A 57671-nucleotide genomic window follows, 5' to 3' on the forward strand; every position below is an offset into this window, starting at 1 on the left:
GCTCTTTCTGCTCTATTACCGAGCATGAAGGTCGCATTATTCAGAGCCGTTCGGAAGATTCGATCATCAACGAGATTGAAGCGATCCGCGACACCGTGCCAGGCTTTACGGGCGTGATTTCCGATCTCGGTGGGCCCACTGCCAACATGTATATGTTGCGCTGCAAATCGCCGCGCGCCGAGCAGACTTGCCGCCGTTTATCGTGCGTTTACCCGGATATTTGTCCTCATATGGACACTAACCACGAACCGACGATCAACCTCTATCGCCGCGCACGTGATCTGAAAGGCATTAAAAAGATCCTGATCGCTTCCGGCGTGCGTTATGACATCGCCGTGGAAGATCCGCGCTATATCAAAGAGCTGGCGACCCATCACGTTGGCGGCTATCTGAAGATTGCCCCGGAACATACCGAAGAAGGGCCGTTATCGAAGATGATGAAGCCGGGCATGGGCAGTTATGACCGCTTTAAAGAGCTGTTCGATACCTACTCGAAACAGGCAGGTAAAGAGCAATATCTGATCCCGTATTTCATCTCCGCACACCCGGGTACGCGTGATGAAGATATGGTGAATCTGGCGCTGTGGCTGAAAAAGCATCGCTTCCGTCTCGACCAGGTACAGAACTTCTACCCGTCGCCGTTGGCTAACTCTACCACCATGTATTACACCGGGAAAAACCCGCTGGCGAAGATTGGTTACAAGAGTGAAGACGTCTTCGTACCGAAGGGCGACAAACAGCGTCGTTTGCATAAAGCGTTGTTGCGTTACCACGATCCGGCAAACTGGCCGTTAATCCGTCAGGCGCTGGAAGCGATGGGTAAAAAGCATCTGATTGGCAGCCGTCGTGATTGCTTAGTGCCTGCGCCAACCATCGAAGAGATGCGCGAAGCCCGCCGTCAGAACCGCAATACCCGTCCGGCGTTGACTAAACATACGCCGATGGCGACCCAGCGTCAGACGCCTGCTACGGCAAAAAAAGCGTCGTCTACGCCATCTCGCCCGGTGAATGCTGGTGCAAAGAAACGGCCTAAAGCGGCGGTTGGTCGTTAAGTGAAATGTGCCCGGCAGCAATGATACTGCCGGGAAATTTATAACCTTGGTTTATAAGGACTGTTACGAACGTCTAAGCGGTAATGCGCTCTTGCTGTTTCGTCTTTAACTTGCTGAATTTCCGGACGCAGGGCGTCAATATCCTGTTGCAGTTGATTAATTTTGTTATTCAATGCCTGAATATCATGTTCCAGGTGTTCAATTTTGGCATTGCTGGTACAGCCAGCAAGACACAGCGCCAGCGGAATGGATAAGATAAGTTTGTTCATTATGAATTCCAGAACCGTCATTCCGCATACATACGTAAGCAGCGCAGGCAATCGAAATAGTCCTGGGCGTCAAGGCGCGTATTGGCTCTGTTAGCGTCGGATTTGGCAGCATAGATTTGTGGGCGTAATGCTTTCATATCCTGCTCAAGCCGGGCGATTTTGGCATTTAATGTTTGCACATTGCTCGCCAGCTGATTGACCTTTTGCTCATTGACGCAGCCACTGAGCAAGCAGGTTGCCAGAACAACAGCCCCCAGGGTGAAAATCGTTTTCATATAGTATTCCCTTTTATTTATTGTTCCGACTAATTGTTATTTTATTCAGCTCATTGCTTTAATCTGGCGGCGGTTTTCACCTCAATCTGTTTAAGTAGGCTGCCGCTGTTTGGACGGATAAAATCAGCGATTTCCCACTTACCTTCGCGCCGCTGTAAAATCAATTCTTGCTCTTCGTTGTTGCCATTGGTCAGCGTAAAACGAACATGAATGCGGGCTGAATTGGCGGTTTTCTCCAGGACTCGAATTTCATCAACACGTGAAAATAGCGACTCATCGCCAAAACAGATTGGATTGTCGTAAATAAATTGCCGTTCTATTTGCATATCTTCATCGGGATTGTTGGCAGTCTTGAAGGTGGTTTTATAGAAGGCATTGACCGCCTGGCGGTAAGAGTCGGAAACCACCCACGTCCACGGCCAGCTATAATCAGCAATATGTTCAAAGAGTTCGGCAACAAAGGCTTCCGGCTGTTCTTTTTGCAACGAAGCTACAGCGGCCAGCGTTTTTTCATTCTCGCTATTAACTGCTTGTAAGACGCTGCCATGATTGCTGACAATATCGTCAATGACCCAACGACCATTTTCCGCCACCATTTTCAGTGTCTGCGTGGTCTTTTCTTTATCGTCTTTAAAGATACGAAAGCGCACAACGGCATCGGCATGATCGGCGTCAGGTTGGGTTATCGCTACGCTTTCTAACACCAGATCGCCAAAATCCTGACAATCACAAACCGGATCATAATCCAGCCAGCCAATATTGCCCGGCAGCGTAAGATTGTCGTTCAGGGTAAGCGCCTGTTGAATACGCGCAGAAGTTATCGCTCGCTCTCCGGTTTCACCAAAATAAGGCGTACTGGCATCTGATTTATAGTTCTGATAAATCTGCCGGACTGTTTGTTCTACGGTCTGTGAAGGAGGCTGCGCGTGTACGGTAAAACTTGCCAGGGCTGCTAAAAACAGAAGTATTATTTTCATCTGTTTTTCACCTCTCCGTTGCGTTCATCCCGGATGTAAATGAGTTGTTCCTTTAAGAGCTTCCGGCTCTGCATGATGATGCCCTTATATTTGGCGTTCCTGAACAAGGAAGAGTAACAATGGGCGTGACGCGAGGGGAATAAATGATTTCTGAAAAGTCCGGTAGCGGAACATTACCGCCACCGGGAGAATTTGCGCGTTAGCCGCCGAACTGGTCAGGATCGGGGCCGAGGCGTTTGCCCTGGTCGAGTTTGGCAATTTCACCTAGCTCGTCTTTGTCGAGACGGAAATCCCAGACATCAAAGTTTTCGGCAATACGTGAAGGTGTGACCGATTTCGGGATCACCACCAGGCCGCTATCCAGATGCCAGCGGATAACAATCTGCGCCGGGGTTTTGCCGTATTTATCTGCCAGATCGCGAATGACTTTCTGATCGAAAACGCCTTTCCCACCTTGCGCTAATGGGCTCCAGGATTCGGTCTGGATTTTGTGTGTCGCGTTCCAGGCGTGAAGCTGGCGTTGCTGCATCAGCGGGTGGAGTTCAATCTGGTTTATCACCGGCGTCACGCCAGTTTCATCAATCAGGCGTTGCAGGTGGTGGATCTGGAAGTTGCACACGCCGATGCTTTTGATTAAGCCCTCTTTTTGCAATTCGATCATGCCCTTCCATGCTTCGACATAATGGTCGATAGCAGGAACGGGCCAGTGCATTAAGTAAAGGTCGACATAATCAAGCTGGAGTTTTTTCAGGCTGTCGAGCAGGGCTTCGCGGGGGCGCTTGTGGTCGTCGTTCCACAGTTTAGTGGTGATGAACAGTTCTTCTCTGTTAACTGAGGCATTTTTCAGGGCTTTGCCGACACCTTCTTCGTTCTTATAGGCCGCGGCGGTATCAATCGAGCGATAACCCACGTCTAACGCTTTTTGAATGGCGGTGATTACTTCCTCATTACTTGCTTGCCAGACGCCCAGTCCCAACTGGGGCATGACATTGCCATCCTGTAGCTTAATAACGGTTGGATTAGCCATACGTTCCTCCTTTATATGAACTCACCGGAGCAGGCTCCGGTGAGGTGTTGTGAACTTAAGTCTGGACGAAATGCCCGAAAACGAAAGTTTGAGGCGTAAAAAGCTTAGCGGGCGGCTTCGTATATGCGGCGGCTGACATCCAGCGTAATGTCATGATTTTCGCCCAGTTGGGTCATACCGTGCTCTTCCAGTTTTTTCAACAAAGCCGGGATGGAGCTGCCGTCCAGACCGTAGTCGGAGAGGTGGGTCGGCACGCCTAATTGCTCAAAGAAATTGCGGGTTGCGGCAATCGCGGCGTCAATACGCTCATCGTCAGAACCTTCTGTGATGTTCCAGACGCGTTCAGCATATTGCAGCAGCTTAGCGCGTTTAGTGTCGCGTTTTTCATTCCACAGTGCAGGCAGGACGATAGCCAGCGTTTGCGCGTGATCCAGACCGTGCATCGCAGTCAGTTCGTGGCCCAGCATATGCGTTGCCCAATCCTGGGGTACACCTGCGCCAATTAAACCGTTCAGCGCCTGAGTCGCCGCCCACATAACGTTGGCGCGTACATCGTAGTTTTCTGGCTCTTTCAGGGCTTTCGGACCATCTTCGATCAGCGTCAGCAAAATGCCTTCTGCGAAACGGTCCTGAATTTTGGCATCAACCGGTTTGGTAACATACTGTTCCACGGTGTGCACAAAGGCATCCACTACACCGTTAGCCACCTGACGCGGCGGCAGAGTGTAGGTATAAACCGGATCGAGCACGGCAAATACCGGCTGAACATGGGCAGAATGGAACGCCTGCTTGTCGCCTGTAGTTTTACGGGAGATGACCGCACCTGCGTTGGATTCTGAACCGGTTGCTGGCAGCGTCAGCATACAGCCCATCGGGATGGCGCTTTTAATCTCTTTACCGCCCGTTTGTAGAATGTGCCACGGATCGATATTTTCCGGATAATTAGCCGCTGCGGCGATAAATTTGGTGCCGTCCAGTACAGAACCGCCGCCAACCGCCAGCAGGAAAGTCACTTTTTGTTCGCGAACCAGTTTCACGGCATTCATCAGCGTTTCATAAGCCGGGTTTGGCTCAATACCGCCAAATTCCAGCACGTCCATGCCTTTCAGGGCATCCAGAACTTGATCGAGAACGCCGGTTTTTTTCACGCTGCCGCCGCCGTAGGTAATCAATACGCGTGCATCGTGAGGAATTTGCTCGCGTAAACCAGCGATTGCGCCTTTACCAAACAGAATGCGGGTTGGGGTGTGCAGATTAAAGTGGTTCATTACTTGCTCCCTTTGCTGGGTCAATATGAGGGCAGAGATCGGTCTGCCTGATGTTTTTCATTGTGGTCGCCAGCGCCGTACCTCTCAATGCTCATTTCTGCCAATGTCTTGCCTATTTCTCCAGAGTGCTGGAGAAATGCTACAAAATTGCGCACAATCAAATTGCCGCATTATTCCTAAGAAATTACGCGATATGAAACGTGAAGAGATTTGCCGCTTGCTGGCGGGTAAAATTAATAAACTGAAAAATAAAGAAAATAGTTTGTCAGAGCTATTGCCCGATGTGCGTTTGTTGTATGGCGAGACGCCTTTCGCACGTACGCCGGTGATGTACGAGCCCGGCATCATAATTCTCTTTTCCGGGCATAAAATCGGTTATATCAATGAACGCGTGTTTCGTTATGATGCCAATGAATATCTGCTGCTGACGGTGCCGTTGCCGTTTGAGTGCGAAACTTATGCCACGTCAGAGGTACCGCTGGCAGGGGTGCGTCTCAATGTCGATGTTTTGCAGTTACAAGAGCTGTTGATGGACATTGGCGAAGATGAGCATTTTCGGCCGTCGATGGCAGCCAGCGGGATTAACTCTGCCACGTTATCAGAAGAGATTTTATGTGCGGCGGAGCGGTTACTCGATGTGATGGAGCGACCGCTGGATGCGCGTATTCTCGGCAAACAGATCATCCGCGAAATTCTGTACTACGTGCTGACCGGACCTTGCGGTGGCGCGTTACTGGCGCTGGTCAGCCGTCAGACCCACTTCAGCCTGATTAGTCGCGTGCTGAAACGAATTGAGAATAAATACACCGAAAACCTGAGCGTCGAGCAACTGGCGGCAGAAGCCAACATGAGCGTATCGGCGTTCCACCATAATTTTAAGTCTGTCACTAGCACCTCGCCGTTGCAGTATTTGAAGAATTACCGTCTGCATAAGGCGCGGATGATGATTATCCACGACGGCATGAAGGCCAGTGCAGCAGCGATGCGCGTCGGCTACGAAAGCGCGTCGCAATTTAGCCGTGAGTTTAAACGTTACTTTGGTGTGACACCGGGGGAGGATGCGGCAAGAATGCGGGCGATGCAGGGGAGTTAAATGCGTTCCCGGTACCGCAACCGGGAACGGGGGAAATTGTCAGGCGTTACAGTATTTCTTTTTAATCACCACAAACAGCGTGCCTAACAAGCCTGCAGTTAACAAGGCAATCGGCAGGATCATCAGGAATGTCATTACCTGATCTTCATGCCGTTTAACGAACGGAATCATGCTTAAGGCATAGCCGAAACTGGTTACTACGCTGACCCACAGCAATCCGCTTAGCCAGTTGAAAAACTGGAAGCGGCGGTTTGGCAGACCGGAAATACCCGCCATGGTTGGCAACAGCGTACGGACAAATGCGAGAAAACGTCCAGCCAGCAGCGCCAGCAGACCGTGACGGTCAAACATGCAGGTGGCGCGCTGGTGATATTTGGCAGGAAGCTGTGCCAGCCAGCCTTTCACCGTTTTAGTATTCCCTAACCAGCGCCCCTGAATATAACTTAACCAGCAGCCCAAACTTGCTGCGGCGGTCAGAATCGCAATCGTTGGCAGAAAATCCATAACCCCCTGGGCAATCAATGCGCCTGCCAGTATCAACAAGCTGTCGCCTGGCAAAAATGAGGCGGGCAGCAGGCCGTTTTCTAAAAACAGCGTGGCAAACATGACAAAGTAAACAACGCTAACAATATGAGGATCCGCCAGCGCGGCAAAGTCGTGTTGCCAGAGCGCAGCGATGATATCTTGAATAACAGCCATGGACTTTCCTGTGGAACAGCGTTTAAGCCTTTATCTGCCTATTGTACTCCTGAATCACCCGGGACGCCTTGATCCCGGACGCAACAATTTAAGACTTTTCACAATTAAATGTCTGCAAATTTGTCCAAACTGGCAACATTACACAATTCGCGCAAAACCGGCGTCCAGATCGGCAATCAAATCATCGACATCTTCCAGACCAATATGCAGGCGAATCAAGGTCCCGCTAAAATCGATCTCGCCTTGCGGGCGAATGGCGGCGATATGTTCTGGTTGATTTGCCAGGATCAACGATTCATACCCGCCCCACGAGTAGGCCATGCTGAATAAACTGAAGTTATCCAGATAGTTCGCCAGCTCTTCAGCATTGAGTTTTTTCTTAAGCACAAAGGAAAATAGTCCGCTGCTACCTGTAAAGTCTCGTTTCCAGAATTCGTGGCCTTTACTGCCAGGCAGAGCAGGGTGGTTAACTCGCGCTACTTGCGGATGTTCTGCCAGCCATTCAGCCACTTTCAGACTGCTTTCATGATGTTGACGCAGGCGAACACCCAAAGTGCGCAGGCCACGGCTGGTTATATAGGCGGTATCGGCATCAACCATCTGGCCCATCAGATAGGCATTCTCCCGCAGCTGCTCCCAGCAACGGGCATTGCACACGGCAGTGCCAATCATCGCATCTGAATGCCCCACCAGATATTTGGTAGCGGCCTGAATGGAAACATCGATGCCAAAATCCAGCGCCTTAAACAGCACACCGGCCGCCCAGGTGTTATCGATCATAATGATGGCATCCGGCACCACACTGCGCACGGCGGCAACAATCGCTGGAACGTCGTGGACTTCCATGGTGATGGAGCCTGGGGATTCCAGAAACACGATTTTAGTGTTTGGCTGCACATGTTTAACGATATTTGCGCCAATCAGCGGATCAAACCACGATGTCGTTACGCCCAGTTTGCTGAGGATTTTGCTACAGAAATCCTGACTCGGTTCATAGGCGGTGTTGGTCATCAACACATGATCGCCCTGTTCGACAAAAGCAAGAATAGAATTAGCAACCGCCGCCGCCCCGCAGGGGAACAGCACGCAGCCTGCGCCACCTTCCAGTTCGCACATCGCTTCTTGTAAGGAGAAATGGGTTAACGTTCCGCGCCGTCCATAAAACAACTCGCCATTGGCGCGATTGCGCGTCGCGTGTTTTTTGGCTTCCACACTGTCAAAGACCAGCGAAGAAGCGCGCTGAATCACGCTATTTACCGCGCCGAGAGTGTATTTTTTGCTGCGTCCTGCGTTCACCAGTTGAGTATCAAGCTTTTTGTCCGCCATCTCGGGATTCCTGTTTTTATACGTCTGGATGTCTAAACTAGCATGAATATTCGCGGGCGCATCCTGAAGAATTAGCATAAAGCAGAAAATTTTCGCAAATGGCGTGCTGGTGACTTTTTTACTGCGTAAACGCAAGGAAAAGAAAACAAAGGTACGGCAGTATGCAAATAGTAATGAGAACGACTATCAATTCGACGTCGTTTTGATATTATTATGCGCAGATTTTGTGATTTGCGTCCTGGAGATACACAGTGGGTAATAATTTAATGCAGACGGATCTTTCCGTCTGGGGTATGTATCAGCACGCCGATATTGTCGTTAAGTGCGTGATGATTGGGCTTATTTTGGCGTCCGTAGTCACCTGGGCAATCTTCTTCAGTAAGAGCGTTGAGTTCTTCAATCAGAAGCGTCGCCTGAAACGCGAACAGCAACTGCTGGCCCAAGCGCGTTCCTTGAACCAGGCCAACGATATCGCCGCTGATTTTGGTAGCAAAAGCTTAAGCCTGCATTTGCTCAATGAAGCGCAGGATGAGCTGGAACTGTCAGAAGGCAGCGACGATAACGAAGGTATTAAAGAACGTACCAGCTTCCGTCTGGAGCGTCGGGTCGCCGCCGTGGGGCGTCAAATGGGCCGCGGTAACGGCTACCTTGCAACCATCGGCGCGATTTCGCCGTTTGTGGGCCTCTTTGGTACGGTCTGGGGCATCATGAACAGCTTTATCGGTATTGCGCAAACGCAGACCACTAATCTGGCTGTCGTTGCGCCGGGTATCGCAGAAGCTCTGTTAGCAACGGCAATCGGCCTCGTGGCAGCGATTCCGGCGGTCGTTATCTATAACGTATTTGCACGTCAGATTGGCGGCTTTAAAGCGATGCTGGGTGATGTCGCAGCGCAGGTATTATTGCTGCAAAGTCGTGACCTGGATCTGGAAGCCAGCGCCGCTGCGCATCCGGTTCGTGTCGCCCAAAAATTACGCGCAGGATAATGTTCGATGGCAATGCATCTTAACGAAAACCTCGACGATAACGGCGAAATGCATGATATCAACGTGACGCCGTTTATCGACGTGATGTTGGTTCTGCTGATTATCTTTATGGTGGCAGCGCCGTTAGCGACGGTAGATGTGAAGGTGAACTTGCCTGCTTCTACCAGCACGCCGCAGCCGCGCCCGGAAAAACCGGTTTATCTGTCGGTGAAGGCGGACAACTCGATGTTTATCGGTAACGATCCGGTCACCGATGAAACAATGGTTACGGCGCTGAATGCGTTAACCGAAGGTAAGAAAGACACCACCATCTTCTTCCGTGCGGATAAAACCGTCGATTACGAGACGTTGATGAAGGTAATGGATACGCTGCATCAGGCGGGTTACCTGAAGATAGGTCTGGTCGGCGAAGAAACCGCCAAAGCGAAGTAAAGACAATTGCCTGATGCGCTACGCTTATCAGGCCTACAAAATCTATCGCAACGTATTGAATTTTCATGAATTTGTAGGCCGGATAAGGCGTTCACGCCGCATCCGGCAAGAGTTATAAAGTACGATGATGCCCGGTGGCTTTATACAACCGGGCATTTTTTTAGCCTAAATGCTCGCCGCCGCACACGCCGTGCACTTCTGCGGTGACATAGCTCGACTCCTGACTTGCCAGATAAACATATACTGGGGCCAGTTCCGCCGGTTGCCCCGCACGCTTCATCGGCGTTTTCTGACCAAACTGCGGGATCTTATCCTGCGTCTGTCCGCCGGAAATTTGCAGTGCTGTCCAGATCGGGCCTGGCGCAACAATATTCACCCGAATACCTTTCTCCGCGACCTGTTTTGCCAGGCCTCGGCTGTAGTTCAGAATCGCCGCCTTCGTAGCCGCATAGTCCAGTAAATGCGGGCTTGGCTGGTATGCCTGGATTGACGAAGTGGTGATGATACTGGCACCTTTCGGTAGCAGGGGGATCGCTTCCTGGGTTAGCCAGAACAGCGCGAAAACGTTAATGGCAAAGGTCTTTTGAAACTGTTCGCTGGTGAGGTCTGCAATATCAGGAATGGCAACCTGTTTCCCGGCGACCAGCGCCATAATATCCAGCCCGCCTAACGCCTTGTGCGCTTCGTGAACCAGCGAACGGGCGAATTTCTCATCGCTTAAATCGCCTGGCAGCAGGACGGCTTTGCGTCCGCATTCTTCAATGATCTTTTTCACATCCTGAGCGTCTTCTTCTTCTACGGGAAGATAACTGATCGCTACGTCAGCTCCTTCACGCGCGTAAGCGATGGCGGCAGCACGACCGATTCCGGAATCGCCCCCTGTCACCAGTGCTTTGCGATCTTTCAGGCGACCGCTACCAACATAGGTTTTCTCGCCGCAATCCGGCACTGGTGTCATCTTCGCCTGGATGCCTGGCGTCGGTTGTTTCTGTTTGGGATATTCACCAGTGTAATACTGCGTGGTCGGGTCTTTTAAATGAGACATCGCTTTTCTCCCTTCAGGTTCAACGTCCTTTAAGGGTAGACGCTCTCGGTGCGTTGATAAGGGAACCAGGAAGATCCCTAAACCTCGGATTTATGCGACAAAGGTTTAACGGATATGTTGATTTGCTGTTGCGCGATGTTTACTCAATTGCGATATACTGTTGCCCGTTTTAACTACACGACAGGAATGTATGGAACGTTTTCTTGAAAATGCAATGTATGCTTCTCGCTGGCTGCTTGCCCCCGTGTACTTTGGCCTTTCGCTGGCGTTAGTTGCTCTGGCGCTGAAGTTCTTCCAGGAGATTATTCACGTACTGCCGAATATCTTCTCGATGGCGGAATCAGATTTGATCCTCGTGTTGCTGTCGCTGGTGGATATGACGCTGGTTGGCGGTTTGCTGGTGATGGTGATGTTTTCCGGTTATGAGAATTTCGTCTCGCAGCTGGATATCTCCGAGAACAAAGAGAAGCTGAACTGGCTGGGGAAAATGGACGCAACGTCGCTGAAAAACAAAGTAGCAGCGTCGATTGTGGCAATTTCTTCCATTCACTTACTGCGCGTCTTTATGGATGCGAAAAATGTCCCTGATAACAAACTGATGTGGTACGTCATTATCCATCTGACGTTTGTGCTCTCTGCATTTGTGATGGGCTATCTTGACCGACTGACTCGTCATAATCACTGATCTGATTCGGGCGCGGTTCTCGCGCCCGTTATTAACAGGTCATTTATCGGAAGACGCCTGCCACAGATTCAGCTCGCCATCGGCGATATGCTGATCAATCTGCGCCAGCTCCTCGGTGCTAAATGTCAGATTATTCAGCGCCTGGACATTCTCTTCCAGTTGCTCTGCACGGCTGGCACCGATCAATACCGACGTCACTCGCTCATCTTTCAGCAACCAGCTTAACGCCATTTGTGCCATTGATTGTCCACGCTGCTGTGCCATTTCATTCAATAACCGCAGGCTGTTGAGGTTGGCTTCGGTGAGCATTTTCGGCGTCAGGCCACGAACTTTATTCCCTTCACGATGCATCCGTGAATCTTGCGGAATACCGTTGAGATATTTTCCGGTCAGCAATCCCTGAGCCAGAGGAGTAAAGGCAATGCAGCCCACGCCGTTATGTTGCAGGGTATTCAGCAGGCCGCTTTTATCCACCCAGCGGTTCAGCAAATTGTACGAAGGTTGATGAATTAACAGCGGAATTTTCCACTCGCGCAGCAACTCGACCATTTTTTGCGTCCGCTCTGGCGAGTAAGAGGAGATCCCGACATAAAGCGCCTTACCGCTTTGTACCGCATGAGCCAGCGCAGAGGCGGTTTCTTCCATCGGCGTATTTTCATCGACGCGATGAGAGTAAAAGATATCGACATACTCAAGCCCCATCCGCTTCAGGCTTTGGTCGAGGCTGGCGAGCAGGTATTTACGTGAGCCGCCAGAGCCGTACGGGCCGGGCCACATATCGTATCCGGCTTTGGTAGAGATAATCAGTTCATCGCGATAAGCGGCAAAATCCTCCCGCAGCAGGCGACCAAAGTTCTCTTCTGCGCTTCCTGGAGGCGGCCCGTAATTGTTGGCTAAATCAAAGTGCGTAATGCCCAAATCAAACGCTTTGCGCAGGATCGCACGCTGTGATTCCAGTGCGTTAACGTGACCGAAATTGTGCCATAAACCGAGCGATAACGCGGGCAGGCGTAAACCGCTTTTTCCGCAATAGCGGTATTGCATCTGCCCGTAACGTTCGGGATTCGCTAACCAGACCATGACCTCTCCTTTCCACCATTCAATTTCGAAACAATGTTTCCAGTTTAGCGATTTACCAGGGGGGATCCCGTAGCATCGCTCACAGTGTGACGAAAAATTGGGCAAAAACACGTGCTTATGCTTTGCTTAAAAAAACACCAATTGAGGAGTGCAATGATGCCGCGTCTGACCGCTAAAGATTTCCCACAAGAGTTGCTGGATTACTACGACTATTACGCTCACGGGAAAATTTCGAAACGTGAGTTCCTCAACCTTGCGGCGAAGTATGCGGTGGGCGGGATGACGGCATTAGCGTTGTTTGATTTGCTCAAGCCAAATTATGCGCTGGCGACTCAGGTAGAGTTTACCGACCCGGAAATTGTTGCTGAGTACATCACGTATTCTTCGCCAAATGGTCACGGCGAGGTACGGGGTTATCTGGTGAAGCCCGCAAAGATGAGCGGCAAAACGCCAGCCGTGGTGGTGGCGCATGAGAATCGTGGACTGAATCCGTATATCGAAGATGTGGCACGGCGAGTGGCGAAGGCGGGGTATATCGCCCTGGCACCTGACGGCTTAAGTTCCGTTGGAGGTTATCCGGGTAATGATGATAAAGGTCGTGAGCTGCAACAGCAGGTTGATCCAACCAAACTGATGAATGATTTCTTTGCCGCAATTGAGTTTATGCAACGCTATCCGCAAGCGACAGGCAAAGTGGGTATTACCGGATTTTGCTATGGCGGTGGTGTATCGAACGCGGCGGCTGTCGCGTATCCGGAACTGGCCTGCGCGGTGCCGTTTTATGGTCGTCAGGCACCCACTGCCGATGTGGCGAAGATTGAAGCGCCTTTACTGCTCCACTACGCGGAACTGGATACCCGAATCAACGAGGGCTGGCCCGCTTACGAGGCGGCGTTGAAAGCCAATAATAAGGTCTATGAGGCGTATATCTATCCGGGGGTTAATCACGGATTCCATAATGATTCCACGCCCCGTTATGACAAATCTGCCGCCGATCTTGCCTGGCAAAGGACGCTGAAATGGTTCGATAAATATCTCTCCTGATAGGTTTATCTCTTACGGGATTACGTCTTAAACAAGCATGAAAAAATAGCGTGCGCAAAAGTCGTTCTTTGCCTAAAATATCGCTATATATGACAATATATATCGAATGAGGTGAACGATGAATAACCATTTTGGTAAAGGCTTAATGGCGGGATTAAAAGCAACGCATGCCGACAGTGCGGTTAATGTGACAAAATACTGTGCCGATTATAAACGCGGTTTTGTATTAGGCTACTCACACCGGATGTACGAAAAGACCGGAGATCGCCAGCTTAGCGCCTGGGAAGCGGGGATTCTGACGCGCCGCTATGGACTGGATAAAGAGATGGTAATGGATTTCTTTCGTGAGAATAATTCCTGTTCTACGTTGCGCTTTTTTATGGCCGGTTATCGCCTCGAAAATTGATCAAACATACGTATTATCTTGCTTTAATTAATTACACTAATGCTTATTCCCTTCGTTTTAGTGCCCCGCCGCAGTATCATGATATCGATAACCATAATAAATGTGTGGTAAATGGCGCATCGATCGCATTATTGATTTTGCGATTGAGGCAAAATATATGCCAGGTCTTCGCAACGGAATAACTATAAATGACTGGAGATAACACCCTCATCCATTCTCACGGCATTAACCGTCGTGATTTCATGAAGCTTTGTGCAGCATTAGCCGCCACCATGGGGTTAAGTAGCAAAGCCGCTGCAGAGATGGCCGAATCGGTTACTAATCCGCAGCGTCCGCCAGTTATCTGGATTGGCGCGCAGGAGTGCACCGGTTGTACGGAATCTCTGCTTCGTGCAACGCATCCAACGGTAGAAAACCTCGTGCTGGAGACGATCTCTCTCGAGTATCACGAAGTGCTTTCCGCCGCCTTCGGTCATCAGGTCGAAGAGAACAAACATAACGCTCTCGAGAAGTACAAAGGGCAGTATGTGTTAGTGGTGGATGGTTCCATCCCATTAAAAGATAATGGTATTTATTGCATGGTTGCTGGTGAGCCGATTGTGGATCACATCCGCAAAGCGGCGGAAGGCGCAGCAGCCATTATCGCTATCGGTTCCTGCTCTGCGTGGGGCGGTGTTGCCGCAGCTGGAGTTAACCCAACTGGCGCTGTCAGCCTGCAAGAAGTTCTGCCGGGCAAAACCGTTATCAACATTCCGGGCTGCCCACCGAACCCGCACAACTTCCTCGCGACCGTTGCGCACATCATCACTTACGGCAAACCGCCGAAACTGGATGACAAAAACCGTCCGACTTTCGCCTATGGCCGTCTGATTCACGAACACTGCGAACGCCGCCCGCACTTCGATGCTGGTCGTTTTGCCAAAGAGTTCGGTGATGAAGGCCACCGCGAAGGCTGGTGCCTGTACCACCTCGGCTGTAAAGGGCCAGAAACTTACGGCAACTGCTCAACGCTGCAATTCTGCGATGTTGGTGGTGTGTGGCCGGTGGCGATTGGTCACCCGTGCTATGGCTGTAACGAAGAAGGTATCGGCTTCCATAAAGGCATCCATCAGCTTGCCAACGTCGAAAACCAGACTCCGCGTTCGCAGAAACCGGATGTTAACGCTAAAGAGGGCGGCAACGTCTCTGCAGGCGCTATCGGTTTGCTCGGCGGTGTGGTTGGGCTGGTTGCCGGTGTCAGCGTGATGGCGGTGCGTGAACTGGGTCGTCAGCAAAAGAAAGATAACGCTGACTCACGGGGAGAATAACCGTGAACAGACGTAATTTTATTAAAGCAGCCTCCTGCGGGGCATTGCTGACGGGCGCGCTGCCATCTGTCAGTCATGCGGCTGCTGAAAACCGCCCGCCAATTCCGGGATCGCTGGGGATGTTGTACGACTCGACCTTGTGCGTAGGCTGCCAGGCTTGCGTCACCAAGTGTCAGGATATCAACTTCCCTGAACGTAACCCACAAGGGGAACAGACCTGGTCGAACAACGACAAACTGTCGCCGTACACCAATAACATCATTCAGGTGTGGACCAGCGGCACGGGGGTCAACAAAGACCAGGAGGAGAACGGCTACGCGTACATTAAGAAACAGTGTATGCACTGCGTCGATCCGAACTGTGTCTCCGTGTGCCCGGTCTCCGCGCTGAAAAAAGATCCGAAAACCGGCATTGTCCATTACGACAAAGATGTGTGCACCGGCTGCCGTTACTGCATGGTCGCCTGCCCGTACAACGTGCCGAAGTACGACTACAACAACCCGTTTGGTGCGCTGCATAAGTGCGAGCTGTGCAACCAGAAAGGTGTGGAACGTCTCGATAAAGGCGGTCTGCCTGGCTGCGTAGAAGTGTGCCCGGCGGGCGCGGTGATTTTTGGTACGCGTGAAGAGCTGATGGCGGAGGCGAAAAAACGTCTGGCGCTGAAGCCTGGCAGCGAATACCACTATCCGCGTCAGACGCTGAAATCTGGCGACACTTACCTGCATACGGTGCCGAAATATTATCCGCATCTGTACGGCGAGAAAGAGGGCGGCGGTACTCAGGTACTGGTACTGACGGGTGTGCCTTATGAAAATCTCGACCTGCCGAAACTGGACGATCTTTCTACTGGTGCGCGTTCCGAACATGTTCAACACACCCTGTATAAAGGCATGATGCTACCACTGGCTGTGCTGGCGGGCTTAACCGTGCTGGTTCGTCGCAACACCAAAAACGACCATCACGACGGAGGAGACGATCATGAGTCATGATCCACAACCGCTGGGCGGCAAAATCATCAGTAAACCGGTCATGATTTTTGGACCGTTAATCGTCATCTGTATGCTCCTGATTGTGAAGCGTCTGGTGTTCGGTCTGGGCTCTGTCTCTGACCTGAACGGCGGCTTCCCGTGGGGCGTGTGGATCGCGTTTGACCTGCTGATCGGCACCGGCTTTGCCTGTGGCGGCTGGGCGCTGGCGTGGGCGGTATACGTCTTTAATCGTGGGCAATACCATCCGCTGGTACGTCCGGCACTGTTGGCAAGTCTGTTTGGTTACTCACTGGGTGGCTTGTCGATCACTATCGACGTGGGTCGCTACTGGAACCTGCCGTACTTCTACATTCCGGGTCACTTCAACGTGAACTCGGTACTGTTCGAGACGGCGGTCTGTATGACTATCTACATCGGCGTGATGGCACTGGAATTTGCTCCGGCACTGTTTGAACGTCTGGGCTGGAAGGTGTCGCTCAAACGTCTGAATAAGGTGATGTTCTTCATCATCGCGCTCGGTGCGCTGCTGCCAACTATGCACCAGTCTTCAATGGGGTCGCTGATGATCTCGGCGGGCTACAAGGTGCATCCGCTGTGGCAAAGCTATGAAATGTTGCCGCTGTTCTCGCTGTTGACGGCGTTCATCATGGGCTTCTCGATTGTCATCTTTGAAGGTTCGCTGGTGCAGGCGGGTCTGCGTGGCAACGGTCCGGATGAAAAGAGCCTGTTCGTCAAACTGACCAACACCATCAGTGTGTTGCTGGCGATTTTCATCGTGCTGCGCTTTGGCGAGCTGATCTATCGCGACAAGCTGTCGTTAGCGTTTGCCGGTGACTTCTACTCCGTGATGTTCTGGATTGAAGTCCTGCTGATGCTCTTCCCACTGGTCGTTCTGCGTGTGGCGAAGCTGCGTAATGATTCCCGCATGCTGTTCCTGTCAGCACTGAGCGCACTGTTAGGTTGTGCAACCTGGCGTCTGACCTATTCGCTGGTGGCATTCAACCCGGGCGGCGGTTACGCCTACTTCCCGACCTGGGAAGAACTGTTGATTTCTATTGGTTTTGTGGCTATTGAGATTTGCGCTTACATCGTACTCATTCGTCTACTGCCGATACTTCCTCCTTTAAAACAAAACGATCATAATCGTCATGAGGCGAGCAAAGCATGAGCCAGAGAATTACTATTGATCCGGTAACCCGTATTGAGGGGCATTTACGAATCGATTGCGAAATCGAAAATGGCGTCGTTTCGAAAGCATGGGCTTCCGGTACCATGTGGCGCGGCATGGAAGAGATCGTGAAAAACCGCGATCCGCGCGATGCATGGATGATTGTGCAACGTATCTGTGGCGTATGCACCACCACTCATGCGCTATCTTCCGTTCGTGCGGCAGAGAGTGCGCTGAATATCGACGTTCCGGTTAACGCGCAATACATCCGTAACATCATTCTGGCTGCGCACACCACGCATGACCATATCGTTCATTTCTATCAGCTTTCGGCGCTGGACTGGGTGGACATCACTTCTGCACTGCAAGCTGACCCAACCAAAGCCTCCGAAATGCTGAAAGGCGTTTCGACCTGGCATCTGAACAGCCCGGAAGAGTTCACCAAAGTTCAGAACAAGATCAAAGATCTGGTTGCCAGCGGTCAGTTGGGTATTTTCGCCAATGGCTACTGGGGTCACCCGGCGATGAAACTGCCGCCGGAAGTGAACCTGATTGCGGTAGCGCACTACCTGCAAGCGCTGGAGTGCCAGCGTGACGCTAACCGCGTCGTGGCGCTGCTGGGCGGTAAAACGCCGCACATTCAGAACCTGGCGGTAGGTGGTGTCGCGAACCCGATCAACCTCGACGGTCTGGGTGTGCTGAACCTTGAGCGCCTGATGTACATCAAGTCTTTCATCGACAAACTGAGCGACTTTGTTGAGCAGGTTTACAAGGTTGATACCGCGGTTATCGCCGCGTTCTATCCGGAATGGCTGGAGCGTGGTAAAGGTGCGGTGAACTACCTGAGCGTGCCGGAATTTCCGACCGACAGCAAAAATGGTAGCTTCCTGTTCCCGGGCGGCTACATTGAGAATGCGGATCTGTCCTCGTATCGTCCGATCACTTCTCATTCCGATGAATATCTGATCAAAGGGATTCAGGAAAGTGCGAAGCACTCCTGGTATAAAGACGAAGCGCCGCAGGCACCGTGGGAAGGTACCACCATTCCGGCTTACGACGGTTGGTCTGACGACGGTAAATATTCCTGGGTGAAATCACCGACTTTCTACGGCAAAACGGTAGAAGTGGGTCCGCTGGCTAACATGCTGGTGAAACTGGCGGCAGGTCGCGAATCTACCCAAAACAAACTGAATGAAATCGTTGCGATTTATCAGAAACTGACAGGCAACACGCTGGAAGTGGCGCAGCTGCACTCCACGCTGGGCCGTATTATTGGTCGTACCGTTCACTGCTGCGAATTGCAGGATATCCTGCAAAATCAATACAGTGCACTGATTACCAATATCGGCAAAGGCGATCACACCACCTTTGTGAAGCCGAACATTCCGGCTACAGGTGAGTTCAAAGGCGTTGGCTTCCTTGAAGCACCGCGCGGTATGCTCTCTCACTGGATGGTGATCAAAGACGGTATTATCAGTAACTACCAGGCAGTTGTTCCATCAACCTGGAACTCTGGCCCGCGTAACTTCAATGACGACGTTGGTCCTTACGAACAGTCGCTGGTGGGCACGCCGGTTGCCGATCCGAATAAACCGCTGGAAGTCGTGCGAACCATTCACTCCTTCGACCCGTGCATGGCCTGTGCGGTACACGTAGTGGATGCCGACGGCAACGAAGTGGTTTCAGTGAAGGTACTGTAATGCGTATTTTAGTCTTAGGGGTTGGCAATATTTTGCTGACCGATGAAGCCATCGGTGTGCGGATTGTCGAAGCGTTAGAGCAACGATACATTCTGCCGGATTATGTTGAGATCCTCGATGGCGGCACGGCGGGAATGGAGCTGCTTGGCGACATGGCAAATCGCGATCATCTGATTATCGCCGATGCCATTGTGTCGAAAAAGAACGCGCCGGGAACGATGATGATCCTGCGGGATGAAGAAGTTCCGGCGTTGTTTACCAACAAAATCTCTCCGCATCAGCTTGGCCTGGCCGACGTATTGTCGGCCCTGCGCTTCACCGGCGAGTTTCCGAAAAAGCTGACCCTGGTCGGCGTGATCCCGGAATCGCTGGAGCCGCACATCGGTTTGACGCCGACGGTCGAAGCGATGATTGAACCTGCGCTTGAGCAGGTTCTGGTTGCGCTGCGCGAATCAGGCGTGGAAGCCATCCCACGGGAGGCGACTCATGAATGAAGAGATAGCAGGTTTTCAGACCTCCCCGAAGGCGCAAGTACAGGCAGCGTTTGAAGAAATTGCCCGGCGTTCGATGCACGATCTCTCTTTTCTGCATCCTTCAATGCCAGTGTATGTTTCTGACTTTACGCTGTTCGAAGGTCAGTGGACGGGGTGTGTAATCACCCCGTGGATGCTGAGTGCAGTTATCTTCCCCGGCCCGGATCAACTCTGGCCACTGCGCAAAGTCAGTGAAAAAATTGGTCTGCAACTGCCGTATGGCACCATGACCTTTACCGTTGGCGAACTGGACGGTGTTTCGCAATACCTCTCCTGCTCGCTGATGTCGCCGCTTTCGCATAGCATGTCGATTGAAGAGGGCCAACGGCTGACGGATGACTGCGCGCGGATGATCCTTTCGCTGCCGGTCACCAATCCGGATGTACCACACGCAGGGCGTCGTGCCCTGCTATTTGGCCGCAGGAGTGGCGAAAATGCATGAGTTGTCGCTTTGCCAGAGCGCCGTTGAAATTATCCAACGGCAGGCGGAGCAGCATGATGTTAAGCGCGTCACCGCCGTGTGGCTGGAAATTGGCGCGCTCTCCTGCGTTGAGGAGAGCGCCGTCCGTTTTAGTTTTGAAATTGTCTGCCACGGAACGGTGGCGCAAGGGTGCGATTTACATATCGTCTATAAACCCGCCCAAGCCTGGTGCTGGGATTGCAGCCAGGTAGTGGAGATTCATCAGCACGATGCGCAATGCCCGCTCTGTCATGGTGAGCGGTTGCGTGTCGATACCGGCGATTCGCTGATCGTCAAAAGTATTGAAGTTGAATAACCGGAGTTAACAATGTGTATTGGCGTTCCAGGCCAGGTGCTGGCTGTCGGTGAAGATATTCACCAGCTTGCGCAGGTTGAAGTATGTGGTATCAAGCGCGACGTGAATATCGCCCTGATTTGTGAAGGTAATCCTGCCGATCTGCTGGGCCAGTGGGTACTTGTGCACGTCGGATTTGCCATGAGCATCATCGACGAAGACGAAGCCAAAGCGACATTAGACGCACTGCGCCAAATGGATTACGACATTACCAGCGCGTGATGATTAGCTTTCGTCGGCCTGATAAGACGCGACAGCGTCGCATCAGGCATTGTGCATGATTGCCGGATGCGGCGTGAACGCCTTATCCGGCCTGGATGGCTTGCTGCGACGAACACCAACCCTTACCCCTGACGCTTATCTTCCGTATTTGTCTCAAAATCACTGGCGTCATGGCGCTCGTGCAACTGCTCGTTCAGCGGCCCGTTGGTGCGGTTAACAATACGCCCACGCTTCACCGCCGGACGTTCGCCCACTTCTTTCGCCCAGCGTTGCACGTGTTTATAACTGCCCGCATCAAGAAACTCTGCGGCATCATACACACCACCTAACACCACGTTGCCAAACCACGGCCAGATCGCCATATCCGCAATGGTGTACTCATCGCCCGCAACAAACTTATGCTGCGCCAGTTGCTTATCCAGCACGTCGAGCAGGCGCTTGGCTTCCATGGTAAAGCGGTTGATGGCGTATTCAATTTTCACCGGCGCGTAATGGTAAAAGTGACCAAAACCACCGCCGAGGAACGGCGCGGCACCCTGTAACCAGAACAGCCAGTTCAGCGTTTCGGTCCGTTTTGCCAGATCCTGCGGCAGGAAGTAGCCAAATTTCTCCGCCAGATAAAGCAGAATCGAGCCTGACTCAAACACGCGGAGTGGCGGATTATGAGTATGATCGCGCAGCGCCGGAATCTTCGAATTCGGGTTCACTTCGACAAAGCCGCTGGAGAATTGATCGCCATCGCTAATACGAATCAGCCAGGCGTCGTACTCTGCACCAGTAACGCCCAGCGCCAGCAGCTCTTCAAGCATAATTGTCACTTTCTGACCGTTTGGCGTGCCCAGAGAATAGAGCTGCAACGGGTGCTTGCCCACCGGCAGCGTTTTCTCATGCGTTGGACCAGAAACCGGGCGATTGATATTGGCGAACGCGCCGCCTGCGGATTTCTCCCACGTCCAGACTTTCGCGGGCTGATAAGTATTGTCTGTCATAGTGAGTTGCCTTCTGAGTGGTAGTGTTGAAGCAGTGTAGCAGGTCACTTGCTGTACAGAATGTGAATTTTTTAACCCTTTGCGCCAGCCGCTGCGATGAGGTGTATGATTAGTCTGACCTCTGTCCGGTTAATGTCGCTGAGCAGGTAATCAGAGCACAACAATTACGCCAACTGCTTAGGTTGTATTGTTAAAGGTAAAGTGATGAGCAAAGGAACGACCAGCCAGGATGCCCCGTTCGGGACATTATTGGGCTACGCCCCAGGTGGGGTAGCAATCTACTCTTCAGATTACAGTTCTCTCGATCCGCAGGAATACGAAGATGACGCCGTATTCCGTAGCTATATCGACGACGAATATATGGGCCACAAATGGCAATGCGTTGAATTTGCTCGCCGTTTTCTCTTTCTGAATTACGGTGTGGTCTTCACTGACGTGGGTATGGCGTGGGAGATTTTCTCGCTGCGCTTCCTGCGTGAAGTGGTTAATGACAACATCCTGCCATTGCAGGCATTTCCTAACGGCTCGCCGCGTGCGCCGGTCGCGGGTGCGCTTCTTATCTGGGATAAAGGCGGTGAATTTAAAGACACTGGCCATGTCGCCATCATTACCCAATTGCATGGCAACAAAGTCCGTATTGCGGAACAGAACGTGATTCATTCCCCGTTACCGCAAGGGCAACAGTGGACACGCGAGCTGGAGATGGTGGTCGAAAACGGCTGCTATACCCTTAAAGACACGTTTGATGACACCACCATTCTGGGCTGGATGATCCAGACGGAAGATACCGAATACAGCTTACCGCAGCCGGAAATTGCTGGCGAGCTGCTGAAAATCAGCGGAGCGCGTCTGGAAAACAAAGGTCAGTTTGACGGTAAATGGCTGGATGAAAAAGATCCGCTACAAAATGCCTACGTGCAGGCCAACGGTCAGGTGATCAATCAGGATCCGTATCATTACTACACCATTACCGAGAGCGCAGAGCAGGAGTTGATTAAAGCTACCAACGAGCTGCACCTGATGTATCTTCACGCAACCGACAAGGTGCTAAAAGATGACAACCTGCTGGCGCTGTTCGACATTCCGAAAATCCTCTGGCCACGTTTGCGTCTCTCCTGGCAGCGTCGCCGTCACCATATGATCACCGGTCGTATGGATTTCTGTATGGACGAACGTGGCCTGAAGGTCTACGAATACAACGCCGATTCCGCCTCCTGTCATACCGAAGCGGGCTTGATCCTCGAACGTTGGGCGGAGCAGGGCTATAAAGGCAACGGCTTCAATCCTGCGGAAGGGCTGATTAACGAACTGGCTGGTGCCTGGAAACACAGTCGTGCACGTCCGTTTGTCCATATCATGCAGGACAAAGATATCGAGGAAAACTATCACGCGCAGTTTATGGAGCAGGCGCTGCACCAGGCGGGCTTTGAAACGCGTATCTTGCGTGGGTTGGATGAACTGGGCTGGGATGCTGCCGGGCAACTGATTGATGGGGAAGGGCGACTGGTTAACTGCGTGTGGAAAACCTGGGCGTGGGAAACCGCGTTTGATCAGATTCGTGAAGTTAGCGACCGTGAGTTTGCTGCGGTGCCGATCCGTACCGGTCATCCGCAAAATGAAGTGCGTTTAATTGACGTATTGCTGCGCCCGGAAGTGCTGGTCTTTGAGCCGCTGTGGACGGTGATCCCCGGCAACAAAGCGATTCTGCCGATCCTCTGGTCGCTGTTCCCGCACCATCGTTACCTACTGGATACCGATTTCACTGTTAATGATGAACTGGTAAAAACAGGTTACGCAGTGAAACCGATCGCCGGTCGCTGTGGCAGTAACATCGACCTCGTCAGCCATCATGAAGAGGTGCTGGATAAAACCAGCGGTAAATTTGCCGAGCAGAAAAACATCTATCAGCAACTGTGGTGTTTGCCGAAAGTGGACGGTAAATATATTCAGGTATGTACCTTCACCGTTGGCGGCAACTACGGTGGGACGTGTTTGCGCGGTGATGAATCACTGGTCATCAAAAAAGAGAGTGATATTGAACCGTTAATTGTCGTGAAAGAGTAATAGATGTTGTAGCAGCCCCGTACTGATTATGAAGAATAATCAGTGCGGGGATTAATCAAAATATTCAATATTTATATATTTCAATATTTATTCATTTCATATGTGAATATATTAACCAGCAGAATACCTGTGTTCTAATTATTTTTAAATATTTTGAATGAATGCTTATTGTCTGATACACAAGAAATAACACTCTTTTTATCGTTAAAAGATGATATTTCACTTTGCCCACGCCGTGAAAGTCACTGATAATGCGTCCGTTCGTAAATTCAAAATGGCGTAATCTAATATATGCTAAATTTATTTGTTGGCCTTGATATATACACAGGGCTTTTGTTATTACTTGCTCTGGCATTTGTGTTGTTCTACGAAGCAATCAATGGTTTTCATGACACGGCGAATGCGGTGGCAACCGTTATTTATACTCGTGCCATGCAGCCACAGCTTGCCGTGGTGATGGCGGCATTTTTTAACTTTTTTGGCGTATTGCTAGGCGGACTTAGCGTTGCCTATGCCATTGTCCATATGTTGCCAACCGATTTGTTGCTGAATATGGGGTCAACTCACGGCCTGGCGATGGTCTTTTCCATGCTGCTGGCGGCGATTATCTGGAACCTGGGAACGTGGTTCTTTGGTTTACCGGCCTCCAGTTCGCATACCTTGATTGGTGCGATTATCGGCATCGGTTTAACCAACGCGCTGTTAACCGGCTCATCGGTGATGGATGCGTTAAACCTGCGTGAAGTGACCAAAATTTTCTCCTCGCTGATTGTTTCCCCTATCGTCGGTCTGGTCATTGCGGGAGGCCTGATATTCCTGCTGCGCCGCTACTGGAGCGGGACGAAAAAGCGTGACCGTATTCACCGCATTCCGGAAGATCGCAAAAAGAAAAAAGGCAAACGTAAGCCACCATTCTGGACGCGTATTGCGCTGATTGTTTCCGCTGCGGGCGTGGCGTTTTCGCACGGCGCGAACGACGGGCAGAAAGGGATCGGACTGGTGATGCTGGTACTGGTGGGGATTGCTCCTGCTGGTTTCGTCGTCAATATGAATGCGTCCGGCTATGAAATTACCCGTACCCGCGATGCCGTCACCAACTTTGAACACTATCTGCAACAGCATCCTGAACTGCCGCAGAAGTTGATTGCGATGGAACCTCCATTGCCTGCGGCATCGACTGATGGCACGCAAGTAACGGAGTTTCATTGTCATCCGGCAAATACCTTTGATGCGATTGCGCGCGTTAAAACGATGTTGCCAGGTAATATGGAAAGCTACGAGCCGTTAAGCGTGAGTCAGCGCAGCCAGCTGCGCCGCATTATGCTGTGCATCTCTGATACCTCTGCGAAGCTGGCGAAACTGCCAGGCGTCAGTAAAGAAGATCAGAACCTGCTGAAAAAACTGCGCAGTGATATGTTAAGCACCATTGAGTACGCTCCGGTGTGGATCATCATGGCGGTAGCACTGGCGCTCGGCATTGGCACCATGATTGGCTGGCGTCGTGTAGCGATGACCATCGGTGAGAAGATTGGTAAGCGCGGCATGACGTATGCGCAAGGCATGGCGGCACAAATGACGGCGGCAGTGTCTATCGGCCTTGCCAGTTATATTGGGATGCCCGTCTCCACAACGCACGTCCTCTCGTCTGCGGTAGCAGGGACGATGGTGGTGGACGGCGGTGGGTTACAGCGTAAAACGGTAACCAGCATCCTGATGGCGTGGGTGTTTACTTTACCGGCGGCGATTTTTCTGTCTGGTGGGTTGTACTGGATAGCATTGCAGTGGATTTAACCTTCCTGAAAATGCCCGGTCCTGGCGATCGGGCATTTCCATTTTTGACTAGTGATAACCACACGCGGTCATAAAATCCGTAATCGCTTTTTCTGCATCAACCAGCACCTTTTCCAGTGGCTGATTGGCGTCGATATCAACCAGTTGTGCACCACCAAAGGTTAACTGTGGCGTTATGGCAATCTTTCTCGCCAGCGATTCCCGTTTATGGTCGGGTTTACGCGCGCAGGCAACTTCAAGGTCAACATTGAGTTTGATGACCAGATCAGGCTTATGGCTCGCCATCCAGTGAAACGCTTTACGTTCCTGGCTTGCCAGCCATGAGACAAACCGGCCGCCTTCAACGTTAGGTGGGAACACCGTACCATCGTAAGCGCCAGGAATTTGGTCCTGTGGATAACGGTCGGTCAAAACAATTAACCCGCGACGACGACAGGCGAGCATATGACGAAAGCGCAGTACGCGACGGGCGACAAATGCAGTAATCACCAACGCCGGAACTGGGCCAGGCAATTTTTTTGCCGTTTTTACTTCATTTTTTTCAATAGTCTTGTGCAGAGACTTTCCCATCAACGGTAATTTTGTCACTGCACGACCGACATTTCCGGCCTGTTTTCCTAAATGAACTCTTTCGGCAGCACCATATTTTTCGACAACGGTAATAAGATGTTCACACACCGTGGACTTGCCTGAACCATCGCTACCAATAACGGCAATTAATGGAGGAATTATTGACTGCATGAATATATCCTTAAATTTAAATATCCATCCAAAATATTTATTTGGTTAATATGTTTTTATGAAAGCGTAATTCAGGTCAATGTCACAATTAACCATTGTCACAATAAGGTTGAACGGATATTCTGAGCACGGACCACGTAATATTCAATACATTATTTGCTGCCGGGTTTTTCGTGAATCAACGTAATATGTCAATAATTAATTCCACGCCAGTGCGTGTTATTGCCATTGTAGGATGTGATGGTTCAGGTAAATCGACCCTCACGGCAAGCCTGGTAAATGAACTGGCAGCAACAATGCCAACAGAACACATTTATCTCGGGCAATCGTCCGGGCGAATTGGCGAATGGATTTCACAGCTCCCTGTTATTGGCGCACCTTTTGGGCGTTATCTGCGAAGTAAAGCGGCACATGTGCACGAAAAGCCCTCCACACCGCCTGGCAATATTACTGCGCTGGTTATTTATCTGCTTTCCTGCTGGCGGGCGTATAAGTTTCGCAAAATGTTGTGTAAAAGCCAGCAAGGCTATCTGCTCATCACCGACCGCTACCCGCAGGTTGAAGTGCCGGGTTTTCGCTTTGATGGCCCGCAACTGGCAAAAAACACGGGCGGTAACGGCTGGATAAAAATGTTAAGACAGCGCGAGCTCAAACTTTACCAATGGATGGCGTCTTATTTGCCCGTATTGTTGATTCGTCTTGGCATTGATGAACAAACCGCGTTTGCGCGTAAACCTGACCACCAACTGGCGGCGTTACAGGAAAAAATCGCTGTTACGCCGCAACTGACATTCAATGGCGCAAAGATCCTTGAACTGGATGGTCGGCAACCAGCCGATGAAATTCTGCAAGCGTCACTACGCGCAATTCACGCCGCGCTTTCCTGATCACCAAATGGATAGGGGATGATTTAACGAATGGATGCACTACAAACACAAACTGTTAATAGTACAACCGCGCCGCAGCCCAACTACATTCCGGGGCTGATTGCGGTGGTCGGGTGTGATGGCACCGGTAAATCCACACTGACCACTGACCTGGTGAAATCGCTGCAACAACACTGGCAAACCGAGCGCCGCTATCTGGGGCTGCTCTCCGGCGAAGACGGCGACAAAATCAAACGGTTGCCGCTCGTTGGCGTCTGGCTGGAACGGCGACTGGCGGCCAAATCCTCGAAAACCCAAAGCATGAAAACCAAATCTCCGGCGCTATGGGCGGCGGTGATTATGTACTGCTTCTCGCTGCGAAGAATGGCGAATCTACGCAAGGTTCAGCGACTGGCGCAAAGTGGCGTTCTGGTGGTCAGCGATCGCTTCCCGCAGGCTGAAATTTCGGGCTTTTATTATGACGGACCGGGGATTGGCGTCGAGCGTGCGACCGGGAAAATCAGCATGTTTCTGGCACAGCGCGAACGGCGTTTATACCAAAAAATGGCGCAATACCGTCCTGAATTAATTATTCGTTTGGGGATTGATATTGATACTGCCATCTCCCGCAAGCCTGACCATGACTATGCCGAGCTGCAGGACAAAATCGGTGTCATGTCGACGATTGGCTATAACGGCACAAAAATTCTTGAGATTGATTCCAGAGCGCCCTACAGCGAAGTGCTGGAACAGGCACAGAAGGCGGTTTCTCTGGTTGCAATCGTTTCTGACCGCCGAAGTTTAACTTAAGGTTGGCGGGATACTTTTTACTATCAACGATAAGGTCAGGCTGAATTGGCGGGGTTTAACATCAAACATTGGTTTGCAGATGGCGCGTTTCGCACCATTATTCGCAATAGCGCCTGGTTAGGCTCCAGTAATGTCGTGAGCGCTTTGCTGGGTCTGTTGGCGCTCTCGTGTGCCGGTAAAGGGATGACGCCCGCCATGTTTGGCGTACTGGTGATTGTGCAATCGTACGCCAAGTCGATCAGCGATTTTATTAAGTTTCAGACATGGCAGCTGGTGGTTCAGTACGGAACGCCAGCCTTGACCAATAATAATCCGCAGCAATTTCGCAATGTCGTCTCATTTTCCTTCTCGTTGGATATCGTCAGCGGCGCGGTGGCGATTGTCGGCGGCATTGCCTTACTCCCTTTTCTTTCCCATTCATTAGGTCTGGATGACCAAAGCTTTTGGCTGGCAGCGCTGTATTGCACGCTCATTCCTTCAATGGCTTCCTCCACACCGACCGGCATTCTGCGTGCGGTAGATCGCTTCGATTTGATTGCTGTACAGCAGGCGACGAAACCTTTTCTGCGCGCAGCGGGGAGCGTCGTAGCCTGGTATTTTGATTTTGGTTTTGCGGGTTTTGTTATTGCCTGGTATGCATCGAATCTGGTTGGCGGCACCATGTACTGGTGGTTTGCCGCGCGCGAATTACGCCGCAGAAATATCCATAACGCCTTCAAATTGAATCTGTTTGAGTCTGCCCGACACATTAAAGGCGCGTGGAGTTTTGTCTGGTCAACCAACATTGCCCACTCCATCTGGTCGGCACGTAACTCGTGCAGCACAGTGTTGGTGGGGATCGTGTTAGGACCCGCTGCCGCCGGGTTATTTAAAATCGCCATGACATTCTTCGATGCCGCCGGAACGCCAGCGGGTTTACTGGGCAAAAGTTTTTACCCAGAGGTGATGCGTTTAGATCCGCGCACCACCAGACCGTGGTTGTTAGGCGTGAAGTCCGGTTTACTGGCGGGCGGAATCGGTATTCTGGTGGCGCTCGCGGTGTTGATCGTCGGCAAGCCGCTCATTTCGCTGGTGTTTGGCGTTAAGTATCTCGAAGCGTATGACCTGATTCAGGTGATGCTTGGCGCAATTGTGATTTCGATGCTGGGCTTCCCACAGGAGTCATTGCTATTGATGGCGGGAAAACAGCGCGCTTTTCTCGTGGCGCAAACCATCGCCTCAATCGGCTACATCGTATTGCTGTTCATGTTCTGTCATCTGTTTGGCGTGCTGGGGGCTGCATTTGCTTACTTCGGTGGGCAATGTCTGGATGTGGTGCTCTCGTTAATTCCAACCTTAAAGGCATTTTTTCAGCGCCATTCCTTGCTTTATAACGCAGCCGGAGAGAAATCCTGATGATGAGAAAATATTTCCCGCTTGAGGCGAGCGAGCGTCTATTTATTGCAGTTGAAGAAGATGATGTCGTTGATGCGCAGGTCAGTTTACCGCCGACTATCGCAACAGGTTGTACCACCGAAATCATTCATGATAATTACGCGTTATGCCTGCAATTCTGGCTGAATGGCGTTGATCGTCAGGAATTACTGCGTTTAATCCACAAACAAGCCAAAGGCGAGGGGCTTACGGCTGACGAGCGTAAACAGTTTAAATATATGCGGGCGCGCTATAAGCATCTGCGTTTCGCTCAGCGACTGTATCTGAAAAAACACCAGGCAGGATTTTTATTCGGCAAAACGACGGTATGTCTGGGCCATTTTCAGGATGGTTTCCGTAACGGTAAAAAAAATATTGTGTCGTATTACGGCAACCTGTTACGGATTTATTTAAGCTCTCCGGTCTGGTCGTTGGTGAACTATTCATTACGCCATAGCCAGTTAGAAAGCGTAAGCGGTTTTATTGCCTATCGGCAAAAGCAAATGCATATTCTGAAAGAGATAATTGCCAAACCGCGACTAACCGGCAGGGAATTTCATGATGTGCGAAAAATCATCAGCCAGCAGGTTTCTTATTACGACACCCTAAGATCGCTTGATCCTGAAAATAAAGAAGCGTTACAGATTTCCCGCTTCCTCGCCGCCATTAATGGCCTGATGGGGGATAAACACGACGACATGGTGGCGGATGATATGGAAAACCGCCAGTCGTATGATGCACCGATGGCGCTGGATAGCGATATTCGTCAGCGCTTAGAACTGCTGATTTCGCGTTTTCCGCTATAACCGGAGCAATGATGTCATCTCGTTTGATTATTGCGCTGATTATCATGCTCTTAGCCCCGGGTGTGCAGGCGCACAATTTCGTCACGGGTAAAACGGTTACCCCTGTTTATATCCAGGAAGGCGGCGAGCTGCTTCTGAATAGCGACGACGAAATTCACTACCAAAAGTGGAACAGCACACAGCTGGCGGGAAAAGTCCGCATTATTCAGTATATCGCCGGGCGTAAGTCGGCGAAGAAAAAGAACTCACTGTTAATTAAAGCGGTTGAAGCGGCAAACTTTCCGCAGGATCGTTTTCAGCCCACCACCATTGTGAACACCGATGATGCCATCTTTGGTACTGGCTATTTTGTCGTTGGCAAAATCGAAAAAAATAAACGCCGCTATCCGTGGGCGCAATTCGTTATTGACGGCAATGGACAGGGACGCGTTGTCTGGCGGTTGCCGGAGCAGAGTTCAACCATTCTGGTGCTGAATAAAGCCGGGCAAATTCAGTGGGCAAAGGACGGCAGCCTGACGCCGGAAGAGGTAGATCATGTCATTGCGCTGGCGCAGAAGCTGATCAATGAATAAAAATTCAAAGGATTGAGGGCGTTAGTGAGATGAAGCTGGTTGAACACTACATCATGCGTGGTACGCGCCGTCTGGTGCTGATTATCGTCGGTTTTCTGATCTTTATTTTCGCCAGCTACTCCGCACAGCGTTATCTGACCGAAGCGGCAAATGGGACATTAGCTCTTGATGTTGTGCTGGATATTGTTTTCTACAAGGTGCTGATTGCACTGGAGATGTTGTTACCTGTTGGACTGTATGTGTCAGTTGGCGTGACGCTAGGGCAGATGTATACCGACTCGGAAATTACCGCTATTTCTGCGGCGGGGGGGAGTCCGGGACGCTTGTACAAAGCCGTTCTTTATCTGGCGATACCGCTAAGTATTTTTGTCACCCTTCTGTCGATGTATGGTCGTCCGTGGGCTTATGCGCAGATTTATCAACTGGAGCAACAGTCGCAGTCGGAGCTGGATGTTCGCCAGTTGCGGGCAAAGAAATTTAACACTAACGATAACGGACGAATGATCCTTTCGCAGACGGTTGATCAGGATAATAATCGCCTGACTGACGTGCTGATTTATACTTCTACTGCCAATCGAACCCGTATTTTCCGCGCCCGTTCGGTTGATGTAGTTGACCCATCACCCGAGAAACCGACCGTTATGTTGCATAACGGGACCGCCTATCTTCTCGATCATCAGGGGCGTGACGACAACGAACAGATCTACCGTAATCTGCAATTGCATCTGAATCCGCTGGATCAAAGCCCTAACGTCAAACGCAAAGCAAAATCGGTCACGGAGCTGGCGCGCTCCGCCTTTCCTGCCGATCATGCCGAACTGCAATGGCGACAAAGCCGTGGCCTGACAGCATTGTTGATGGCGCTGCTGGCCATTTCATTAAGTCGGGTAAAACCGCGGCAAGGGCGATTTTCAACGTTATTGCCACTGACGTTGCTGTTTGTTGCCATTTTTTATGGCGGCGACGTCTGCCGTATGCTGGTGGCTAACGGCGCGATTCCCCTCATTCCTGGTTTGTGGTTAGTACCCGGACTCATGCTAATGGGCCTGCTGATGCTGGTCGCACGCGACTTCTCTTTGCTGCAGAAATTTTCCCGATGAATGTTTTCAGTCGCTATTTAATCCGTCATCTCTTTCTCGGTTTTGCCGCCGCCGCAGGGCTATTGCTGCCGCTCTTTACCACCTTCAACCTGATTAACGAACTGGATGATGTCAGCCCGGGTGGTTATCGCTGGACTCAGGCGGTGCTGGTGGTGCTGATGACCTTACCGCGCACACTGGTCGAACTTTCGCCGTTTATCGCCTTATTGGGAGGGATTGTCGGCCTGGGGCAGTTATCGAAAAACAGTGAGCTTACCGCCATTCGCAGCACGGGGTTTTCTATCTTCCGTATTGCACTGGTGGCGCTGGTTGCCGGGATATTGTGGACTGTTTCATTAGGCACGATAGATGAGTGGGTGGCGTCGCCATTGCAGCAACAGGCGCTGCAAATCAAATCGACTGCCACTGCGTTGGGGGAGGACGATGACATTACCGGCAATATGCTGTGGGCCAGGCGTGGTAATGAATTTGTGACGGTGAAATCGCTGAACGAGCAGGGCCAGCCGGTGGGCGTGGAGATATTTCATTACCGCGACGATCTCTCGCTCGAATCCTACATTTATGCACGCAGTGCCACCATTGAAGACGACAAAACGTGGATCCTGCATGGTGTGAATCATAAAAAATGGCTGAATGGCAAAGAAACGCTGGAAACATCTGATAATCTTGCCTGGCAATCGGCCTTCATCAGTATGAATCTTGAAGAGTTATCGATGCCGGGAAATACTTTTTCTGGCCGTCAACTTAATCATTACATCCATTATTTGCAGGAAACTGGACAACCCAGCAACGAATACCGCCTTGCACTGTGGGAAAAACTGGGACAACCCATCTTGACCCTGGCGATGATTTTGCTGGCTGTGCCGTTTACCTTTAGTGCCCCGCGTTCGCCTGGGATGGGTAGCCGTCTCGCTGTAGGCGTCATCGTGGGCTTACTCACCTGGATCAGCTATCAAATTATGGTCAATCTGGGATTGCTATTTGCGTTGAGCGCACCTGTTACCGCGCTCGGTTTACCGATAGCGTTTATGCTGGTGGCGTTGAGCCTGGTGTATTGGTATGACAGTCAACATTAAACCCGCCGTGGCGCAGTACCACAGCGGGCTCACATTACTGCTTCAGAGTAGCAAATGCCTGAATGATGGCATCGATTTGCTCACGAGTGTGGGCAGCGTTTACGCTACAGCGCAGCAGTGTGATGCCTGCAGGCGCGGCAGGTGGCAGGATAAGATTCACATAAACGCCCAGCGAAATAAGCTCGCGCCAGATGCGTAAACCTTCCTCTTTCGAACCGATTATTACTGGCACTACCGGGCTAATATGTGAACTTAACTCGTAACCCAGTTTTTGCAGACCGTCATACAGATGGTTGGCGTTATCCATCAGCTTTTGCCGCAACTCTGGTTGTGAGGCAATAGTTCTTAACGACGAGCGCACGGTCGCAATGCAGGACGGAGAAGGAGAGGCGGTAAAAATATACGGGCGGCTGCCGTAGCGCAGCACTTCCATCGCTTCCGAACCGACAGCAAAACCGCCAATCGAGGCCAGACTTTTACTGAAAGTACCAACGATAATATCCACATCATCTTCAACGCCAACGGCTTCAGCCAGTCCGCGCCCTGTTGCGCCTAACACGCCAAACGAATGCGCTTCATCGACAATCAAATAACCACCGAGACGACGTTTGATATCAACAATTTCCGCCAGCGGCGCAACGTCACCGAGCATACTGTAGATGCCTTCAACGATGATAATCGCCTCTTTTGCCCGTTCACCGAGGCGAACCATGCGCCGTTCCAGATCTTTAGCATCGTTATGGCGGAAACGAATAATTTCCGCTCCACCGAGAGAACAGGCGTCATAAATACTGGCGTGGCTGTCGGCATCCAGTAACACTACGGCGTTATGGTCGGCAAGCGCGCTGATGACGCCTAAATTCGCGGTATAACCGGTTGAAAAAACGATAGCGGAAGGGCGCTTGAAAAACTCGGCAATCTCTTTCTCTAACGCCAGATGCGGCGCATAACTGCCGTTTGCCATACGAGAACCGGTGGTGCCGGTGCCTTGGGCCGCTAACGCTGCCTGACCTTCGGCGATGGCATCATGATTGAAGGTTAAACCGAAATAATTATTGGTCCCGGCCAGGATCACGTTTTTATCGCCGATCCGGCCTTCGGTGGCGGAATACACTTCATCAATACAGGTACCAAACGGCGTTAACCCGTTGTCACTAAAATGCAGTCGCTCGCCAGCAAGGCGCGCATATTTATCGTATAGCCCCATTATTTATTCTCCAGCCATGGAAGTAGAGTTTCCATTAATTGCGCAGGGGTTTTGACATCCAGCAGAATATTAATAGGAATGGAAATATCGAATCTGTCTTCCAGCATCATTAAGAGATCCATCACTTTGATCGACTCCAGGCCAAGATCGTTGACGAGATCGCTGTCGGGCTTAATTTCCACACCGTTTTCGACCAAATCCTGTAAACAGGAAAGGATGTAATCCATTACTATTTCACGATTTACCATAGAAACGTTGACACACCTTTAAACAAGACAATCAAAATAGCCCGTTGCGTAATGCGTGTTCCAGGCTAATCCCGGGAAACCAATTAATATCTTCAGAAATACGGTTATTATTTGCTGACCAGTCGGCGTGGGTTAATTCACGGATTTTCGAGCGGGTCAGCATAGGTTCTTTACCTGCCAGGCGACTCAACGCGGTACTGATATCCGCAAGGCAGGTGAGTACCGACAGAGGAATACCAACCATTCGAACGGAACCGCAACGGGCGTCGGCGGCAAGTTGCTGTACGCGTTGCCAGTCATAGCCGCCGGCGACGCCATCGCATAATTCATAGGTTTGCGTCTGTGCAGTTTCGGCGCTTAACCACTGCCCCACGGCTTGCGCGAAATCGGTGACGTGCAGGAAAGAGAGCTGTGTATCTGGCGCACCAAGTCGTGGCAGCAGGCCGCGCAGCATCCAGTCAAACAGCGGTTTTAACTCTTTATCGCCGGGACCATACACGGCTGTCGGGCGAAAAATGCCCAGCGTAATTTCGTCAGCCATTGCGGTCAGTCGTTGTTCGGCGACGTGTTTGGAATTTGCGTACCAGGAGAGTTCGGGATGGCGCGCCGCCAGCGAAGAGATAAACAGAAAACGTTGGCAAAAGCCGCTCTCTTTTGCCGCTTGCATCAGGCGCAGGCTGCCGTCAACGTTACAGCGGGTAAAAATCTCTTCTTTGTGTCCGCGCACTTGCCCGGCGCAATGGACTACCGCGCTGGCTCCGGCAACCAGTTCCCTAAGCGAATGTGTATCTTCCAGCGAACCGCGCACCCAGATGAGATTATCATTGACGTGAGCGCGGGCAGTACGCGTCAATGCGCGAACGTGAAAGCCGCGGGCGAGCAGGTTATCGATAATATATTTACCGATAAACCCGGTAGCGCCCGTCACCGCGACAGTTTGATTCATGCCATGGATTCCTGCACATGAAGGCTTGCAGCATAACGTTTTTTCGCTTCCGCACGGGCAGGCTTGCCGGAGGACGTTCGGGGAATACTGTGGGGCGGCAACAGATCGATAGCCGCTGTTACGCCAAATTCGCTTTGGATCCGTGCTGCCAGTGCGTGGATAAGCTGCCCACGACGTTCTTCGTCGCTGATCCTACACTGGATCTGCAAAATGATTTTTTCCTGGGCGGTAACAAAAGCAATCGCATCGCCAGAATGAATTTCCGGTTCCTGTTCCGCAATATATTCAATATCCTGCGGCCAGATATTACGGCCACGAATAATAATCAGATCTTTAATGCGCCCGGTGACATACAGATAACCGTCCAGCAGATAACCGAGGTCGCCGGTATCTAACCAGCCCGTCGCGGCAATCTCGTCTTGCGAAACCTGGTCGCCAAAGTAACCGCTCATCAGGCTGGGGCCGGAGATGCAAATATGGCCTACCACACGTTCCGCGACCGGCATACCTGCTTCATTGCGGATTTCAATGCCATGTTCCGGCAACGCTTTACCGCAGTTGACGAAAGTCGATACGGCGCGTGTTTCAGCACCCGGCGCGACGGCTTTGCCCTGATATTCAAGGATGTCGCGATCCACTTCGTTAACCACAACCCCGGAGGCTTCATCAGAGAAGCTGACAGCCAGCGCATTTTCTGCCAGTCCGTAGCACGGCATGAAAGTTTTATCGTCAAAGTTAACCTGACGGAAACATTCAGCGAATTGATGGAGTTGTTCTGCGGAGATCGGCTCAGCACCAATACCAGCAACGCGCCAGCAGGAAAGATCCAGTTCAGCGAGATCTTTTTCATTCACGCGGCGCTGGCACAATTCATAGCCAAACGGCGGCGCAACGGAAACGGTGCCGCGATTTTTACTGATCAATTTAAGCCATTGCAGAGGACGCATGGCAAAATCCTGAGTGCGCAAATAATCTACTGAGAGCTGCGTGGCGACGGGGGTCAGGAGAAAGCCGACCAGTCCCATATCATGGTAGAAAGGCAGCCAGGAGACGCAGCGGTCGCCAGGGCGTAATTTAATGCCATCGTGGCTTATAGCACGTAGATTAGCCATCACTTCGCGATGGGTGATAATGACGCCACGGGGAAAACGGGTGCTGCCGGAGGTGTACTGGAGGTAGGCGATATCGTTCGGAACTGGACGCTGGAGTACAACATCGGCTTCCGGTAATGCCTTAAACCAGGCGTGGCTTAAAACATGTAATTCGGGGTTGTTATGCGTAGCAGCATTGACCAGTGGCAACCACTCATCACCAGTGATAATGGCTGCGGGCTGGCAACTTGCCAGTAAACCCTGCAGTTTGGCGCTCCAGGAATCCCGCTGACCGACGCCCATTGGAATTGCCAACGGGACGGCGACTAAGCCGGCATACTGGCAGGCAAAAAAAGCCTCTACAAACCCGCTACTCGTTTCGGCAATCAGCGCCACGCGATCGCCTTTTTTCAGATTCAGTGATAACAACCGCTTCGCACCAGCTTCGGCACGCGCTTTTAACGTCTGATATTCCAGTTGATCTTCAAGTTGGCAACGTCTGTCATAAAAATTCATTCCGGCGCTACTCAGAGCGGCGTAGTCCAAAGCATCAACCAGCGTTGGAAAATCGGCATAGCGCATAGGTAGGGAATGCGTAAAGATGTTATTAGACATATACACCACGAAAAAAATTGGATATCAGAAATAAAATGACAATAATGCGGTGGATTATATAGGCATAAAAGATAAATGAGATAGTATTTTCATCGGTGCGATATTGAACATTGATTTAAATAATAGGTTTGGCTTTGTTGTTTTTATTGTGAATGATATTTAATTTATGAATATATTAAGAAGAAGCCTTGTTTGGTTGCCTTAAATCGACAAAAGGCATTGAGGCGCTTCTGTGTAGTCTCTGACCTTATCTTAATTATTAATAAATACTATTTATTCTTTGTTTGTATTCATTGGGTTGATTATTAAGATGCCGTTCGTTGCTGTTGCAATCTGTTTGTCACCGTTAATTATTTGTTATCCACAGAGATATGGAATGCGATCTGCTGATGATTAAAATTGAAAAAGTAATTAATAAAAATGACCTTAAGGCATTTATCGCTTTTCCGTCATCACTTTATCCCGATGATCCAAACTGGATACCCCCTTTGTTCATTGAACGCAGCGAGCATTTGTCGGCGAAGAATCCGGGGACGGACCATATTATCTGGCAGGCGTGGGTAGCAAAAAAAGCGGGGCAGATAGTCGGGCGGATTACCGCGCAAATCGATACCTTGCACCGCGAGCGTTACGGTGACGATACCGGTCATTTTGGCATGATTGACGCCATTGATGATCCGCAGGTTTTTGCCGCTTTGTTTGGCGCAGCGGAAGCATGGTTGAAGTTACAAGGTGCCAGTATGATCAGCGGGCCTTTCAGCCTGAATATCAATCAGGAAAGCGGATTACTGATTGAAGGTTTCGACACTCCGCCCTGTGCGATGATGCCGCACGGTAAACCGTGGTATGCCGCGTATATTGAACAATTGGGTTATCACAAAGGTATTGATTTACTGGCGTGGTGGATGCAACGAACCGATCTCACTTTCTCTCCGGCGCTAAAAAAACTGATGAATCAGGTACGCAAAAAGGTGACCATTCGTTGCATCAATCGTCAGCGGTTTGCTGAAGAGATGCAGATCCTGCGTGAGATTTTCAACTCTGGCTGGCAGCACAACTGGGGATTTGTGCCGTTTACCGAACATGAATTCGCTACCATGGGCGATCAACTAAAGTATCTGGTACCGGACGATATGATCTACGTCGCCGAGATTGATTCTGCTCCCTGCGCGTTTATAGTCGGCTTGCCGAACATCAACGAGGCGATTGCCGATCTGAACGGATCGCTCTTTCCCTTCGGCTGGGCAAAATTGCTATGGCGCTTAAAAGTCAGCGGTGTGCGAACTGCGCGAGTGCCGCTGATGGGCGTGCGTGACGAGTATCAGTTCAGCCGCATCGGCCCGGTGATTGCGCTGTTATTGATTGAAGCCTTACGCGATCCGTTTGCTCGCCGGAAGATCGATGCGCTGGAAATGTCATGGATCCTCGAAACCAATACAGGCATGAATAACATGCTGGAACGCATTGGAGCGGAGCCGTACAAGCGTTACCGATTGTATGAAAAGCAGATTTAATACCAGATCCCATTAAGCGCACGGACGGTCATTCGGGAGAGTGTATAGATGAACAGATTTAACATCAGATCCTATTAAGCGCAGGGGCGGTCCCCTCGCCCCTCAGGGAGAGGGTTAGGGTGAGGGGGAAAACTCGGCTCACATTCCCCCCTGCTTCATCTCCAGCGGCACCGCCGAGCGAATCAAATGGTGGCCTTCCAGTTCGATATCGTGGAGATTCTTTTTCACGGTCCGCACATGATCACGTGCGGCGCGCTGGGCGACGTGCGGCAGTCGCTGCAACACCGCGTTGTAGATCCGCGCATGTTGGCGATCGATCTGCTTTTTTTGCTGTGGTCGATGGTAGAGATTATTTACGCTGGCAAACACTGAATTAAACATCAGATCGGTCAATGATTGCAGCGTAAAAACTAGCACCTGATTGTGGGAAGCCTGACAAATGGCAAGATGGAAAGCATGATCCAGCTGCGCGTGTTCGATCAGCGAAATTTCTTTGTTGTTTTCACTGGCGGCGAGCATTTTTTCATAACAGCGGGTTATCAAAACAAAATCCGCCTGGGTTCCCAGCGTAGCTGCCAACCTTGCCGATTCGCCTTCCAGCAATGCGCGAACGTCGAGTAGATCGTATAGCGTTCGCGGCTGTGTACTGAACAGATGGATCAGCGGGCTGGTGTCCTGCACGCGATTAAGGCGTGCTACACGAGAATCGCGCCCCTGTGCTGTTTCAATAATCCCGCGTCCGCGCAGCACGGTCAGCCCTTCACGCAGTGCGGAACGCGAGAAGCCGAGCTTTTCACACAGTCGACGCTCCGAAGGAAGCGGCTGACCGACCTTCAGCACGCCGTCGATAATTAACCGTTCGATACTCTCTGCAACCACTTCGCAAATAGGGCGACGTTCATCTTTCATTCCCGGACCTCGTGCACAGGTAGGACCAATTTTTCTGTTCTTGATTCGCAAAACACGCACATCACGTAAGTGATTATGTTACATCAATTTAACATTAAGTTAACCAAGGCAAGGTCACAGAGCTGGAAAAAAAATGGTCTGACCGGTAGCTAAAGAGATAGACGAAAACGAAAAGCCCGCTTAATAACTGTTCACAGAAGCAGCGCGCAAAAATCAGCTGCCACACAACACAACAAAGCGAACCCTACTCATGAGCATCTTGTACGAAGAGCGTCTTGATGGCGCTTTACCCGATGTCGACCGTACATCGGTACTGATGGCACTGCGTGAGCATGTCCCTGGACTTGAGATCCTGCATACCGATGAGGAGATTATTCCTTACGAGTGTGACGGGTTGAGCGCGTATCGTACGCGTCCATTACTGGTTGTTCTGCCTAAGCAGATGGAACAGGTGACGGCGATTCTCGCTGTCTGCCACCGTTTGCATGTACCGGTAGTGACCCGTGGCGCAGGCACCGGACTTTCTGGCGGTGCGCTGCCGCTGGAAAAAGGTGTGTTGTTGGTGATGGCGCGCTTTAAAGAAATCCTCGACATTAACCCCGTTGGTCGCCGTGCGCGTGTGCAGCCGGGCGTGCGTAACCTGGCGATCTCCCAGGCTGTTGCGTCGCATAATCTCTATTACGCGCCGGATCCTTCCTCACAAATCGCCTGTTCCATTGGCGGCAACGTGGCGGAAAACGCCGGGGGCGTCCACTGTCTGAAATATGGTCTGACCGTACATAACCTGCTGAAAATTGAAGTGCAAACGCTGGATGGCGAGGCACTAACGCTGGGATCGGACGCGCTGGATTCACCCGGTTTTGACCTACTGGCGCTGTTCACCGGATCGGAAGGCATGCTCGGCGTGACCACCGAAGTGACGGTAAAACTGCTGCCGAAGCCCCCTGTGGCACGAGTTCTGTTAGCCAGCTTTGACTCGGTAGAAAAAGCCGGACTTGCGGTTGGCGACATCATCGCTAATGGCATTATCCCCGGCGGGCTGGAGATGATGGATAACCTGTCGATCCGCGCGGCGGAAGATTTTATTCATGCCGGTTATCCCGTCGATGCCGAAGCAATTTTATTGTGTGAGTTGGACGGCGTGGAATCTGATGTACAGGAAGACTGCGAGCGAGTTAACGACATCTTACTGAAAGCGGGCGCGACTGACGTCCGTCTGGCGCAGGATGAAGCGGAGCGCGTGCGTTTCTGGGCCGGCCGCAAAAATGCTTTTCCGGCGGTAGGACGTATCTCCCCGGATTACTACTGCATGGACGGCACCATCCCGCGCCGCGCGTTGCCTGGCGTACTGGAAGGCATTGCCCGTTTATCGCAGCAATATGATTTACGCGTTGCCAACGTCTTTCATGCCGGAGACGGCAATATGCACCCGTTAATCCTTTTCGATGCCAACGAACCCGGTGAATTCGCCCGTGCGGAAGAATTGGGTGGGAAGATCCTTGAACTCTGTGTTGAAGTAGGCGGCAGTATCAGTGGGGAACATGGCATCGGGCGCGAAAAAATCAATCAGATGTGCGCCCAGTTCAACAGTGATGAAATTACTACCTTTCATGCAGTCAAGGCGGCGTTTGATCCTGATGGTTTGCTGAACCCTGGGAAAAACATCCCCACACTGCACCGCTGCGCTGAATTTGGTGCCATGCACGTGCATCACGGTCATTTACCTTTCCCTGAACTGGAGCGTTTCTGATGCTACGCGAGTGTGATTACAGCCAGGTACTGCTGGAGCAGGTGAATCAGGCAATTAGCGATAAAACGCCGCTGGCGATTCAGGGAAGCAATAGCAAAGCCTTTTTAGGTCGTCCTGTCATCGGGCAAACGCTGGATGTGCGTTGCCATCGCGGCATTGTTAATTACGACCCGACCGAGCTGGTGATTACCGCGCGTGCCGGAACACCGCTGGTGGCGATTGAAGCGGCGCTGGAGAGCGCGGGGCAAATGCTCCCCTGCGAGCCACCGCATTATGGTGAAGAAGCCACCTGGGGCGGGATGGTCGCCTGCGGGCTGGCAGGGCCGCGTCGCCCGTGGAGTGGTTCAGTACGCGATTTTGTCCTCGGTACGCGCATTATTACCGGCACTGGAAAACATCTGCGCTTTGGTGGCGAAGTGATGAAAAACGTTGCCGGATACGATCTCTCGCGGTTAATGGCCGGAAGCTACGGCTGTCTTGGCGTGCTCACTGAAATCTCGATGAAAGTGTTGCCGCGACCGCGCGCCACACTGAGCTTGTGTCGGGAAATAAGCCTGCAAGAAGCCATGAGTGAAATCGCCCAGTGGCAACTCCAGCCATTACCCATTAGTGGCTTATGTTACTTCGACAATGCGTTGTGGATCCGCCTTGAAGGCGGTGAAGGATCGGTAAAAGCAGCACGTGAACTGCTGGGTGGCGAAGAGGTTGCGGGTCAGTTCTGGCAGCAATTGCGTGAACAACAACTGCCGTTCTTCTCATTACCGGGCACTTTATGGCGTATTTCCTTACCCACCGATGCGCCGATGATGGATTTACCCGGCGAGCAATTGATCGACTGGGGCGGTGCGTTGCGTTGGCTGAAATCGACAGCCGATGACAATCAAATCCATCGCATTGCCCACAACGCAGGCGGTCATGCGACCCGCTTTAGTGCCGGAGATGGTGGCTTTGCCCCGCTACCGGCTCCTTTATTCCGCTATCACCAGCAGCTTAAACAGCAGCTCGACCCTTGCGGCGTGTTTAACCCCGGTCGCATGTACGTGGAACTTTAAGGAGCAGGCTATGCAAACCCGGTTAACTGAAGAGATGCTTCAGAACGCGCGTGCGCTGGAAGCCGACAGCATCCTGCGCGCCTGTGTTCACTGTGGATTTTGTACTGCAACCTGCCCAACTTATCAGCTTTTAGGCGATGAACTGGACGGGCCGCGCGGGCGCATCTATCTGATTAAACAGGTGCTGGAGGGCAACGAAGTCACGCTTAAAACGCAGGAGCATCTCGATCGCTGTCTCACTTGTCGCAATTGTGAAACCACCTGTCCTTCTGGTGTGCGCTATCACAATTTGCTGGATATCGGGCGTGATATTGTCGAGCAGAAAGTGAAACGCCCACTGCCAGAACGAATGCTGCGCGAAGGGTTGCGCCAGGTTGTGCCGCGTCCGGCGGTCTTCCGTGCGCTGACGCAGGTAGGGCTGGTGCTGCGACCATTGTTACCAGAGCAAGTCAGAGCAAAATTGCCCGCTGGAACCATGAAAGCCAAACCGCGTCCGCCGCTGCGCCATAAGCGCCGGGTTTTAATGCTGGAAGGCTGCGCCCAACCTACGCTTTCGCCCAATACCAACGCGGCAACTGCTCGTGTGTTGGATCGTCTGGGGATCAGCGTCATGCCAGCTAACGAAGCAGGCTGTTGTGGCGCGGTGGACTATCATCTTAATGCGCAAGAGAAAGGGCTGGCGCGGGCGCGAAATAATATTGATGCCTGGTGGCCCGCGATTGAAGCAGGTGCCGAGGCAATATTGCAAACAGCCAGTGGTTGCGGCGCGTTCGTCAAAGAGTATGGGCAGATGCTGAAAAACGATGCGTTGTATGCCGATAAAGCGCGTCAGGTCAGTGAACTGGCGGTCGATTTAGTCGAACTTCTGCGCGAGGAACCGCTGGAAAAACTGGCAATTCGCGGCGATAAAAAACTGGCTTTCCACTGCCCGTGTACCCTACAACATGCGCAAAAGCTGAACGGCGAAGTAGAAAAAGTGTTACTTCGTCTTGGATTTACCTTAACGGACGTTCCCGACAGCCATCTGTGCTGCGGGTCGGCGGGAACGTATGCATTAACGCATCCCGATCTGGCGCGCCAGCTGCGGGATAACAAAATGAATGCGCTGGAAAGCGGCAAACCGGAAATGATCGTCACCGCCAACATTGGTTGCCAGATGCATCTGGCGAGTGCCGGTCGTACCTCTGTGCGTCACTGGATTGAAATTGTAGAACAAGCCCTTGAAAAGGAATAACAAAATGAAAACTAAAGTCATTCTTAGCCAGCAAATGGCGAGTGCAATTATTGCCGCAGGTCAGGAAGAGGCGCAGAAAAATAACTGGTCTGTTTCCATTGCTGTTGCCGATGACGGCGGTCATCTGCTGGCGTTAAGTCGCATGGACGATTGCGCGCCGATTGCGGCTTACATCTCCCAGGAGAAAGCGCGTACCGCCGCGCTGGGGCGTCGTGAAACTAAGGGCTATGAAGAGATGGTGAACAACGGACGTACCGCGTTCGTGACTGCGCCGTTACTGACGTCGCTGGAAGGTGGCGTACCGGTTGTTGTGGATGGGCAAATTATTGGTGCCGTGGGCGTTTCTGGTTTAACCGGAGCACAGGATGCGCAGGTCGCGAAAGCGGCAGCAGCGGTGTTGGCGAAATAAGCGAAAACGAGGAGATAAACAATGAGTCAAACCATAACCCAGGGCCGTTTACGCATTGACGCCAATTTTAAACGTTTTGTGGATGAAGAAGTTTTGCCTGGCGTGGAACTGGATGCTGCCGCGTTCTGGCACAATGTTGATGACATCGTTCACGATCTGGCACCAGAAAATCGTCAGTTGCTGGCAGAGCGCGATCGCATTCAGGCGGCGCTTGATGAGTGGCATCGCAGCAATCCGGGGCCGGTAAAAGATAAAGCGGCCTATAAATCTTTCCTGCGTGAACTGGGCTACCTGGTGCCGCAACCGGAGCACGTGACGGTGGAAACCACGGGCATTGATAGCGAAATCACCAGCCAGGCGGGGCCACAGCTGGTGGTTCCGGCAATGAATGCCCGCTACGCGCTGAACGCGGCGAACGCGCGCTGGGGATCGCTGTACGACGCGCTATACGGCAGTGACATCATCCCGCAGGAAGGGGCGATGGTCAGCGGCTACGATCCGCAGCGCGGTGCGCAGGTTATCGCCTGGGTTCGACGTTTCCTCGATGAATCACTGCCGCTGGAAAATGGCAGCTATCAGGATGTCGTGGCGTTTAGCGTGGTCGATAAACAATTACGTATCCAGTTGAAAAATGGTCAAGAAAGCACGTTACGTACACCGGCACAGTTTGTCGGTTACCGTGGCGATGCCGCTGCGCCAACCTGCATTTTGCTGAAAAATAACGGCCTGCATATCGAGCTACAAATCGATGCCAACGGGCGGATTGGCAAAGACGATCCGGCGCACATCAACGATGTTATCGTCGAAGCGGCCATCAGTACCATTCTCGATTGCGAAGATTCGGTCGCGGCGGTTGATGCGGAAGATAAAATCCTGCTGTATCGCAACCTGCTGGGCCTGATGCAGGGGACTCTGCAAGAGAAAATGGAGAAGAACGGTCGGCAAATCGTGCGTAAACTGAATGACGATCGTCAGTACACTGCCGCCGATGGATCTGAAATTTCTCTGCACGGACGTTCGCTGCTGTTTATCCGCAACGTAGGTCATTTGATGACCATTCCTGTGATTTGGGACAGCGAAGGTAATGAAATTCCGGAAGGTATTCTTGATGGCGTCATGACTGGCGCGATTGCCCTCTATGATTTAAAAGTGCAGAAAAACTCGCGTACCGGCAGCGTTTATATTGTGAAACCGAAAATGCACGGTCCACAGGAAGTGGCTTTTGCCAACAAACTGTTTACCCGCATTGAGACAATGCTTGGTATGAAACCGAATACCCTGAAAATGGGCATTATGGATGAAGAACGCCGGACCTCGCTGAACTTGCGTAGTTGTATCGCTCAGGCGAGCAACCGCGTGGCGTTTATCAATACCGGTTTCCTTGACCGTACTGGCGATGAGATGCATTCGGTGATGGAAGCGGGCCCAATGTTGCGTAAAAACCAGATGAAATCGACGCCGTGGATCAAAGCCTACGAGCGCAACAACGTGCTTTCCGGCCTGTTCTGCGGGCTGCGCGGTAAAGCGCAAATCGGTAAAGGGATGTGGGCAATGCCGGACCTGATGGCAGACATGTACAGCCAGAAGGGCGATCAGTTACGTGCCGGGGCGAACACGGCCTGGGTTCCGTCGCCAACTGCCGCTACACTCCATGCGCTGCACTACCATCAAACCAACGTACAGAGTGTGCAAGCCAACATTGCCCAGACCGAGTTCAATGCTGAATTTGAACCGCTGCTGGACGATCTGCTGACCATTCCGGTTGCTGAAAACGCTAACTGGTCGGCACAAGAGATCCAACAAGAGCTGGATAACAACGTGCAGGGGATTCTGGGTTACGTGGTGCGCTGGGTGGAGCAGGGGATTGGTTGTTCAAAAGTACCCGATATTCACAACGTGGCGCTGATGGAGGACCGTGCAACGTTGCGTATCTCCAGCCAGCATATCGCCAACTGGTTACGTCACGGTATTCTGACCAAAGATCAGGTGCATGCGTCGCTGGAGAACATGGCGAAAGTGGTGGATCAGCAAAATGCTGGCGATCCGGCATATCGTCCGATGGTCGGGAATTTCGCTAACTCGTGTGCCTTTAAAGCTGCCAGCGATTTGATCTTCCTCGGCGTGAAACAGCCAAACGGTTATACCGAACCGTTATTACACGCCTGGCGTTTACGTGAAAAAGAAAGTCATTAATAGCATCAAAAAAGCCCCGGCAAGTTTTATTGTCGGGGCTATGATAGTAACTGCGGTAGTATATTTATCCCGGAAATAACCGGAGCGATTATCAGGGTTTAACAATATTAAATACCCGTAGCGCATCACTAGCGGGATTAAAACAACATTATGGACATCTTTACGATACTCTGCGCCTGTGTGTGCGGAACAGAAACCCTTACCCGATATACTTGTTATGCCAGAGGTAGCAATTGCGTTAGCGGCGTGCTGTTGCTGTAAAGTATAACGCCTATATTTTACAGTTCAGTCCTCTTTTGCTTATTACAAACCTTAAATATATCAAGTATATAAAGATAATAAGAGACTGAACAATATGGTTACCTGGACCCAAATGTATATGCCGATGGGAGGATTGGGGCTATCCGCTCTGGTCGCCCTGATCCCGATAATATTCTTCTTCGTTGCACTCGCGGTATTACGTCTGAAAGGGCATGTTGCTGGAGCAATAACCCTTATATTATCTATCCTGATTGCGATATTCGCCTTTAAAATGCCAATTGATATGGCATTTGCTGCTGCGGGCTATGGCTTTATTTATGGATTATGGCCTATTGCGTGGATTATTGTCGCGGCGGTATTCCTGTATAAATTAACCGTTGCCAGCGGGCAGTTTGATATTATCCGCAGTTCGGTTATCTCCATCACCGACGATCAGCGTTTGCAGGTGTTACTGATTGGTTTCTCCTTTGGCGCACTGCTGGAAGGAGCGGCTGGCTTTGGCGCGCCGGTGGCGATTACAGGCGCTCTGCTGGTGGGGCTGGGCTTCAAACCGTTATATGCGGCGGGGTTGTGTCTGATTGCCAACACTGCGCCGGTGGCGTTTGGTGCGTTGGGTGTGCCAATTCTGGTCGCCGGTCAGGTAACGGGAATCGATCCGTTTGATATTGGCGCAATGGCGGGACGTCAGTTACCGTTCCTGTCGGTTCTTGTGCCATTCTGGCTGGTGGCAATGATGGACGGTTGGAAAGGGGTGAAAGAGACCTGGCCAGCGGCGCTGGTTGCAGGGGGAAGCTTCGCTGTCACGCAGTTCTTTACCTCTAACTACATTGGTCCGGAACTGCCGGATATTACTTCGGCGCTGGTGAGTATTGTCTCACTCGCTTTATTCCTTAAAGTCTGGCGGCCGAAGAATACCGAAACGGCAATCAGCATGGGGCAATCCGCAGGTGCGATGGTGGTAAATAAGCCATCTTCTGGCGGTCCCGTGCCTTCAGAATATAGTCTGGGGCAAATCATTCGTGCATGGTCACCGTTTTTAATCTTAACGGTACTGGTTACCATCTGGACGATGAAACCATTTAAAGCGTTATTTGCTCCGGGCGGTGCGTTTTATTCGCTGGTGATTAATTTCCAGATCCCTCATTTGCATCAACAAGTCTTGAAAGCGGCACCCATTGTCGCTCAGCCAACGCCAATGGATGCGGTGTTTAAATTCGACCCTCTCTCTGCTGGCGGCACCGCTATTTTTATTGCGGCGATTATCTCGATCTTCATCCTCGGCGTGGGGATCAAGAAAGGTATTGGTGTCTTTGCCGAAACGCTAATTAGTCTGAAGTGGCCGATACTGTCGATTGGCATGGTGCTGGCATTTGCTTTTGTCACCAACTATTCCGGCATGTCCACCACGCTGGCGCTGGTGCTGGCGGGCACAGGCGTGATGTTCCCGTTCTTCTCACCGTTCCTTGGCTGGTTGGGTGTATTTCTCACGGGTTCGGATACGTCTTCTAACGCCCTGTTTGGTTCACTGCAATCAACGACGGCGCAGCAAATCAACGTCTCTGACACTCTGCTGGTGGCAGCAAACACCAGCGGCGGCGTAACTGGCAAGATGATCTCCCCGCAATCTATCGCCGTGGCCTGCGCCGCGACGGGCATGGTGGGCCGAGAATCTGAACTGTTCCGCTACACCGTGAAGCACAGTCTGATTTTTGCCAGCGTTATCGGCATTATCACGCTGCTGCAGGCGTATGTGTTTACCGGAATGTTAGTCTCGTAAATCAATAAAGCCGGATGATCGTTAATATCATCCGGCTTCATTCTTTGTTCATTACATTATTCTGTCTTATTAATTTAAAATCATTTCCCGCTTTATTATCTATACAGTAATAATGTATTGCATTCAGATAACATACTAAATAATTAAGGGTGTGAGAACATCTGTTTTTTTATCACGCAAAACAAGTCTGTATTAATTATGTTCGCTTGATGAGCAAACACCGTTCTATCTGTTGCTTTTGCAATCTAAATCGTTAAAACTATCAACGAATTTATATGGTTACGCTGTGAAAAGTTGTTGATTTTTTGTTTGTTGAAATTTCGTAAAAATAACCTGACAGATATCGTATAGGGGATATTCTTATAGATTTCACCTGTTTTTCTATAAATGATGCCGTTTTCTTAAGAATGGAGGAAGTTATTAGAGAAAATAAAGCATAAAACTATTTTCCCAGTTACAAATTCTTTAATTTTATTTTGTCACTTGCGTTATTAATGAATAAGAAATTTAAATATAAAAAATCGCTTTTAGCGGCTATTTTAAGCGCAACCTTATTAACCGGTTGTGATGGCGGTGGTTCAGGATCGTCCTCCGATACGCCGTCTGTAGATTCTGGAGCAGGGACTTTGCCGGAAGTGAAACCCGATCCAATACCAACCCCGGAACCGACACCTGAGCCGACGCCGGACCCAGAACCTACACCAGACCCGACACCCGATCCAGAGCCGACACCAGAACCGGAGCCAGAACCTGTTCCTACGAAAACGGGGTATCTGACCCTGGGCGGAAGCCAGCGGGTAACTGGTGCTACCTGTAATGGTGAATCCAGCGACGGCTTTACCTTTACGCCAGGCAATACCGTGAGTTGTGTGGTGGGCAGTACGACCATTGCAACATTCAACACCCAGTCAGAGACTGCGCGTAGCCTGCGTGCGGTTGACAAAGTGTCGTTTAGCCTTGAGGACGCGCAGGAGCTGGCGGATTCTGCAAATAAGAAAACCAACGCCATCTCTCTGGTGACGTCCAGCGACAGTTGCCCCGCAGATGCAGAACAGCTTTGTCTTACTTTCTCGTCAGTGGTTGATCGCGCGCGTTTTGAAAAACTGTATAAGCAAATTGATCTGGCAACAAACGATTTCAGCAAGCTGGTCAATGAAGAGGTGGAAAACAATGCTGCGACTGATAAAGCGCCGTCCACCCATACCTCAACGGTAGTGCCAGTCACGACAGAGGGAACAAAACCGGATCTGAACGCGTCCTTCGTGTCGGCTAACGCGGAACAGTTTTATCAGTATCAACCAACTGAAATCATTCTTTCCGAAGGCCATCTGGTGGATAGCCTGGGGAACGGTGTTGCTGGCGTAGACTACTACACCAATTCAGGCCGTGGCGTAACTGACGAAAACGGTAAATTCTCCTTTAGCTGGGGCGAAACCATCTCCTTTGGTATCGATACCTTTGAACTGGGCTCAGTACGCGGCAATAAGTCGACTATTGCGCTGACTGAATTGGGTGATGAAGTTCACGGCGCGAATGTTGATCAGCTTATCCACCGCTATTCGAAAGCCGGACAAAATAATACCCGTGTTGTTCCGGACGATGTACGCAAGATCTTTGCCGAATATCCCAACGTCATCAACGAGATTATCAATCTCTCGTTATCCAATGGCGCGACGCTGGATGAAGGCGATCAAAACGTTGTGCTGCCTAACGAATTTATCGAGCAGTTTAAGACGGGTCAGGCCAAAGAGATCGATACCGCGATTTGTGCGAAAACCGACGGTTGTAACGAGGCTCGCTGGTTCTCGCTGACGACGCGCAATGTTAATGACGGCCAGATTCAGGGCGTTATCAACAAGCTGTGGGGCGTGGATACGAACTACCAGTCTGTCAGCAAGTTCCATGTATTCCATGACTCTACCAACTTCTATGGCAGCACGGGAAATGCGCGCGGTCAGGCGGTGGTGAATATCTCCAACGCGGCATTCCCGATTCTGATGGCGCGTAATGATAAAAACTACTGGCTGGCGTTTGGCGAAAAACGCGCCTGGGATAAAAACGAGCTGGCGTACATTACGGAAGCGCCTTCCATTGTGCAGCCAGAGAACGTTACGCGCGATACCGCCACCTTCAATCTGCCGTTTATTTCGCTGGGGCAAGTCGGTGAGGGCAAACTGATGGTTATCGGTAACCCGCACTACAACAGCATTTTGCGTTGCCCGAATGGTTACAGCTGGGCCGGTGGTGTTAATGATAAAGGTGAGTGTACGCTCAGCGGTGATTCAGATGACATGAAGCACTTCATGCAGAACGTACTGCGCTATCTGTCAAACGACATCTGGCAGCCAAATACCAAGAGCACAATGACCGTGGGTACGAACCTGGAAAACGTTTATTTCAAAAATCATGGCCAGGTTACGGGGAGCCGTGCTGCGTTTGGCTTCCATCCGGATTTCGCAGGTATTTCTGTTAAACATTTGACCAGCTATGGCGATCTGAATCCGGAAGAAGTTCCGTTGCTGATCCTCAACGGCTTTGAATATGTGACTCAGTGGTCTGGTGATCCCTATGCAGTGCCTCTACGTGCAGATACCAGCAAACCGAAGCTGAGCCAGCAGGATGTGACCGATCTGATAGCCTATCTGGACAAAGGCGGTTCGGTGCTGATCATGGAAAACGTGATGAGCAATCTTAAGGAAGAGAGCGCGTCTGGCTTTGTGCGCCTGCTTGATGCCGCAGGCCTGTCAATGGCACTGAACAAGTCGGTGGTGAATAATGATCCTCAAGGGTATCCGAACCGCGTTCGTCAGCAGCGCGCAACGGGCATTTGGGTCTATGAACGTTATCCTGCCGTAGACGGTGCGTTGCCATACTCCATCGATAGCGAGACAGGGGAAGTTAAGTGGAAATATCAGGTAGATAACAAACCTGATGACAAACCGAAACTGGAAGTTGCCAGCTGGCTGGAAGATGTAGATGGCAAACAGGAAACGCGCTATGCCTTTATTGATGAGGCGGAGTTTAAAACCAAAGAGTCTCTGGAGGCTGCAAAGGCAAAAATCTTTGAGAAGTTTCCTGGATTACAGGAGTGTAAGGACTCGGCATACCACTATGAGGTCAACTGCCTGGAATATCGTCCTGGCACGGGGGTTCCGGTTACTGGTGGCATGTATGTTCCGCGCTATACGCAACTGAATCTTGACGCCAACACGGCGAAAGCGATGGTGCAGGCTGCGGATTTAGGCACCAACATTCAGCGCCTGTATCAGCATGAGCTTTATTTCCGTACTAAAGGCAGTAAAGGTGAGCGTCTGAACAGCGTCGATCTGGAGCGTCTGTACCAGAACATGTCAGTCTGGCTGTGGAACGATACGGCTTATCGTTATGAAGAAGGCAAAAATGACGAGCTGGGCTTTAAAACGTTCACCGAGTTCCTGAACTGCTACGCTAACGATGCTTACGATGGTGGCACGCAGTGCTCCGCAGAGCTGAAACAATCGCTGATCGATAACAAGATGATCTACGGAGATAATACTGCCAAAGCGGGCATGATGAACCCGAGCTACCCGCTCAACTATATGGAAAAACCGCTGACGCGCCTGATGCTGGGCCGTTCCTGGTGGGATCTGAACATTAAAGTTGATGTCGAGAAGTACCCGGGAGCCGTATCGGAAGAGGGGCAGAACGTTACTGAAACCATCAGCCTGTACTCGAACCCGACCAAATGGTTTGCGGGTAACATGCAGTCTACTGGTCTGTGGGCTCCGGCTCAGAAAGAGGTCACCATTAAGTCTTCGGCGTCAGTCCCAGTGACTGTTACCGTGGCACTGGCTGACGACCTGACCGGACGTGAGAAGCATGAAGTTGCGCTGAACCGTCCGCCAAGAGTCACTAAAACCTATTCTCTGGCGGCTAACGGTGAATTGACGTTCAAGGTGCCTTACGGTGGCCTGATTTATATCAAAGGCGACAGCAACGACAATGAATCTGCCACCTTCACCTTTACTGGTGTAGTAAAAGCGCCGTTCTATAAAGACGGTAAGTGGCAACACGATCTGAACTCCCCTGCGCCGCTGGGCGAGCTGGAGTCAGACGCTTTCATCTACACCACGCCGAAGAAGAATCTGAATGCCAGCAATTACACTGGCGGACTGGAGCAATTCGCTAAAGATCTGGATACCTTTGCCAGCTCGATGAATGACTTCTATGGCCGTGATAGCGAAAGCGGTAACCACCGGATGTTTACCTATAAAAACTTGACGGGGCATAAACATCGTTTCGCCAACGATGTGCAGATCTCCATCGGTGATGCGCATTCGGGTTATCCGGTAATGAACAGCAGCTTCTCGACGAACAGCACCACGCTGCCGACGACGCCGCTGAACGACTGGTTGATCTGGCATGAAGTAGGGCATAACGCCGCCGAAACGCCGTTGACTGTACCGGGCGCGACCGAAGTGGCGAACAACGTGCTGGCGCTGTACATGCAGGATCGCTATCGCGGCAAGATGAACCGTGTCGCTGACGATATTACCGTCGCACCGGAATATCTGGAGGAGAGCAACAACCAGGCATGGGCACGCGGCGGTGCGGGTGACCGTCTGCTGATGTACGCGCAGCTGAAGGAGTGGGCAGAGAAAAACTTTGATATCAAACAGTGGTATCCAGAAGGTGACCTGCCTAAGTTCTACAGCGATCGTGAAGGGATGAAAGGCTGGAACCTGTTCCAGTTGATGCACCGTAAAGCGCGCGGCGATGAGGTTGGTAACACCAAGTTTGGCGAAAGAAATTACTGTGCTGAATCCAACGGTAACGCAGCGGACACGCTGATGCTGTGTGCATCCTGGGTCGCCCAGACGGATCTTTCGGAGTTCTTTAAGAAGTGGAATCCGGGTGCGAATGCTTACCAGCTTCCGGGGGCAAGCGAGATGAGCTTCGAGGGCGGAGTGAGCCAGTCGGCTTACAACACGCTCGCAGCGCTGCACCTGCCGAAACCGGAACAAGGGCCGGAAACCATTAATCAGGTTACCGAGCATAAGATGTCTGCCGAGTAAGCCCGTAGGCCGGATAAGGCGCTCGCGCCGCATCCGGCATGATATAAGGCGCACCGGGTCAACACATATGCCCGATGCGCAAGCTTATCGGGCCTGGAGGAAAGCCGTATGGCATACACCTGCAGGCCCACATCCGGCAAGTTACAACAAACAACCTTTAACCATGCTTTTTGATGTTTTTCAGCAATACCCTGCGGCGATGCCCATACTGGCAACCGTCGGAGGATTGATCATCGGCAGTTTTTTGAATGTGGTGATTTGGCGTTACCCCATCATGCTGCGCCAACAAATGGCGGAGTTTCACGGTGAAATGCCGAGTACGCAGTCAAAAATAAGCCTTGCGCTACCGCGCTCGCACTGCCCACATTGTCAGCAGACCATCCGGATACGTGACAATATTCCGCTGCTCTCCTGGCTGATGCTCAAAGGGCGCTGCCGTGATTGTCAGGCGAAAATCAGCAAGCGTTATCCGCTGGTGGAGTTATTGACAGCACTCGCTTTTTTGCTGGCGAGTCTGGTCTGGCCGGAAAGTGGATGGGGGCTGGCGGTGATGATATTATCCGCCTGGCTTATTGCCGCGAGCATCATCGACCTTGATAACCAATGGCTGCCCGATGTTTTTACTCAGGGCGTATTGTGGACAGGACTGATTGCGGCATGGGCGCAACAGAGTCCGTTAACGCTACAAGACTCAGTTACCGGCGTCCTGGTGGGATTTATCACTTTTTACTCCCTGCGCTGGATAGCCGGAATAGTTCTGCGTAAAGAAGCATTAGGCATGGGCGATGTATTACTCTTCGCCGCGTTAGGTGGCTGGGTGGGCGCGTTGTCGCTGCCCAATGTGGCTTTAATTGCCTCATGCTGCGGCCTGATATATGCCGTTATTACAAAAAGAGGATCAACCACACTGCCTTTTGGACCGTGTTTAAGTCTGGGCGGTATAGCAACACTTTATCTACAGGCATTGTTTTAATGATAAACACGTCATTATCGAAGTGACATTTTTACTCTTATTAATAACCTTAGAGATTATTAACCATGTCGATAAAACAGATGCCAGGGAGGGTATTAATATCGCTATTGTTGAGCGTTACAGGATTATTAAGTGGCTGCGTCAGCCATAATGAAAATGCCAGTTTACTGGCGAAAAAACAGGCGCAAAATATCAGCCAAAACCTGCCGATTAAATCTGCGGGTTATACCTTAGTGCTGGCACAAAGTAGCGGCACGACGGTAAAAATGACCATTATCAGCGAAGCGGGTACTCAGACCACGCAGACGCCTGATGCCTTTTTAACCAGCTACCAACGACAAATGTGTGCTGACCCAACGGTGAAATTAATGATCACCGAGGGAATTAATTACAGCATAACGATTAATGATACACGTACAGGTAACCAGTATCAGCGGAAACTGGATCGCACTACTTGTGGAATAGTCAAAGCATAACGTCGGGTATATAAATTGGCGCGGGTTGTTTTTCGTGACGCACGAATTTATCTCATTCAATGGCTGACTAAAATTCGTCACACTCTTAACCAGAGACAATCTCTTAATACAAACAAAGAGCATCTTCGCAAAATTGTACGCGCGATGTTCTGGCTGATGCTGCTTATTATTTCTGCAAAAATGGCGTATTCACTCTGGCGCTATTTCTCCTTTTCTGCGGAATATACGGCGGTTTCTCAATGGGTGAATAAACAGCCCCATGCGGATGTAAAAACGTTCGATAAAAAAGATGTGCAATTAATCAGCCAGCAAAACTGGTTTGGTAAATATCAGCGCGTCGCCACACCGGTAAAGCAACCTGAACCTGTAGCAGAAACGCGTCTTAATGTGGTGCTGCGCGGGATCGCCTTTGGTGCCAGACCCGGCGCGGTTATTGAAGAAGGTGGCAAACAGCAGGTCTATTTGCAGGGTGAACGGCTTGGCTCTCACAACGCAGTGATTGAGGAAATCAACCGCGACCATGTGATGCTGCGCTATCAGGGAAAAATAGAGCGGCTCAGTCTGGCAGAAGAGGAGCGTTCCACCGTAGCCGTGACCAACAAAAAAGCCGTCAGTGACGAAGCAAAGCAAGCTGTTGCTGAGCCTGCTGCCAGTGCGCCCGTTGAGATCCCGGCTGCCGTGCGTCAGGCACTGGCGAAAGATCCGCAGAAAATTTTTAACTATATCCAGCTTACGCCTGTGCGTAAGGAGGGAATTGTCGGTTATGCAGTGAAGCCGGGGGCAGATCGTTCTCTGTTCGATGCCAGCGGTTTCAAGGAAGGCGATATCGCCATTGCGCTCAATCAGCAGGATTTCACTGATCCACGAGCAATGATTGCTCTGATGCGGCAGTTACCTTCAATGGATTCCATTCAACTTACGGTTTTACGCAAGGGTGCGCGCTACGACATTTCCATCGCGCTGCGCTAACCGCATTTAATCCAGGAGAATCATTCATCGTGTTTTGGCGTGATATTACGTTGTCGGTCTGGCGTAAGAAGACAACTGGCCTCAAAACAAAAAAGCGTTTACTGCCGCTGGTGCTGGCAGCGGTATTATGCAGTTCACCGGTCTGGGCGGAAGAAGCCACTTTCACCGCTAATTTTAAAGATACCGACCTGAAATCGTTCATCGAAACCGTCGGCGCTAACCTTAATAAAACCATCATTATGGGGCCGGGCGTTCAGGGGAAAGTGAGTATTCGCACTATGACGCCGCTCAATGAACGCCAGTATTACCAGTTATTCCTTAACCTGCTGGAAGCGCAGGGGTATGCCGTCGTACCGATGGAAAACGACGTGCTGAAGGTGGTGAAATCCAGCGCCGCAAAAGTTGAGCCGCTGCCGCTGGTCGGTGAAGGCAGCGACAACTACGCGGGAGATGAAATGGTCACCAAAGTAGTGCCGGTACGTAATGTGTCGGTCCGCGAACTGGCACCGATTTTGCGCCAGATGATCGACAGCGCAGGCTCAGGCAACGTTGTTAATTACGATCCCTCCAACGTGATTATGCTCACCGGGCGCGCCTCCGTCGTGGAACGGCTGACAGAAGTGATCCAGCGCGTGGATCATGCGGGAAATCGCACTGAAGAGGTGATCCCGCTGGATAACGCCTCGGCCTCGGAAATTGCCCGCGTGCTGGAAAGCCTGACTAAAAACAGCGGCGAGAACCAGCCTGCGACGCTGAAATCTCAAATTGTCGCCGACGAACGCACCAACAGCGTGATTGTCAGTGGTGACCCTGCCACGCGAGACAAAATGCGCCGCCTGATCCGTCGGCTGGACTCAGAAATGGAGCGCAGCGGCAACAGCCAGGTGTTCTATCTCAAATACAGCAAAGCCGAAGATCTGGTCGATGTACTGAAGCAGGTCAGCGGCACGCTCACGGCGGCTAAAGAAGAGGCGGAAGGCACGGTTGGTAGCGGGCGTGAGGTTGTCTCCATTGCCGCCAGTAAACACAGTAATGCCCTGATTGTCACCGCGCCGCAGGACATTATGCAGTCGCTGCAAAGCGTGATTGAACAACTGGATATTCGCCGTGCTCAGGTGCATGTCGAGGCGTTGATCGTGGAAGTTGCCGAAGGCAGCAATATCAACTTCGGTGTGCAGTGGGCGTCAAAAGATGCCGGGTTAATGCAGTTTGCCAACGGTACGCAGATCCCTATCGGCACGCTGGGGGCGGCGATTTCTGCAGCGAAGCCACAGAAAGGTTCAACGGTGATCAGCGAAAACGGCGCCACCACCATTAATCCGGACACCAACGGCGATCTCTCCACGCTCGCCCAGCTTCTTTCTGGCTTTAGCGGTACGGCGGTTGGTGTGGTGAAAGGCGACTGGATGGCGCTGGTACAGGCGGTTAAAAACGACTCCAGCTCGAACGTTCTCTCCACGCCGAGCATCACCACGCTGGACAACCAGGAAGCCTTCTTCATGGTGGGTCAGGATGTTCCGGTATTAACCGGCTCTACCGTTGGCTCCAATAACAGCAATCCTTTCAATACAGTAGAAAGGAAAAAAGTCGGCATCATGCTGAAAGTCACGCCGCAGATTAACGAAGGAAACGCGGTACAGATGGTGATTGAGCAGGAAGTCTCGAAGGTGGAAGGACAGACCAGCCTCGACGTCGTGTTTGGTGAGCGCAAACTGAAAACCACCGTGCTGGCTAACGATGGTGAGCTGATCGTGCTTGGCGGTTTGATGGACGACCAGGCGGGAGAAAGCGTGGCGAAAGTGCCGCTGCTGGGCGATATTCCATTGATTGGTAACCTGTTTAAATCGACGGCGGATAAAAAAGAAAAACGTAACCTGATGGTGTTTATCCGCCCGACCATTCTGCGTGATGGTATGGCTGCAGACGGCGTGTCGCAGCGCAAATATAACTATATGCGCGCCGAGCAGATCTATCGCGATGAGCAAGGCTTAAGCCTGATGCCGCACACCGCGCAGCCGATATTGCCAGCGCAAAATCAGGCCTTACCGCCAGAAGTTCGCGCGTTCCTTAATGCCGGGAGAACGCGTTAATGGTGCCTGTAGCACAGGAAACCACTGCTAACACCGTGCGTCTGCCCTACAGTTTCAGCCGCCGGTTTAGCCTGGTGGCATGGTGCGAAGCGTCGCTGGAGATCCTCCATGTGCATCCGTTGTCGCTCTCTGTTTTGCAGGAGCTGCAACGGGGGCTGAACGCGCCCTTTACGCTGCGGCAAATCGACGAAGCCGAATTTGAACAGCGGCTGAATGCGGTCTGGCAGCGGGACTCTTCCGAAGCTCGCCAGCTGATGGAAGATCTCGGTTCCGCCGA

General features: G+C 51.4%; 53 protein-coding genes (2 of these 53 cut by a window edge). 37 read left to right on the plus strand and 16 right to left on the minus strand.

The window, feature by feature from the left end; translation table 11 throughout:
• Positions 1 to 1052 carry the 3' end of a YgiQ family radical SAM protein gene (locus BEB54_RS13695; protein WP_000095184.1) on the plus strand. The gene continues 1168 nt to the left of window position 1, outside the view, so only the last 1052 of its 2220 coding nucleotides appear in the window; the start codon falls outside the window, past its left edge; it ends in the stop codon at positions 1050 to 1052.
• A 38-nt stretch (positions 1053 to 1090) separates the two neighbouring features.
• On the opposite strand, the gene BEB54_RS13700 is transcribed toward BEB54_RS13695, so the two are convergent.
• The 5 genes from BEB54_RS13700 to yqhD all read right to left on the minus strand — a co-directional run bounded on the left by BEB54_RS13700 (position 1091) and on the right by yqhD (position 4868).
• The gene (locus BEB54_RS13700) at positions 1091 to 1321 is read right to left on the minus strand and encodes an LPP leucine zipper domain-containing protein (RefSeq protein ID WP_001037461.1); all 231 of its coding nucleotides are present in this window, start codon (positions 1319 to 1321) and stop codon (positions 1091 to 1093) included.
• Positions 1322 to 1338: 17 nt separating this feature from the next.
• Entirely contained in the window at positions 1339 to 1596 is a 258-nt protein-coding gene (yqhH, locus tag BEB54_RS13705; RefSeq protein ID WP_105276759.1) for a lipoprotein YqhH, read from the minus strand.
• Positions 1597 to 1646: 50 nt separating this feature from the next.
• Positions 1647 to 2573 carry a YbjP/YqhG family protein gene (locus BEB54_RS13710; protein ID WP_105276758.1) on the minus strand — a complete coding sequence of 309 codons (927 nt, stop codon included), beginning with the start codon at positions 2571 to 2573 and terminating at the stop codon, positions 1647 to 1649.
• A 199-nt stretch (positions 2574 to 2772) separates the two neighbouring features.
• Positions 2773 to 3600, minus strand: coding sequence for a 2,5-didehydrogluconate reductase DkgA (gene dkgA, locus BEB54_RS13715; protein ID WP_032185137.1), 828 nt, complete (start codon positions 3598 to 3600; stop codon positions 2773 to 2775).
• A 104-nt stretch (positions 3601 to 3704) separates the two neighbouring features.
• On the minus strand, positions 3705 to 4868 hold the full coding sequence (gene yqhD / locus BEB54_RS13720) for an alcohol dehydrogenase (RefSeq protein WP_105282215.1): 1164 nt from the start codon (positions 4866 to 4868) through the stop codon (positions 3705 to 3707).
• A 193-nt stretch (positions 4869 to 5061) separates the two neighbouring features.
• Between yqhD and yqhC the strand changes: the two genes are divergently transcribed.
• The gene (gene yqhC, locus BEB54_RS13725; RefSeq protein WP_143425161.1) at positions 5062 to 5961 is read left to right on the plus strand and encodes a DNA-binding transcriptional regulator YqhC; all 900 of its coding nucleotides are present in this window, start codon (positions 5062 to 5064) and stop codon (positions 5959 to 5961) included.
• 39 nt (positions 5962 to 6000) lie between these two features.
• Here yqhC and yghB read toward each other — a convergent pair whose 3' ends face one another.
• Positions 6001 to 6660 carry a DedA family general envelope maintenance protein YghB gene (gene yghB / locus BEB54_RS13730; RefSeq protein ID WP_000268419.1) on the minus strand — a complete coding sequence of 220 codons (660 nt, stop codon included), beginning with the start codon at positions 6658 to 6660 and terminating at the stop codon, positions 6001 to 6003.
• A gap of 138 nt (positions 6661 to 6798) precedes the next feature.
• Positions 6799 to 7986, minus strand: a complete 1188-nt coding sequence (gene metC / locus BEB54_RS13735; RefSeq protein WP_088541752.1) for a cystathionine beta-lyase — start codon at positions 7984 to 7986, stop codon at positions 6799 to 6801.
• Positions 7987 to 8237: 251 nt separating this feature from the next.
• On the opposite strand from metC, the gene exbB reads away from it, so the two are divergent.
• Together exbB and exbD are read left to right on the plus strand one after the other, a co-directional pair.
• Positions 8238 to 8972, plus strand: a complete 735-nt coding sequence (gene exbB, locus BEB54_RS13745; RefSeq protein WP_000527851.1) for a tol-pal system-associated acyl-CoA thioesterase — start codon at positions 8238 to 8240, stop codon at positions 8970 to 8972.
• Positions 8973 to 8978: 6 nt separating this feature from the next.
• Entirely contained in the window at positions 8979 to 9404 is a 426-nt protein-coding gene (gene exbD / locus BEB54_RS13750) for a TonB system transport protein ExbD (protein ID WP_001240714.1), read from the plus strand.
• Between the two features lie 160 nt (positions 9405 to 9564).
• On the opposite strand, the gene yghA is transcribed toward exbD, so the two are convergent.
• Entirely contained in the window at positions 9565 to 10449 is an 885-nt protein-coding gene (yghA, locus tag BEB54_RS13755) for an NADP(+)-dependent aldehyde reductase (protein ID WP_000018758.1), read from the minus strand.
• A 190-nt stretch (positions 10450 to 10639) separates the two neighbouring features.
• Between yghA and BEB54_RS13760 the strand changes: the two genes are divergently transcribed.
• Entirely contained in the window at positions 10640 to 11134 is a 495-nt protein-coding gene (locus tag BEB54_RS13760; protein ID WP_000439331.1) for a TIGR00645 family protein, read from the plus strand.
• A 39-nt stretch (positions 11135 to 11173) separates the two neighbouring features.
• Here the strand turns inward: BEB54_RS13760 and gpr are convergent, their stop codons facing one another.
• The gene (gpr, locus tag BEB54_RS13765) at positions 11174 to 12214 is read right to left on the minus strand and encodes an L-glyceraldehyde 3-phosphate reductase (RefSeq protein WP_053294542.1); all 1041 of its coding nucleotides are present in this window, start codon (positions 12212 to 12214) and stop codon (positions 11174 to 11176) included.
• 156 nt (positions 12215 to 12370) lie between these two features.
• Here gpr and yghX point away from each other — a divergent pair, with 156 nt between their 5' ends.
• The 10 genes from yghX (at position 12371) to hybG (ending at position 20398) form a co-directional block, all read left to right on the plus strand.
• The gene (yghX, locus tag BEB54_RS13770; RefSeq protein WP_123059738.1) at positions 12371 to 13258 is read left to right on the plus strand and encodes a YghX family hydrolase; all 888 of its coding nucleotides are present in this window, start codon (positions 12371 to 12373) and stop codon (positions 13256 to 13258) included.
• A 118-nt stretch (positions 13259 to 13376) separates the two neighbouring features.
• Positions 13377 to 13664 carry a DUF2623 family protein YghW gene (gene yghW, locus BEB54_RS13775; RefSeq protein ID WP_001059139.1) on the plus strand — a complete coding sequence of 96 codons (288 nt, stop codon included), beginning with the start codon at positions 13377 to 13379 and terminating at the stop codon, positions 13662 to 13664.
• A gap of 188 nt (positions 13665 to 13852) precedes the next feature.
• Positions 13853 to 14971 carry a hydrogenase 2 small subunit gene (hybO, locus tag BEB54_RS13785; protein ID WP_000145410.1) on the plus strand — a complete coding sequence of 373 codons (1119 nt, stop codon included), beginning with the start codon at positions 13853 to 13855 and terminating at the stop codon, positions 14969 to 14971.
• A gap of 2 nt (positions 14972 to 14973) precedes the next feature.
• Entirely contained in the window at positions 14974 to 15960 is a 987-nt protein-coding gene (gene hybA, locus BEB54_RS13790) for a hydrogenase 2 operon protein HybA (protein WP_001081868.1), read from the plus strand.
• Positions 15950 to 17128, plus strand: a complete 1179-nt coding sequence (hybB, locus tag BEB54_RS13795) for a Ni/Fe-hydrogenase cytochrome b subunit (RefSeq protein WP_000017694.1) — start codon at positions 15950 to 15952, stop codon at positions 17126 to 17128. The genes hybA and hybB overlap by 11 nt, the downstream gene beginning before the upstream one ends.
• Positions 17125 to 18828, plus strand: a complete 1704-nt coding sequence (gene hybC / locus BEB54_RS13800; protein WP_000083057.1) for a hydrogenase 2 large subunit — start codon at positions 17125 to 17127, stop codon at positions 18826 to 18828. Before hybB ends, hybC begins: the two co-directional genes overlap by 4 nt.
• Positions 18828 to 19322 carry a HyaD/HybD family hydrogenase maturation endopeptidase gene (locus BEB54_RS13805; RefSeq protein WP_001221942.1) on the plus strand — a complete coding sequence of 165 codons (495 nt, stop codon included), beginning with the start codon at positions 18828 to 18830 and terminating at the stop codon, positions 19320 to 19322. Before hybC ends, BEB54_RS13805 begins: the two co-directional genes overlap by 1 nt.
• Positions 19315 to 19803 (plus strand): hydrogenase-2 assembly chaperone, encoded by a 489-nt coding sequence (hybE, locus tag BEB54_RS13810; RefSeq protein WP_001001337.1) that lies wholly within the window; start codon positions 19315 to 19317, stop codon positions 19801 to 19803. The genes BEB54_RS13805 and hybE overlap by 8 nt, the downstream gene beginning before the upstream one ends.
• Positions 19796 to 20137, plus strand: coding sequence for a hydrogenase maturation nickel metallochaperone HypA (hypA, locus tag BEB54_RS13815; RefSeq protein ID WP_000544953.1), 342 nt, complete (start codon positions 19796 to 19798; stop codon positions 20135 to 20137). The genes hybE and hypA overlap by 8 nt, the downstream gene beginning before the upstream one ends.
• 12 nt (positions 20138 to 20149) lie before the next feature.
• Positions 20150 to 20398, plus strand: a complete 249-nt coding sequence (gene hybG, locus BEB54_RS13820) for a hydrogenase maturation factor HybG (RefSeq protein WP_000334896.1) — start codon at positions 20150 to 20152, stop codon at positions 20396 to 20398.
• Between the two features lie 122 nt (positions 20399 to 20520).
• Here hybG and yghU read toward each other — a convergent pair whose 3' ends face one another.
• Positions 20521 to 21387: a glutathione-dependent disulfide-bond oxidoreductase gene (gene yghU, locus BEB54_RS13825; protein WP_105276755.1), complete on the minus strand. Its 867-nt coding sequence runs from the start codon at positions 21385 to 21387 to the stop codon at positions 20521 to 20523.
• Positions 21388 to 21591: 204 nt separating this feature from the next.
• On the opposite strand from yghU, the gene gss reads away from it, so the two are divergent.
• The gene (gss, locus tag BEB54_RS13830; RefSeq protein ID WP_001295514.1) at positions 21592 to 23451 is read left to right on the plus strand and encodes a bifunctional glutathionylspermidine amidase/synthase; all 1860 of its coding nucleotides are present in this window, start codon (positions 21592 to 21594) and stop codon (positions 23449 to 23451) included.
• A 291-nt stretch (positions 23452 to 23742) separates the two neighbouring features.
• Positions 23743 to 25242 (plus strand): inorganic phosphate transporter PitB, encoded by a 1500-nt coding sequence (gene pitB, locus BEB54_RS13840; protein ID WP_088541747.1) that lies wholly within the window; start codon positions 23743 to 23745, stop codon positions 25240 to 25242.
• Between the two features lie 48 nt (positions 25243 to 25290).
• Here pitB and BEB54_RS13845 read toward each other — a convergent pair whose 3' ends face one another.
• Positions 25291 to 25983, minus strand: a complete 693-nt coding sequence (locus BEB54_RS13845) for a dTMP kinase (RefSeq protein WP_105276753.1) — start codon at positions 25981 to 25983, stop codon at positions 25291 to 25293.
• Positions 25984 to 26156: 173 nt separating this feature from the next.
• On the opposite strand from BEB54_RS13845, the gene BEB54_RS13850 reads away from it, so the two are divergent.
• Genes BEB54_RS13850 through lptG form a run of 7 tightly spaced genes read left to right on the plus strand, consistent with a single transcriptional unit; the run spans position 26157 to position 32626 of the window.
• Positions 26157 to 26870 (plus strand): dTMP kinase, encoded by a 714-nt coding sequence (locus tag BEB54_RS13850; RefSeq protein WP_001076266.1) that lies wholly within the window; start codon positions 26157 to 26159, stop codon positions 26868 to 26870.
• Between the two features lie 30 nt (positions 26871 to 26900).
• Entirely contained in the window at positions 26901 to 27659 is a 759-nt protein-coding gene (locus tag BEB54_RS13855) for a hypothetical protein (protein WP_000339526.1), read from the plus strand.
• A gap of 45 nt (positions 27660 to 27704) precedes the next feature.
• Entirely contained in the window at positions 27705 to 29054 is a 1350-nt protein-coding gene (locus BEB54_RS13860; protein ID WP_000896872.1) for a lipopolysaccharide biosynthesis protein, read from the plus strand.
• Complete coding sequence (locus BEB54_RS13865; protein ID WP_105276752.1) at positions 29054 to 29878, plus strand: hypothetical protein; 825 nt, start codon at positions 29054 to 29056, stop codon at positions 29876 to 29878. Before BEB54_RS13860 ends, BEB54_RS13865 begins: the two co-directional genes overlap by 1 nt.
• Positions 29879 to 29889: 11 nt before the next feature.
• Positions 29890 to 30450, plus strand: coding sequence for a YtfJ family protein (locus BEB54_RS13870; RefSeq protein WP_001354968.1), 561 nt, complete (start codon positions 29890 to 29892; stop codon positions 30448 to 30450).
• Positions 30451 to 30479: 29 nt separating this feature from the next.
• Positions 30480 to 31550 (plus strand): LPS export ABC transporter permease LptF, encoded by a 1071-nt coding sequence (gene lptF / locus BEB54_RS13875; protein WP_105271323.1) that lies wholly within the window; start codon positions 30480 to 30482, stop codon positions 31548 to 31550.
• On the plus strand, positions 31547 to 32626 hold the full coding sequence (gene lptG / locus BEB54_RS13880) for an LPS export ABC transporter permease LptG (protein ID WP_105276751.1): 1080 nt from the start codon (positions 31547 to 31549) through the stop codon (positions 32624 to 32626). The genes lptF and lptG overlap by 4 nt, the downstream gene beginning before the upstream one ends.
• Positions 32627 to 32660: 34 nt before the next feature.
• On the opposite strand, the gene spt is transcribed toward lptG, so the two are convergent.
• The 4 genes from spt to BEB54_RS13900 are packed head-to-tail and all read right to left on the minus strand — an operon-like array spanning position 32661 to position 36733.
• A complete protein-coding gene (gene spt / locus BEB54_RS13885; RefSeq protein WP_105282216.1) occupies positions 32661 to 33833 on the minus strand; it encodes a serine palmitoyltransferase in 1173 nt (390 codons plus the stop codon).
• Positions 33833 to 34081 (minus strand): acyl carrier protein, encoded by a 249-nt coding sequence (locus tag BEB54_RS13890; protein ID WP_000248097.1) that lies wholly within the window; start codon positions 34079 to 34081, stop codon positions 33833 to 33835. The genes spt and BEB54_RS13890 overlap by 1 nt, the downstream gene beginning before the upstream one ends.
• A 31-nt stretch (positions 34082 to 34112) precedes the next feature.
• The gene (locus BEB54_RS13895; RefSeq protein ID WP_105271326.1) at positions 34113 to 35027 is read right to left on the minus strand and encodes an NAD-dependent epimerase/dehydratase family protein; all 915 of its coding nucleotides are present in this window, start codon (positions 35025 to 35027) and stop codon (positions 34113 to 34115) included.
• Complete coding sequence (locus BEB54_RS13900) at positions 35024 to 36733, minus strand: fatty acyl-AMP ligase (protein WP_105276749.1); 1710 nt, start codon at positions 36731 to 36733, stop codon at positions 35024 to 35026. The genes BEB54_RS13895 and BEB54_RS13900 overlap by 4 nt, the downstream gene beginning before the upstream one ends.
• 371 nt (positions 36734 to 37104) lie before the next feature.
• Here BEB54_RS13900 and yghO point away from each other — a divergent pair, with 371 nt between their 5' ends.
• Positions 37105 to 38247 carry a protein YghO gene (yghO, locus tag BEB54_RS13905; RefSeq protein ID WP_105276824.1) on the plus strand — a complete coding sequence of 381 codons (1143 nt, stop codon included), beginning with the start codon at positions 37105 to 37107 and terminating at the stop codon, positions 38245 to 38247.
• A gap of 138 nt (positions 38248 to 38385) precedes the next feature.
• Here the strand turns inward: yghO and glcC are convergent, their stop codons facing one another.
• On the minus strand, positions 38386 to 39156 hold the full coding sequence (gene glcC / locus BEB54_RS13910; protein ID WP_105276748.1) for a transcriptional regulator GlcC: 771 nt from the start codon (positions 39154 to 39156) through the stop codon (positions 38386 to 38388).
• A gap of 250 nt (positions 39157 to 39406) precedes the next feature.
• On the opposite strand from glcC, the gene glcD reads away from it, so the two are divergent.
• The 12 genes from glcD to gspE all read left to right on the plus strand — a co-directional run.
• Complete coding sequence (glcD, locus tag BEB54_RS13915) at positions 39407 to 40906, plus strand: glycolate oxidase subunit GlcD (RefSeq protein WP_000026096.1); 1500 nt, start codon at positions 39407 to 39409, stop codon at positions 40904 to 40906.
• Positions 40906 to 41958 (plus strand): glycolate oxidase subunit GlcE, encoded by a 1053-nt coding sequence (gene glcE, locus BEB54_RS13920; RefSeq protein WP_105276747.1) that lies wholly within the window; start codon positions 40906 to 40908, stop codon positions 41956 to 41958. The genes glcD and glcE overlap by 1 nt, the downstream gene beginning before the upstream one ends.
• Before the next feature lie 10 nt (positions 41959 to 41968).
• The gene (gene glcF / locus BEB54_RS13925) at positions 41969 to 43192 is read left to right on the plus strand and encodes a glycolate oxidase subunit GlcF (protein WP_105276746.1); all 1224 of its coding nucleotides are present in this window, start codon (positions 41969 to 41971) and stop codon (positions 43190 to 43192) included.
• 4 nt (positions 43193 to 43196) lie between these two features.
• Positions 43197 to 43601, plus strand: coding sequence for a GlcG family protein (locus BEB54_RS13930; protein ID WP_000853256.1), 405 nt, complete (start codon positions 43197 to 43199; stop codon positions 43599 to 43601).
• A 21-nt stretch (positions 43602 to 43622) separates the two neighbouring features.
• Complete coding sequence (gene glcB / locus BEB54_RS13935; protein WP_032185122.1) at positions 43623 to 45794, plus strand: malate synthase G; 2172 nt, start codon at positions 43623 to 43625, stop codon at positions 45792 to 45794.
• A 355-nt stretch (positions 45795 to 46149) separates the two neighbouring features.
• Positions 46150 to 47832 carry a glycolate permease GlcA gene (gene glcA / locus BEB54_RS13940; RefSeq protein ID WP_000259279.1) on the plus strand — a complete coding sequence of 561 codons (1683 nt, stop codon included), beginning with the start codon at positions 46150 to 46152 and terminating at the stop codon, positions 47830 to 47832.
• Between the two features lie 494 nt (positions 47833 to 48326).
• Entirely contained in the window at positions 48327 to 52886 is a 4560-nt protein-coding gene (gene sslE / locus BEB54_RS13950) for a lipoprotein metalloprotease SslE (RefSeq protein WP_105276745.1), read from the plus strand.
• Positions 52887 to 53049: 163 nt separating this feature from the next.
• On the plus strand, positions 53050 to 53859 hold the full coding sequence (gene pppA / locus BEB54_RS13960) for a prepilin peptidase PppA (protein WP_105276823.1): 810 nt from the start codon (positions 53050 to 53052) through the stop codon (positions 53857 to 53859).
• 65 nt (positions 53860 to 53924) lie between these two features.
• A complete protein-coding gene (gene gspS2, locus BEB54_RS13965) occupies positions 53925 to 54335 on the plus strand; it encodes a type II secretion system pilot lipoprotein GspS-beta (RefSeq protein WP_105276744.1) in 411 nt (136 codons plus the stop codon).
• A gap of 15 nt (positions 54336 to 54350) precedes the next feature.
• Positions 54351 to 55304 carry a type II secretion system protein GspC gene (gspC, locus tag BEB54_RS13970; protein ID WP_105276743.1) on the plus strand — a complete coding sequence of 318 codons (954 nt, stop codon included), beginning with the start codon at positions 54351 to 54353 and terminating at the stop codon, positions 55302 to 55304.
• Between the two features lie 29 nt (positions 55305 to 55333).
• Positions 55334 to 57394 (plus strand): type II secretion system secretin GspD, encoded by a 2061-nt coding sequence (gene gspD, locus BEB54_RS13975; protein ID WP_105276742.1) that lies wholly within the window; start codon positions 55334 to 55336, stop codon positions 57392 to 57394.
• Positions 57394 to 57671 carry the 5' portion of a type II secretion system ATPase GspE gene (gspE, locus tag BEB54_RS13980; protein ID WP_105276741.1) on the plus strand. The gene runs 1216 nt beyond the window's last position, so the window shows 278 of its 1494 coding nt (coding positions 1-278); its start codon is at positions 57394 to 57396; its stop codon lies off the right edge, out of view. The genes gspD and gspE overlap by 1 nt, the downstream gene beginning before the upstream one ends.

Source organism: Escherichia sp. MOD1-EC6021 (assembly GCF_002965245.1).
GTDB lineage: Bacteria > Pseudomonadota > Gammaproteobacteria > Enterobacterales > Enterobacteriaceae > Escherichia > Escherichia coli_F.

Coding starts and splice junctions, on each gene's coding strand:
- BEB54_RS13700 (WP_001037461.1), bottom strand. CDS start 1,321: ATGAACAAACTTATCTTATCCATTCCGCTGGCGCTGTGTCTTGCTGGC.
- yqhH (WP_105276759.1), bottom strand. CDS start 1,596: ATGAAAACGATTTTCACCCTGGGGGCTGTTGTTCTGGCAACCTGCTTG.
- BEB54_RS13710 (WP_105276758.1), bottom strand. CDS start 2,573: ATGAAAATAATACTTCTGTTTTTAGCAGCCCTGGCAAGTTTTACCGTA.
- dkgA (WP_032185137.1), bottom strand. CDS start 3,600: ATGGCTAATCCAACCGTTATTAAGCTACAGGATGGCAATGTCATGCCC.
- yqhD (WP_105282215.1), bottom strand. CDS start 4,868: ATGAACCACTTTAATCTGCACACCCCAACCCGCATTCTGTTTGGTAAA.
- yqhC (WP_143425161.1), top strand. CDS start 5,062: ATGAAACGTGAAGAGATTTGCCGCTTGCTGGCGGGTAAAATTAATAAA.
- yghB (WP_000268419.1), bottom strand. CDS start 6,660: ATGGCTGTTATTCAAGATATCATCGCTGCGCTCTGGCAACACGACTTT.
- metC (WP_088541752.1), bottom strand. CDS start 7,986: ATGGCGGACAAAAAGCTTGATACTCAACTGGTGAACGCAGGACGCAGC.
- exbD (WP_001240714.1), top strand. CDS start 8,979: ATGGCAATGCATCTTAACGAAAACCTCGACGATAACGGCGAAATGCAT.
- yghA (WP_000018758.1), bottom strand. CDS start 10,449: ATGTCTCATTTAAAAGACCCGACCACGCAGTATTACACTGGTGAATAT.
- BEB54_RS13760 (WP_000439331.1), top strand. CDS start 10,640: ATGGAACGTTTTCTTGAAAATGCAATGTATGCTTCTCGCTGGCTGCTT.
- gpr (WP_053294542.1), bottom strand. CDS start 12,214: ATGGTCTGGTTAGCGAATCCCGAACGTTACGGGCAGATGCAATACCGC.
- yghX (WP_123059738.1), top strand. CDS start 12,371: ATGCCGCGTCTGACCGCTAAAGATTTCCCACAAGAGTTGCTGGATTAC.
- yghW (WP_001059139.1), top strand. CDS start 13,377: ATGAATAACCATTTTGGTAAAGGCTTAATGGCGGGATTAAAAGCAACG.
- hybO (WP_000145410.1), top strand. CDS start 13,853: ATGACTGGAGATAACACCCTCATCCATTCTCACGGCATTAACCGTCGT.
- hybB (WP_000017694.1), top strand. CDS start 15,950: ATGAGTCATGATCCACAACCGCTGGGCGGCAAAATCATCAGTAAACCG.
- hybC (WP_000083057.1), top strand. CDS start 17,125: ATGAGCCAGAGAATTACTATTGATCCGGTAACCCGTATTGAGGGGCAT.
- BEB54_RS13805 (WP_001221942.1), top strand. CDS start 18,828: ATGCGTATTTTAGTCTTAGGGGTTGGCAATATTTTGCTGACCGATGAA.
- hybE (WP_001001337.1), top strand. CDS start 19,315: ATGAATGAAGAGATAGCAGGTTTTCAGACCTCCCCGAAGGCGCAAGTA.
- hypA (WP_000544953.1), top strand. CDS start 19,796: ATGCATGAGTTGTCGCTTTGCCAGAGCGCCGTTGAAATTATCCAACGG.
- hybG (WP_000334896.1), top strand. CDS start 20,150: ATGTGTATTGGCGTTCCAGGCCAGGTGCTGGCTGTCGGTGAAGATATT.
- yghU (WP_105276755.1), bottom strand. CDS start 21,387: ATGACAGACAATACTTATCAGCCCGCGAAAGTCTGGACGTGGGAGAAA.
- gss (WP_001295514.1), top strand. CDS start 21,592: ATGAGCAAAGGAACGACCAGCCAGGATGCCCCGTTCGGGACATTATTG.
- pitB (WP_088541747.1), top strand. CDS start 23,743: ATGCTAAATTTATTTGTTGGCCTTGATATATACACAGGGCTTTTGTTA.
- BEB54_RS13845 (WP_105276753.1), bottom strand. CDS start 25,983: ATGCAGTCAATAATTCCTCCATTAATTGCCGTTATTGGTAGCGATGGT.
- BEB54_RS13855 (WP_000339526.1), top strand. CDS start 26,901: ATGGATGCACTACAAACACAAACTGTTAATAGTACAACCGCGCCGCAG.
- BEB54_RS13865 (WP_105276752.1), top strand. CDS start 29,054: ATGATGAGAAAATATTTCCCGCTTGAGGCGAGCGAGCGTCTATTTATT.
- BEB54_RS13870 (WP_001354968.1), top strand. CDS start 29,890: ATGTCATCTCGTTTGATTATTGCGCTGATTATCATGCTCTTAGCCCCG.
- lptF (WP_105271323.1), top strand. CDS start 30,480: ATGAAGCTGGTTGAACACTACATCATGCGTGGTACGCGCCGTCTGGTG.
- lptG (WP_105276751.1), top strand. CDS start 31,547: ATGAATGTTTTCAGTCGCTATTTAATCCGTCATCTCTTTCTCGGTTTT.
- spt (WP_105282216.1), bottom strand. CDS start 33,833: ATGGGGCTATACGATAAATATGCGCGCCTTGCTGGCGAGCGACTGCAT.
- BEB54_RS13890 (WP_000248097.1), bottom strand. CDS start 34,081: ATGGTAAATCGTGAAATAGTAATGGATTACATCCTTTCCTGTTTACAG.
- BEB54_RS13895 (WP_105271326.1), bottom strand. CDS start 35,027: ATGAATCAAACTGTCGCGGTGACGGGCGCTACCGGGTTTATCGGTAAA.
- BEB54_RS13900 (WP_105276749.1), bottom strand. CDS start 36,733: ATGTCTAATAACATCTTTACGCATTCCCTACCTATGCGCTATGCCGAT.
- yghO (WP_105276824.1), top strand. CDS start 37,105: ATGGAATGCGATCTGCTGATGATTAAAATTGAAAAAGTAATTAATAAA.
- glcC (WP_105276748.1), bottom strand. CDS start 39,156: ATGAAAGATGAACGTCGCCCTATTTGCGAAGTGGTTGCAGAGAGTATC.
- glcD (WP_000026096.1), top strand. CDS start 39,407: ATGAGCATCTTGTACGAAGAGCGTCTTGATGGCGCTTTACCCGATGTC.
- glcE (WP_105276747.1), top strand. CDS start 40,906: ATGCTACGCGAGTGTGATTACAGCCAGGTACTGCTGGAGCAGGTGAAT.
- glcF (WP_105276746.1), top strand. CDS start 41,969: ATGCAAACCCGGTTAACTGAAGAGATGCTTCAGAACGCGCGTGCGCTG.
- BEB54_RS13930 (WP_000853256.1), top strand. CDS start 43,197: ATGAAAACTAAAGTCATTCTTAGCCAGCAAATGGCGAGTGCAATTATT.
- glcB (WP_032185122.1), top strand. CDS start 43,623: ATGAGTCAAACCATAACCCAGGGCCGTTTACGCATTGACGCCAATTTT.
- glcA (WP_000259279.1), top strand. CDS start 46,150: ATGGTTACCTGGACCCAAATGTATATGCCGATGGGAGGATTGGGGCTA.
- sslE (WP_105276745.1), top strand. CDS start 48,327: ATGAATAAGAAATTTAAATATAAAAAATCGCTTTTAGCGGCTATTTTA.
- pppA (WP_105276823.1), top strand. CDS start 53,050: ATGCTTTTTGATGTTTTTCAGCAATACCCTGCGGCGATGCCCATACTG.
- gspS2 (WP_105276744.1), top strand. CDS start 53,925: ATGTCGATAAAACAGATGCCAGGGAGGGTATTAATATCGCTATTGTTG.